Genomic DNA, 43,248 nt, shown 5'->3' with positions numbered 1-43,248 from the left:
GAGGTGCCTTTAGAGATCCCCCAGGAGGATACTCCAGGGTTGAAGCCCGAGGTGCCTTTGGAAACACTCCAAAATGAGGAGAAAACATTACTGCAAGAACCGGCTCCAACGATACCCAAAATATCTGTAAAATCAGCACCAGCACACCAACAAATTCCCCCCATAACGCTGCCAGATAAATTTCCTCTTCCACAATCCAAACCAAAATCACCCAAACAATCTACATCTCAAAGTGCGCAAGTAGTAAAAAAACAAAACCAGCAAATAAAAGACCAAACAATTGAAGATATTTTGGCAAATGAGGAAAATAATCTGCTAAATCGTGTACGTACGCAAGGAGGGGGAGCAAAACGCTCGAGATCACCAGAAGCTTTGGGAGCAAGAAAAAATATTGATGACACCACAAAAATGGCACAAACATTGGTCAATATTGCGGGGGGATGCATTCAAAATAAGCTTAAACTTGTAGCACTTGGTGGTGATTTAAAAAACCGTCCGGTTGTGCGTTTGCGGTTTTATCTAAACCGTCAAGGAATGGTTATGGGAGACCCCATTATTGATCCTTTAAGCGGTGCTGAGAGCCAGCAAGCCATTATGATAAGGCAGGTGTATGCAGCTGTTTTTTCATGTCAACCTTATGCTGATCTTCCACGTGATCAATATGATTTGTGGGGGCAAGGTTTCGATTTTAATGTTGATCCCCTTCAAGAAATAACGCGATAAAATACAGATATGTTTTGTTCTTAACGAAAGGATACATTCCATGATGACTATAACGAGACATAATTTTTTTTCTTGGCTTATCGTCACGTGTTGTTTGTGGTTTGCGAGTTTTTCACCGGTTCTTGCACAACTCAAAGGCACTATTTCTAGTGCTGATTTTAATCCTATTCCTATTGCTATCACGGATTTTATTTCTAATGATTCGATAGGGGTGAAAATAGCAGCTGTTGTTAAAGATGATCTTGAACGGTCAGGACTTTTTTTATCGCTTGATAAAACGTCTTTTTTTGAAAAAAGTATCAATGTCAACAGGCAACCGCGTTTTACATATTGGAAAAAAATAAAAGCACAAGGGTTGGTCACCGGACAAGTGATAAGGGAAGTTGATGGCCGGTTAAGAGTCGAGTTTCGTTTATGGGATGTCTTTGGACAACGACAACTCAGAGGACGGCGTTTTTATACTGCTATAGAACATTGGCGGCGTGTTGCACATATGATCGCCGATGAGATCTATAGTGAGATGACAGGGGAAAGTGGTTATTTTGATACGCGAATTGTTTTTATAGATGAAACGGGTCCCCAAAATGCACGTATTAAACGCTTAGCGATCATGGATCAAGATGGAGCAAATTTTGTCTATATTTCTGATGGGAGTGAGTTGGTCCTCACACCGCGCTTTTCACCAAAACGACAAGAAATTACCTATATGGCTTATCCACATAATCAAGTGCCTCACGTTTATCTTCAACAAATTGAAAGAGGGCAAAGAGAGTTGATAGGAACCTTTGACAATATGACAATTGCTCCACGTTTTTCTTCTGATGGACAAAAAGTGATTATGAGTTTGTTGCAAAATGATGGGAGTGCAAATCTTTATACTATGGATCTACGTACCCGCACAATAACCCGGCTTACAACAACTTCGGCCATTGATACATCCGCTTCTTACTCGCCCGATGGAACAAAAATCGTCTTTTCATCTGACCGAAGCGGAAAGCCGCAAATCTATACAATGAATGCGGATGGGAGCGATGTTCAGTGTATTTCCTCAAATGAAGGGAGCTATTCTACACCCATTTGGTCACCACGGGGCGATTATATCGCTTTTACAAAACAATTGCAGGGACAATTTTCCATTGGTGTTATGCGCCCTGATGGACAAGGAGAACGAATTTTAACGACAGGTTTTCACAATGAGGGACCAACTTGGGCTCCTAATGGGCGTGTGTTGATGTTCTTTCGTAAAAATCCGGGCATGGGACCAAAACTTTATACCATTGACATTACTGGACACAATGAACGCCAAGTCGATACGCCCAATGATGCTTCTGATCCAGCATGGTCACCATTGCTTAATATGCAATAAAAAGAGCTATTGAGGAAAAAACAAATAATGCAAAGTCTATGTAATAATAATTATCTCTAAAGCTGAAGAAGGGTGATTTGTTGCATTTATAAATGGTTTATCTGAATGGTTCTAAGCTTTGTACTCCATGTGTTGTGGTTTGGTGATGTTGGAGTGTCTTGCGAAGAATGCTTTCAGAAAAGAGGTTCTGGAAAAAATTGATAGAAGTTTTTGTATTTTTTGTTAAAAATTTTTTTGAATCTGTATGAGAGTCCCCCACTCTTAAAGCGGGGCTTTGTTTACGTTGCAGTAATAATGAAAGGCAATAACAAGTTTATAAGGAGTGCAGAATGTTTTCTGCACAAGTTTATAAGCAGTGCAGAATGTTTTCTGCACAAGAGCGCGAGCGCAATCATTATTGCATGCGGGATGATTGCATGGAGGATCATTGTAGAGGGGTTAATCAGAGAGTTTTGCTAAAATCTCTTCACTGACATCAAAATTGGCATAAACATTTTGTACATCATCATCTTCTTCTAATGTCGAAATAAGCCGTAAAACAGATAAAGCTTTTTCTTCATCTATTGGTGCAAGGGTGGAGGCTTTCCAAATGGTTTTGATCGATTCTGCTTCACCAAGTTTTGCTTCAAGCATTTTAGAAACTTCGCCAATATCTTCAAAGGCACAAGTAATATGGTGTCCTGTTTCTTCTGATTGCACATCTTCTGCACCAGCTTCTATTGCGGCATCCATGATGCTGTCTGCTGTTCCTGTTTCGGGCTTATAGATGATTTCACCAATTCGCTGAAACATGAAGCTTACAGAACCTGTTTCTCCCAAAGCTCCACCTGATTTCGTGAAGGCAGCCCGCACGTTTGAAGCGGTGCGGTTGCGGTTATCCGTTAAAGCTTCGACAATGACGGCAACACCCCCTGGACCATATCCTTCGTAGCGCACTTCATCATAATGTTCGACATCATTGCCTGAGGCTTTTTTAATGGCGCGCTCAATATTGTCTTTCGGCATCGACTGGGCCTTGGCATTCTGAACGGCAAGCCTTAAGCGTGGGTTCATAGCTGGATCAGGTGCCCCTTGTTTGGCTGCAACTGTAATTTCGCGTGCAAGCTTAGAAAAAATTTTCGAGCGCATCGCATCTTGACGTCCCTTACGGTGCATAATGTTTTTAAATTGTGAATGGCCTGCCATAGTTTTCTTTCCAGTTTAAAGGCTTGTCTTCCCGTTGGGTTTCTTCTGAAAATCTAAAGTGATCAAAGATCTCTTTTCTCAGAATAAGTGTGCCGCAACAGAGGGTATAAGTGATCGAATATACTCTTTATAAGAAAATTCACTTTAAAGGTAAAGACACCCTGAGGATCATTACAGGACAGATGTCTTGTCGTTCATGAAAAATCAGGCTATAAAGAATATAATTTCATGGCAAAAATGGTTTAATCCCAAAATGGTTTAATCCATGTCTCGCTTTAAATTGAAGAGTGAGTGAAAAAAGCCTAACGTGTAAGAAAAAGTTCTAATGCTCTACAGAGAGCAATAACCTGCCTCAAGAATGCTATAAAGAGGCAAAGTGAGAGGATATTATAGAGATGGCAACGCAACTTTTGATGCCCAAAGCGACAGCTGTTTGGCTGGTTGATAACACTGCTCTTTCTTTTGATCAGATTGCAGAATTTTGTAAATTGCACGTGTTGGAAGTGAAAGCTATTGCCGATGGTGAAGCAGCCCATGGTATTAAAGGTCTCAATCCCATTAATTCTGGACAATTAACACGCAGTGAAATTGCACGCGTGGAAGCGGATAAAAATGCACGCTTAAAAATTTCCGAGTCCAGAGTCCGCATTCCGGAAAAAAAACGAAAGGGTGCGCGTTATATTCCTCTTTCCCGACGTCAAGATCGTCCAAATGGTATCTTGTGGTTGGTAACAAATCATCCCGAATTGAAAGATGCGCAGATTGCACGGTTAATTGGGACAACAAAAGCAACTATCGAACAAATTCGTCATAGAACCCATTGGAATAGCGCCAATTTGGTTTCTCTCGATCCTGTGGGGTTGGGGCTTTGTTCACAAATTGATTTGGATTTTGAACTCCAGCGGGCTGCAAAAAATCGCCCTGCTTCTGTAGAGGGAGATCTGTCTTTGCTTCCAGCATCGGTGACAGAAAATGCTGCGTTCAATCAAGATTTTGAGCAAAATCAGGAAGAAGGTGAAAGAGAACATGATCTTCACAAGAATTTTGATGCCGATAAGGTTTTTGCGAAATTGAATGCTTTGCAAAAAAGCCAACAGGATGACATATAACAGGGTAATAGAAAGATAGCGTAAGCGCTGATTATCGTTGATTCTGAAAGGCTGTCGATGAAGAAAAACAGCGAAATTTAAAAATGATGAATGGGAAAGAAGGAAAGAAAATTTCTGTTTCATTAGGAATTAACGCTTATTCTTAAAGCGCTCTTGAAAGAAGCTATTCTTTCAATATTTATTCATTAAGGAGAATCACTCTATGCGCTCTATTAAAAACATACTCTTTCATCCCTTAGCTGTTGTCTTGGTTTTCTCATTGTCTTTGGTTGGTTGTGGCAAAAGTCATGTGGGGGGACCAAACGGTATGAACGGTGCTTATTGGAAGGATGGTTTTAATCAATCCTCTCCAGGTTCGGAACAGGAATTTGCTGTTAGGGTTGGAGATCGCGTTTTCTTTAGTCTTGATTCTTCTGCAATTGAACCTGATGCTGAACGTGTTTTAATACGCCAAGCAGAATGGTTGCTTCGTTATCCTTATCATTCTATTATGATTGAAGGTCATGCCGATGAGCGGGGAACTCGTGAATATAATTTAGCACTTGGACAGCGGCGTGCTGTTGCTGTGCGTAATTATTTGGTTTCTCTTGGTGTGTCTGCGCAACGGATTCAAACGATTTCTTATGGAAAAGAAAGACCTGTTGCAGTGTGTGATGATATTTCTTGTTGGAACCAAAATCGACGTGCTGTTACAACTCTTAATAACATGAACAGTAATTAAGAAGAGATGAGTTTCTCTAAACGATTGGATTAACTCTTAAAGGGAGACAAATATGAGACTGTGTTGTAAGAAAAATTGGAAAACTCTTTTTTGTATGGCAGTTCTCATAGCCTGTTTTACTTCTTCTGCTCAAAGTGCAGCGCGGAAGGCTTCTCAATACTCTCCATCTGACAAGGCTTCTGCTGTAACGAATGAAGCAGCACCTGCTGCGGACAAGGCTGTGGAGGCAGTGAAAGAGGCTGCACCTGCTGCGGAGAAGGCTGTGGAGGCGGTGAAAGAAGCTGCACCTGCCGCGGAGAAGGCTGTGGAGGCGGTGAAAGAAGCAGCACCTGCTGCGGACAAGGCTTCTGATGCGGTGAAAGAGGCTGCACCTGCTGCGGAGAAGGCTGTGGAGGCGGTGAAAGAAGCAGCACCTGCTGCGGACAAGGCTTCTGATGCGGTGAAAGAGGCTGCACCTGCTGCGGAGAAGGCTGTGGAGGCGGTGAAAGAAGTTGCACCGGCCGCGGAGAAGGCTGTGGAGGCGGTGAAAGAAGCTGCGCCTGCTGCGGAGAAGGCTGTGGAGGCGGTGAAAGAGGCTGCACCTGCTGCGGAGAAGGCTGTGGAGGCGGTGAAAGAAGCTGCGCCTGCTGCGGATGAAGGTCCCTCTTTTCAGGGGATGATGCAAAGTCGAGAGTTTATTTTACAAAATCAGAAGGATTTCTTTAAAGATTATGATTTGGATAAACTCTTGCAAAGAATACGTACGGTGCTGGAGCAGCATGATTTGAAAAATGTTCAAAAGCAATTTCACCAGCTTTTTGATAAAAAAGATTCTTCTGTTTATTCTTGTGCTGTTGAGAGCGCTGCTTTGGATGAAAAAGTGCAGATTGCAAAGGAAGGGATGGTTCAGGAGCAGAACACAAAAGAGGTTCAAGACAGTGTTGCCCAAAACGGTGTTGCCAAAGACAGTGTTGTCCAGGACAGGATGACACATGTGGAGAGCTATGAAAGCCGTTTGCAGGAAATCTATGGTCACGGGCAAAAAACAGACGAAAATCTGAAGCAAGAACATCAAGATGCGAAGGAAACAGGAGAGCGTTTAGAGGAAAGCCGTTTAGAGAAGATTCATGAACAAGGAGAGCACTTCGATCCCCATCAGGGCGAAGATTCTTCGCTTCTTTCTGCTAAAGAATTGTATAAAAAAGGCTATAATCTACTTCTTTCCGCTCATTATGTTGATGCTGAAAAAGCTTTTTGCACTTTTCAACAGCATTATAAAAAAAATCCTTTGCGTGATGATGCTTTGTTTTGGTTGGCAGAAGCTTTGTTAGGACAAAAACGCTATCATGAAGCAGCACAAGTTTATCTTAACGCATGGTATACAGATAAAAAAGAGCTCTACTCCTCTGAGATTTTGCTGAAATTAGCAATCAGTATGGTCGCTCTTGAACAGAACAAAGAGGTTTGTACGCTTGCTGCTAAACAAGCAAAAGAAACGTTAGAGTCCGTCTTTTGTAAACCCGTTAAAAGGCGCGGAGTCGGTCACGGTGGGCATTAAGCTAGCAGGAAATCTCTTTAAGCCATCGGATTTTATCCAATGTCAAAAGGTGATTCTTGCAGTTTCAGGAGGAGGTGATTCTCTAGCTTTACTGTTTTTGGTTCAAGACCATTTAAAAACGCTCTCTGTTCCTCCGGAAATCATTGCTGTTACCGTTGATCATCAATTGCGTAAAGAATCAGCCCGTGAAGCTTCTATGGTAGCGGAAATTTGTCGTGCCCATCATATTAAGCATATTATTGTGCGCTGGGAAGGCAAAAAGCCAAAGACGCATATCGTTTCAAGTGCCCGTATTGCGCGCTATAATCTCTTGTTTAAAGAAGCGCAAAAACAAGGTGCAACACTTATTATGACAGGGCATACGCTCAATGATCAGGTTGAGACCTATCAGATGCGCTCTCAGCGTCTTTCAAAAAGTCTCAATGTTTTGCAATGTGGAATCTTTGAAGGTAATGGGGATGATGCCAGAAACACTGAGGGTGTTTTGCAGCGTGAAGCCTTTGAAACTGTGTGGGATGAGGGAGATGCTAGAGACAGTGGAGAAAATATTGCGCAAAAAAATTGTCTTCTTGCTGAAAATGATGGGTTAATCTATGCGCGTGGTTTGTCCTGTATTCCGCGTGAGGCATTGTTGCTTCGAAAAATACGTTTGATTCGTCCGCTCCTTGGTGTTAAGCGCAAAACATTACGGACTTATTTGCGTCTCCAAGGAAAAACATGGATTGATGATCCAACCAATGAAGATCTCAATTTTGAGCGCGTGCGGGTGCGTCACTCCCTTCATCCCCAAAAGCTTAGCGGTATCGCCCAAAGGGTTCATGAAGCTACACTGAAACGTCGTCAACAAGCACAAATTGTTGCCAATTTGATTTTGTCCCTCGATATCGCTGTTGAATATGGACGGTGTTTTATTGCAAAGCCTGCGCCATTCTTACAAAAACACCCAAGTTTTCCTTTTGTTGTTGGGCTCTTTGCGGTGTTAATGGGCGGGGGCTCTTATTTGCTTCCTGCTCAAAAATTGATCACTCTTGTTCAAAAGCTTTGTCTCAACTCTTCCCAAAAGCAGCGCTTTACGCTGGCTAGATCTGTTATTGAATGTAATAAAAGCGGAATTGCTCTTTGGCGCGAATCTCGTAACATGAAAGAGGCGGTTGTTGCACAAGGTAAAACTTTTTTATGGGATGGACGCTATCAGATTATAAACAATGGAACTGATGCCATAAAAGTTGGAGCAGCGGGTTTGGAACAGCTGAAAGCTTTACTACAAAACAGCAATTTCGATCTTGAAAATCCTCATTTTCCCTCTTTGCAATCGTTGCTGATGCTCTCGAATGATAAAGGATGCGATATTCCAGAGTTGCCTTTTCAACCTGTTTCTCATCAAAATGTGACTGTAAGGCGGATTATGGCTCCTTTTGATTGGCTGTTGTCGTGCGAAGATGTCACTCTTGTGCGTGTTGTGGAACCTTTTTTTAAGATTGAGGTGAAAAGATAAAGAAAAATCGCCCTAAAAGACAATAAACATTCTCTCATCCCTTGGCAAGGGACAGACAAGGTTATATGTTAAGGGAAACTATTTAAAATCTAGATTTGATTAAAAGTGTGGGCCAAATATGAATTCCAATTACCGCTCTCTCCTCATTTGGGGAGTTATTGCCTTAATTTTGATTGTGTCGTTTTCTCTCTTTAATGGAGATAGCCAACGGTCTGGAGGAGGAGAAGTCTCCTATTCTGAATTTTTGCGAAAAGTTGAGAATAATGAGATGAAATCTGTAACCATTCAAGGGCAAAAGTTAACAGGGCAAACCGTTGAACATAGAGTTGTTTCAACCTACGCTCCTCGAGATCCAGGTTTGATAGAAAAATTGGAAAACAAAAATGTCAATGTCAAAGCTGTTCCCGAAAGCTCTGGCAATAGTATTTTCCTCAATCTTCTCTTTTCCTTGCTGCCTGTCTTTATTATCGTTGGGGCGTGGGTCTTTTTTATGCGACAAATGCAAAATGGATCACGTGGCGCTATGGGATTTGGCAAATCAAAAGCGAAATTGCTTAATGAAGCACAAGGACGTGTGACCTTTCAAGATGTTGCTGGCGTTGAAGAAGCAAAGCAAGATTTACAGGAAATTGTCGAATTTTTACGTGAACCACAAAAATTTCAACGCCTAGGTGGGCGTATCCCAAGAGGTGTTTTGCTTGTAGGTCCTCCTGGAACGGGTAAAACTTTGCTTGCACGCTCGGTAGCGGGGGAAGCAAATGTACCGTTCTTTACCATTTCAGGATCAGATTTTGTCGAAATGTTTGTTGGTGTGGGTGCTAGCCGTGTGCGCGATATGTTTGAACAGGCGAAAAAGAATGCGCCTTGCATTATCTTTATCGATGAAATCGACGCTGTTGGACGCCATCGTGGTGCTGGACTTGGCGGGGGAAATGATGAACGTGAGCAAACTTTAAACCAGTTGCTCGTTGAAATGGATGGTTTTGAACCTAATGAAAGTATCATTCTTATTGCTGCAACAAATCGTCCTGATGTGCTCGATCCTGCTTTGTTAAGACCTGGGCGGTTTGATCGGCAAGTTGTCGTGCCAAATCCCGATGTGTCTGGGCGTGAACAAATCTTAAAAGTGCATGTGCGCAATGTGCCCTTAGCGCCTAATGTTGATCTGAAAGTTCTTGCAAGGGGGACACCAGGATTTTCTGGGGCTGATTTGATGAATCTTGTTAATGAAGCTGCTCTTATGGCCGCTAGCCGCAATAAAAGAGTCGTGACAATGCAAGAGTTTGAAGATGCTAAAGATAAGGTGATGATGGGGGCTGAACGTCGTTCAACCGCTATGACACAAGAAGAAAAAGAACTGACCGCTTATCACGAAGCAGGACATGCTATCGTAGCACTCAATGTGCCTGTTGCTGATCCTGTCCATAAGGCTACAATCGTGCCAAGGGGACGGGCGCTTGGAATGGTGATGCAATTGCCTGAAGGAGATCGCTATTCCATGAGTTATCGGTGGATGATTTCTCGTTTGGCTATTATGATGGGCGGGCGTGTGGCTGAGGAACTGAAATTCGGAAAGGACAATATCACTTCTGGTGCTTCTTCTGATATTGAACAAGCAACAAAATTAGCACGTGCAATGATTACACGGTGGGGCTTTTCTGATCTGCTTGGAAATGTTGCCTATGGTGATAATCAGGATGAAGTCTTTTTAGGACATTCTGTTGCACGGACACAAAATGTCTCTGAAGAAACAGCCCGAATGATCGATATGGAAGTGCGTAAGCTTATTGATGATGCTTATAAAAGTGCGACAAGAATTCTGAAAGAAAAAAAGAAACAATGGTTTGCCCTTGCCCAAGGCTTGTTGGAATATGAGACTTTAACGGGCGCTGAAATTAATGAAGTTATTGCAGGAAAGCCTCCTTCACGAACCCAGAAAGATGAGACCGCTGCTCCTCGCACATCTTCTGTTCCTAAAACTGGTGCAATGAAGGCGGAAGCGCATCGGACAACAGCGGATAAAACAGGCGCTGGTGATGTTCGTAAAATGAATGTCGATAAGGAAGAGATGAGAAAAGCAGAGGAAAAAGTTGGGAAGACAACAACAAAATCCAGTGAAGCGCAATCTCAAGGTGTTGCGTTGAAAAAAGCACAATCTCAGGGCGTTGAGAAGAAAACACAAAGCGCAAAAAATACCACAAAAGCAGTTAATCGCTCTAAAGGTAAAGCAGGCCCTGATAAAAAATCAAATGCTATGGGACATGGTAAAGGAGAGCCTTCTAACGACGCTTGAGCAGTCATGTTTTGGGGAAAAATCTGAAGAAAAATTCTTTGAAAAGGCGCAAGCATTGCTTGCGCCTTCACAACAATATTGGGGGAGAATATGAGAATGGAGGCGTTGATGGCTGGTGGGCTTGGGGCGTGTGCAAGCAGGGGTGTTTGGGAGAGGGATTGTTTTTAGGATGATGTTGCGAAAAAGCACTTTTTTATTTTGTTTAAAGGGTTCGTTTAGATAAAGCCTGTAAGAGAATATTATTGCTTAATCTATGGGATGTAAGAGCATAATTGCGTGGTTGTTGGTAGAATCAAAGATTTTTTTGGTTTTTTCTGGGCAGTGGATATGGTCGTGTGTTTTGATTTTCTGAAAGTGTAAGTGATCGACAGGAGTAATTTCGCTGTATTAAGAGTTTCTGCTCTGTTCTAACTGCAAGAAAACAAGGGTGTAAAGGAAAAAGGGATGGCACAAAAATATTTTGGTACTGATGGTATTCGAGGGAAGGCCAATTCTTTTCCCATGACACCAGATTTTGCCATGAAAGTGGGGATGGCTGTGGGCGTGTTGTTTCGTTCACAACGCCAATCCCGTCGTGTGGTGATTGGAAAGGATACCCGATTATCTGGTTATATGTTGGAAAATGCTTTGGTTTCAGGATTTACCGCTGCTGGGATGGAGGCTTTCTTGTTGGGGCCTGTGCCAACACCTGCTGTTGCTATGCTTTGTCGCTCGTTGCGCGCTGATCTTGGCGTGATGATTTCTGCTTCTCATAATCCCTTCTATGATAATGGAATTAAACTTTTTGGTCCTGATGGTTTTAAGCTTTCTGATGATATGGAAGCAAAAATTGAACAATTGATCGATACCGATCTCTCAAAATCCTTAGCAAGTTCTGCCGAAATTGGCTATGCAAAACGCGTCGAGGGCGATATTTATCGTTATATCGAATATGCAAAACGAACTTTGCCACGCGATGTTCGACTGGATGCTGTGCGTATCGTGGTCGATTGCGCCAATGGGGCTGCTTATAAAGCTGCTCCACGAGCTTTGTGGGAATTGGGAGCAGAGGTCTTTGCTATTCATGATACCCCAAATGGAACCAATATTAATCAAAAATGTGGTTCAACCGATTTGGCTTCTTTAAAACAAAAAGTTCATGAAGTGCGTGCCGATGTGGGGATTGCTCTCGATGGGGATGGTGATCGTGTGCTCCTTGTTGATGAAAAAGCACAAACCATTGATGGAGATCAATTGATTGCTGTGATTGCTGAACATTGGCATAAAACCGGACGGTTACAGCGTAATGGTGTGGTTACAACCATTATGTCAAATCTTGGACTCGAGCGCTTCTTAAAGAGTAAAGGCTTGGAGCTTGTTCGGACAAATGTGGGTGATCGCTATGTGGTCGAAGCAATGCGCCAAAAGGGATATAATGTCGGTGGTGAAGCTTCTGGGCATATTGTGCTTAGTGATTTTGGTACAACAGGGGATGGGCTGGTGGCTGCCTTGCAGATCTTAGCTTGTATGCAAGAAAGTCAAACCCCTATGAGTCTTCTTTGTAAGCGGTTTGATCCGGTACCGCAAATTTTGAAAAATGTCCGGGTTAAAAACAAAAATCTTTTGAAAAAGAATCCGGTTAAAACGGCAATTGATCAAGCAACACAACGTTTGGGAAAAGAGGCACGATTGGTTATTCGTGCTTCTGGAACAGAGCCGGTTATCCGCATCATGGCTGAAGGTGATGAACGAGAAACTCTCAACACTGTTGTGACAGAATTGATGGATGTGATTACACATCATGATGCCCTTTCAAAGGTCGGGGCTGTCGCTGAGGAAGCCTGAATCCTTTTATAAAATCTGTAGAGTTGTAATCTGTAGAGTAGTAAAGAAATATTTTTAGCAAAAAACATTGTTGATAAGAGAGTATAGTGGGTGTTTTTCTGAAAGCGGGCTGGGCAGTTTGTGGTGTCTAAAAACAATAAAAAAGATGGTGGATGTTTGAAGGGGGAGAACATTTTTGAAGAAACAGGAGATTTTTTACGTCAATATATTGATTTATAAAGATTATTCTTTTTTGCAACTTGAATTAGAGCCCCAAATATTGTAAGATTCTCTTATCTCAAACTCTCGTATATTCAATCAATTAAAATCATTTGCTTGCACGTCAAAAGTGGGGGCAGGTGTGTCGGTAAAAAACTCTAAAGAAAGAATAAAATACCTCTCATAAGTCGTCTTAATGCAAGGGCTATCGTAACATTTCAGGTTGGGTAAATAGCAAATATAATGATGATGCCGGTTTTCACCTTCGCTCATTAAAAGAGAAACTCTTGAAGCAGAGCTCCTTGCATGATGCCTGAAGGACACAATGTTTGACGCGTAGGGGTGTGGCGCGTAGGGGATAAAAAGTTTTTGAGATTCTTGTGGATGGAGAGGGTGGATTTTTAACCCTCGTGATATTGATCAGATATGCTTTCAAGGGTGTGCGAGAAGCTTCGCTGTTGATGCGTGTCATCTTTGTTGGAAGCTTCAGATGCTCTTTGATCATTTACGAAATCATCTCTGAGATTTGCTCTTAGCCCCCTTCTCAAGGCGTTGAGAAAAAAACACAAAGCAGCCCTCTTATCGAATATTCTGATTTTATTACGCGTAAATAATAAAAGTGTTTTTTATTGCCCATAAAATGATGTGGTCTGGTTGTTTACTCTTTGGCTGTGAGAATGCCCCCTTAAGAATGAAGGTCATCCTCACTTTGTGAAGAGGGAAAAGTGAATGGGAACAAAAAGGGTGTTTTCTCTCAATTGAGAGAAAACACCGGGGGATTAAGAGTGCACAATTGCATATCTTAATCTGAAAGGCGGCCTTTTTTGTCTTTTTTCCACAGAAAATAGGTTGCAAGCCCAAGAACTGGAACGCTCAATTTGGCAAAGGGAAGATTCCGACTTAAAAGCGCAATGCTGGAAAGTGTTGCTTCTGTCATAAGTTCATGACGTTGTTCTTCCGACTTCTGTTGTTGAGCGTAGCGTTGAGAAGTTTTAAGAATGCGGACAATAACAAACCCTAAACCGGCAAGAACGAGCCAAATGAAAAACATTGTGGTGGCTGCTGCAAAGGGATTCATAATCCAACATAACGCAATAAAACCCATCATACATAAAAAAAGCAACGACACGAACAAGGAAATGCCGATAATACTACAGCAAATTGCTTGAAGGCGCACTTGCTTGACGGTGCTTTTGAGCCCTCCGCCAACAAGATGGTTTAACAGGGGAGCGATAAACTTATGCATTGCTTAACGACGCAATAATTGAGAAAGAATAAAACCAATACCCGCTGCAAACAAAACGCTTTTATGCGGATTTTTACGAACATATTGATTCATGTTTTGTTCAAGATCACCGATTTTGTCTTTTGCTTGAGAAAGAATATCTCCACTGCTTTCTTTTGCTGTCTTATACAGTTCTTCAGCTTTGTTTTTGGCTTGATTTAATTTGCTTGCACCAAGATCTGCTAGTGTTGAAGTGACTTCTGAAACGTCATTGCGTAACTTATCAAATTGTCCTTGTGGATTTTTTTTCGCTGTCATTTTACAATTCTCCGTTGTTTTATTGTTTGCCATGATGTTCTTTCCCTCTCTGACTCATCATGACTTAAGTTATCTGTGTTCATGGTGATCATTTGCATTGGAGTAAAATTTTCACTGCTTTTGTAACGCCAAACAGGTTTTTTAGTTCCCTTTTTTTTTCAATTTAAAAATATTTTGAGGTCATAAGTTTTTATTTGCCTTTAAGGATTGTTTTGCCTGTGTAGGGGTGTGATGTGTAGGATTGTGATGTGAGGGGGTGTGAAAGCCCCTTGGAAAAAGTTCAGAAAGGTCTCTCTTGCGTACTGCTTTACGGTTATGAAGGAGAGATCCCTTGATGATTTTTCACCTCTCTCTTGTTTTTTGTCTTTAATGAGGGGAGAGTTAAGTCATTGTGGGCAATACACTTATTTTCCTGATAAATTTATTCTTATTCGTGAGAAGAAAAATTTCTTGAAATATTTCTCTTGAAAGAGAGGTTTTTTGAAATAAAACTATACTTGATTTATCAAGTTTTATTTTTTAGACTAAACACAAAGTGATGTTATAGAGGCATGTGGCATTGTGGAAGGGTAATGCTGCCGAATTTGATGACATGGCTGTAGGACACGAGTGAAGTCTATAACGATGTGAGACAGAAATGGAATCTGAGACAGTACCCTTAGAAAGCACGTCTGCTGTATTTGCAGCACATGATTTTTCCCCTTTTTCTATGTTTATGGCGGCTGATTTTGTTGTGAAATCCGTTATCGTTCTTTTGTTGTTGGCTTCTCTTGCTTCTTGGACAATTGCTTTTGTCAAAATCGTTGAGATTACTTTGGCAAAACGAAGAGTGCGTCAAGAACTTCATTTGGCTCTTCATGCGCAGACTCTCACGCGTTTGGCTGCTAGCTTAAAAGAAAGCAAAGGGGCTGGTGTGTTCTTCCTGAAGCAAGTTTTACAGGAAGTCTATCTTTCTACACAGCAGGTGCGTTTTATGGACTCTGAAGTCGAGGATGAGAGAACCGATGCAAGACAAGAGACACCCGCCGTTGCGCATGAAGGACTCCTCTTCTTTGAGGAGATTGGTCAGTATGGTGAGGGGGGACGCGATATTGATATGAATGAGGGTGTAAAGGAAAGGGTGAATTCGCTTTTGTCGCGCTGCTTGTTGACAGCTATGCGCCGTGTTGCATGTGGAAGTGCTGTTCTTGCAACCATTGGTGCTATTGCTCCTTTTGTTGGTCTTTTTGCCACTGTGTGGGGAATTATGAATTCTTTTATTGGTATCGCCCAATCTCAAACCACGCGGCTTGATGTGGTGGCACCTGGAATTGCTGAAGCTTTGCTGGCAACGGCTATCGGGTTGTTTGTGGCTATTCCCGCCGTTGTGATGTATAACAGCCTTATGCGTGCATTGAGTGGTTATCGTAATGATTTGGGCGATATTGCCGCGGCAATTGAAAGGCTCTTGAGCCGTGAACTTGATCGACACCGTCAACAGAAAAGTCATAAAAAATGAAAGCAGACTTTCAGGATAATTGGGAAAGCGATGACAGTGGATTGCACAATGAAATCAATGTAACCCCTTTTATTGATGTTGTTCTGGTGTTGCTTATTGTTTTTATGGTCGCAGCACCTTTGGCAACATCTGTTATTCCGGTTCAACTTCCTTCTATAACAAAAGCGTCCTCTGCGGTTCAACCTGATGAGCCTCTTTATGTGACTTTGCAAAAAGATCGTTCGCTTTATGTGGGCGATAATCTTATTGGTCAAACAGCATTTGTCGAAGCTTTGTTAAAAGCAACAGAGCAAAATCGAGAGACAAAAATTTTGATCAAAGCCGATAGCGAAATCAATTATGGCGCTGTCGTGGATTTGCTTAATCAAATACGGATGGCTGGATATACTAAAGTGGGTCTTATGGGGTTGCAAAAATCTTCCAATGTTGCTGCAAAAGGAGCAACAAGTGAGGGAAGTGTGGGGGTGACCGATGCGGGTGGAGTGAAGGTTATAGAGAATGCGCGTGCAGTGGTAACGAGCGATGTGGCAAACACCAATCATTCTGTGATGAAATCTGTTGCTCCTGTAGAGGAATGAGTCTTTCTATAGAGCTTTGCCGTTTTTTTCTCTTTCAGTTTTTTTATTGTGCAAAAACCACCAGCGCCTCTGCTTTGGGAAGCTTGGTTTTCTGCATTGTTTTGGCTGCTTTCTTTTCCATCCGCTTCAATGGAAAAAACGCTTAATGGCAAAAACATTGACTTGAATTTCTGGTATTGAAATTTCTGGCATTGACCTCAATCACCGATGCGATGACTGTTTGTGCAACGCGCATGGCCCACGCTCAATAAAAAAATCTTCTTGCTCCAAATCTTTCACAATCAGCCACACTCCATTGTTTTGAGTATGGAGCATGTGATGGTGTGCTTTAAGATTGTAGAGCGTGGGTGACTTTGTGCTGCTTTGTTCTTCAACCTTGAACTGAAGAGGAAAAATCAGATCTCAGGGTGGGTGCTGTGGGGGCGCCCATTTCTCTTCTTTTGTATTGCGTGCTGTTTAAATGTGCCCTGTTGAACCAAAACCACCAGCGCCTCTGCTTTTGGCTGCTTGGTTTTCTGCATTGCTTTGGAAGCTCTCGTTTTCACTGGATTCAATGGCACAAACATTTACCTGAGTCACCGGTGCGATAATAGTCTGCGCAATGCGCATACCGCGTTCGATAGAAAAATCTTCTTGCCCCAAATTAATGAGAAGAACTTTGACCTCACCACGGTAATCGCTGTCAATTGTTCCTGGTGTGTTTAAACATGTGATGCCATGCTTTAAGGCTAAACCTGAACGTGGGCGTATTTGTGCTTCAAAACCTGGTTGAAGATGAAAAATCAGACCCGTTGGAATAAGGGCACGTTGCCCCGGTACGAGGACCACCGTTTCTCCTTCACCAAGTGCTGCGCGAAGATCAAGACCAGCAGAACCGGCTGTAGCATAGTGAGGAAGCTCTAAACCTTGTCCATGTTCAAGACGTTGGACCGATAAGGTCACTTTTTGCGAAAGGTGAGAAGATGGGTTGGGTGAAAAAGAGCTCTCTTGGTTGTTCAGGTGCGTGGAAGGCATGGTCAAAGCATCTCCAAAATATAAAAAACAAACATAGCTCTAACAAAAGAATCTTTTTAAAACAAGCAGTGAAAAACCACTCGATGGGGTGATGGTTTCCACTGCTTGTTTTGTACGGTAAATGCTTATTTTCCATAATGTTTGTTAAATACTACCAATGAAGATCCCTGTAGCAAAAACGAGTGCTCCACCAATGATAACCTGTAAAGATGCACGCCAAAAAGGGGTCGACATAAATCTATTTTGAATCCAAACGATAGCCCATAGTTCGAAAAAAACAATGATAAAGGCAATGATTGTTGCAACGTAAAAAGAGTTGATCAAATAAGGAAGGGCATGGCCTAATCCCCCCAGAGTTGTCATAATGCCGCTGGCAAGGCCCCTTTTAAAGGGAGAACCTCGACCGGATAACTTTCCGTCATCGTGGGCTGCTTCTGTAAATCCCATTGAAAGACCCGCGCCAATTGAAGCTGAAAGCCCTATCAAAAAGGTTTGATGTGTATCACCCGTTGCAAAAGCAGCAGCAAAAATGGGGGCAAGCGTAGAGACAGAACCATCCATTAAACCTGCAAGACCAGGTTGAACCCACGTCAAAAGAAATTGTCTGTGTGTTTTTGATGACTTTTTTGTGTCTTTATTTGTGTTTGCTACTGCTGTTCGAGGGGTTGCGCTGGCAGGCTTGCTTGCTACAAGAGCTGGGTGGTTACAGAATGAACCTACCGCGTTATTATGTGCACGATTATTACAAGAAAGGCAAAGAAGCTCCTTATAATTCTCAAGCTCGTGCATGCCCATGGCTGCAAAAATCGCTGCTTGCTTGGGAGAATAAGATTGGAAAGCTTTTGCGTATTTTAAATAAAGAGAGGCATGTCTCTCTTTTGCTTTGAGCGTACGAATGATCATTTTTTGTGCTGAACGAAAGGACAGAGCTTTACGTTTTATAAATGAAAAAAACGATCTCAACATTTTCTGTTCCTTTACACTTTAGAATAATTCTAAGATATAAGATAATAAAAACGAAAGTCAATCCAAAATTTAAAAATTGGTAAAAGACCGTGTTGAGAAAAGAAGAGTCTTGGTAGGGTGAGAAAATAAAATGAGGCAGGAGACGTGATAAAATTGTGGTTCTCAAAAATGCGATCGATTGTGTTGGTCGTCCATATTGAACTGATTATGCTCAAGAATCGTGTCGAGGAATGCTGTGGGGGAGATCGCTTTTTCCTTCTCAGAAGAGATTTATGAAAAGAAAATGAAACAGTTGCAATGATTCAATTCTATTGAGTTCATATTGGACTACGAGAAGTATGATGGATTAGAGAGGTGATTGTTTGTATGAGAGACCAAAAATAGTAAGAAGTTTTTGTGATAGGCACTGTGTGAGCACTATCATCCACCGCAAAACGAAAGAGCTCAATCACGGAACATTCATAAATTCTATCAACTTTTCAGATTCATTGCTTTCCTTGATATTGCTCTTAAAGAGTCATTACGCAAAGAGTCATTACGCATTCCACAAAACTTAAAAACAGGATAATTTGTAAAAAAATATATGAATATTTCTGAGCACGAAATCGTTGTGAAAAGGTACTATATCGCGCTGTTTTGCATCTGAATTTATAAGATTACGGCAAGTTAAAATGGCAAAACGCTGAGAGAGATGTTTCGCATTATGATGATTTATGAAACCATTGCCAAATGCGTATCCTTAATTGAAAAAAAGAAATCAATTTTTATTGGTTATCACGTATACAGTCAAAGAATGCTTCATTTATAGCATTTCACCTGTAGGAATAGAGCCGATGAAACTTTATTCATTATGGTGAGGTGGGGGAAAGTCAACGATATACATTGAATAAAAAAAAACATAAACTGTAATTCACATTACAGTTTATGGTATTATATTAAATGACCTTACTCTTTAAAAGCATCAAACATTCTTTCATACCCTAGGTGAGTGGAGTTGAGCTTTCTCGTACATAAATACGCAAGATACACGATAAGACCCAAAATTTCTGCTTCTATCCCTGTCAAATCTGATACCTTTATAACACCTTTTTTAATACCCTTATTTCCTTCTGACATTATAGAAGTCAAATGATACTCTTGAGAAGAAATATTACTCAAGGAATGCGCATGAACTCCTGAACTCTGAGAAAAGAAAAAGACTATGATAACACTATATAACACAAAATTTTTAAATATTTTCATAATAGTCACCTAATTTAAAAACTTTAATTAAAGTAAGTTTTTTATTTCACCCTCTAAACAGAAAAAAAAGAATACTATGGCATCTTATGATGCATCTTTTCACTCTCTTTTTAAGGTGTTTCTAATACAAAAGACTCAACTACACATTTTGTATTATTATAACTCATTTCCATAGTTTATATATTTTGTCAACTACTTAATTTTTGTTGTTAACTTGGACGACTAATCTACAAATTCTGTTTTTAAATGAGAAAGTATTTTAAATTATCTTATTGTTTTTATTGTCTTTCTTGTAATATGTTTCTAACAAAATATCATTACAAAGAGAAACTCTTATCGAATAATTTTGAATATATAAAATACTTTTTGTAAAAATACACAACGTAATTTTAATGTGCTATAAAGAGCATATATTGTGCGTAAATTTTTCCTATTCTATAATTCTCTTATAAAATGCTTTGCATCAATGATACAATTTTTAAGATATATTTCTATGTGAAATAATAGCTTTATGTTACTCTCGTAAAAGACCGTTCTTTAGAGCGGTAATCTGCGTTTTGATTAAGTGTTCTATTTGCTCATTAGTTATCATTTGGTATGCAAACCGATATTATTGAGATGCTCTAAGAATTGTTGGCTCTCTCTCCCCAAATTGAACTGTTCAGGGATAGATAAAGGTCTCTGTATCGTTTTTGTCTTAAATATTCATGCTTATTGCTCTCTTGTTCTTTGCAAAAAGAGAGTTTTTTATTCGTATTGAAGGAAGGAAATGGGTGGATGGTGAGTCCTCGTCTCTTTTGGTAAAAAATTTAGCAATTGAACATTTCAAGAGTTGTCGTGATCAAGAGGTTACGTTCTGTAGAGGTTATAAAAATGGTATTTTAGTCTTGAAAGGGTATTTCTATTGTAGGAAATCTCTTATGCGATGGTATCACGACTTTTGTGTAATGATAATGGGGATGTACATTACGGTCATTTTCATTAAAAAATTTTACCAGATTAAGAGTATCAATATCGTACTTTGTCCAGCCAATTTATAGAGATTTCAAAAAAATAAGAGTAGAAAATAAAAAGACCAAAGATATCTTTGAAGAGTTGGGACATCTTTAAAAAGCTTGCAAGACGTCGCTCAAAAACTTCTTAAAAGGACAGTAAAAATGACGAAAGGAGCAGTTGCCTACTCCTTCGTTCCTATCTCCCCTTGCGGGGAAGCGGCCACCATTCCTGATGCCGTATACGTTAATATATATATGCTTATTCTTTTAAAGAGTCAATGGTCTAAAGAGTCAAGGCTCTTGGTAAATGTTTGAGCATCAGAGCGACAATTTTATGAAATTCTTCACTGGATATTCTTGGAATAGTTCGTGAGCAGCTTAAACGACTGACGGAAACTGTTGTGACATAATCGCAAATGATCCATGCTTTTTTATTCTCTATAGGAGATTGGAGCGGATAAGCAGCGGGATTGTTGGGTTGTGATTTTGTCGAAAAAGGCAAGACTGTGACATTTCCATATAATTTTGCATTCTTAGACAACACTAAAACAGGTCGCTTTTTCCAAAATTCAGGTAATAGCGCATCATAAGGAAAATCGCACCAAAAAACTTGCCTAATGCGTGGTGCTGATTTAAGGCGTGGTTTTATATGTGGTGGTTTTTTGTAAGGAGCATTCAAATCTCCTTTTTGTGTGTGTTCCCGCCATGCGTTATAATCATGTTCCATCATAACACAGGGTTCTTCAAGTTGGCTTATATCGAAGGGAGGTGGTGAGAGAGGAGAAGGCGTTGTATTCTTATCTTCAGCCATGGTAGACCATTCATCTTTATCGGTCCCCTCACTTATTGTCTTATGGCTTTTCTATTTTAGGTTTGTATCAAAATGTTTTTAATAAGTATAGGGAAGCAAAATCATAAAAGGCACGCGTCGACATTTTTTATTTTTATGGGGACGCTCTTGAGAAAAGCAGGCTTGTATTGGGTGAGGGGGGCTACTGTTGGCAAAAAGGGTGCTGCTGTTGAATGAGACCGTTGGTGCTGGGGAGCACGGGGGCTTATGGTTTCACTCTTATTTTGCCCTTATCGTTTTTGATAACTGAGAAGCCCTTTTGAAGCGACATAAAAACTGACAAGCATGTAAAACAAACTCGCAACGGCATTCCAACCGGCAAATGAAAGAAAAAGAAAGCGCATGGGCGCTTCAGAACAAGAGGAAGGATGGATATTGTTCAATCGGTTGAACAATTGATTAACGTCCGTTGTTCTTCTTATTGCTCCTACACCGCAACTGGGAGGAGCTGGCCAAAAGCCATATTCAACACCCGCATGATACACCGCTAAAACAAGGCTGATGCTCATGAGGACAAAAACACACCAAAATAAGAGTTGTACCCAAGAAAACATGCGGGAGCATTGTGCTCCAAAACCTGCTAAAATCAAAAAGGGGAGTGCGCCATAATAGGGCAAACGTTCAATGAGGCATAAATCACAGGGAAGATAGCCTCCAATATGTTCAAAACAAAGCGCTAGGATAACGGTAGCAGAAAGGCAAAAAGCGAGAAAAAAAGCCCATAAACCTAGCTCTTTCCTACTTGGTTCAAGATAAAGATGCTTGTTCAAAAGAGTAGGATGAGAAGAAAAAATGTGTGTCATTGTGCGTGTTCCTTAAAATAAAAGGTACTTGTTCACAAAAGCTATAAAAACTCCATAGACCAAGAGAAGAGTAACACAACCAATGAAGACAATCCATTTGAAATGTCGGACTAGAAAATTCATTGCTTGTTGTCCAAAACGCTGAATGAGCCATGCGAGAAGATAAAAACGAGCGCCACGAGCAAAAATACAGGTAAGAATGAAAATTTCAAGATGCACACCTATAACACCTGCCAAAATCGTGACAATCTTGATAGGAGGTAGGTGTAAAAAACCTGAAGTAATGAGTAAAATGATAAGAAATTGCAGTGTTGCACTGCTTTTTAGCGCTTGAAAATTTTCAACTTGACCATAAAATTCCAAAATTGGTTTGGCAATGGCATCATAGGCAAAGTGTCCAATAAACCAACCGGCAATCCCCCCTAAAACAGAACATACAGTTGCAATAAAGGCATAACGATAAGCCCGCTTTTGATGGATAAGGAGCATCGGAATATACAAAACATCTATCGGAATGGGAAAAACAGAACTTTCAATAAAGGCAATGAACCCAAGCCAATGGGGGGCTGTCCGCCGATTTGCTAAAGAAATCGTCCAAAGCTTTAGTCTGTTTAATATCATGAGGGCTTTCATATCTCTAAGAGGTAAAGACTTTACAAATGATACTCCAAAAATGAAGTGAGGCAAATACTCCCCAAAATGAATGGAACAAAAATAATATGAATTCTTAAAAAAACAGAAGTCTAGTGTTGACGAATCTGTTTCTCTTCATATAGAGCAAAGAGATAATGGGAAAGTCTGTTCTTTATGACAGTCCTGTATAACAGTGTGCGGGTGTGGTGGAACTGGTAGACGCGCCAGACTCAAAATCTGGTTCCGAAAGGAGTGTCGGTTCGAGTCCGACCACCCGCACCACTTTATGTTATTTTTATTTTCAGGTGATATTTCTTTGTTCTGTAAGATATCGTCCTTCAGAGTGGTGACATAAAACCCTCTTCACGCATATTAAAAAAAACAATGCCGTTTTGTTTTATTTCAGTTTCCTTTTGCATCAACAAAAGAGAGAAATAGAAAGAAATGTGCATTTGAAGGAATATTCCATGAGGTCTATTCAGGAAAATTTTGCCTAAGCTTATCGAGGGAAACGCATTTCGTAGTGAGTAGCTGTTTCCCTTTGGAAAAATCAATCTGTCATCCAATTGCTGGTGATTTAAGAAACTTTATCTTTTAAAGAGAAGAGGGGGGAAATCATCAAATTAAAAAAATCGACCGTTTTATGTAAAGGGCGCTCTTTTTGTCAGATGAAGCTGTGATGGATGCAAAATTGCACTACAATTTCTTTTTCAAACGATAAGGGCAAAAGAGAGGAAACTTGAGAGTTTAATATATCATTCCCATGACTTTTTTGAAGTTTATGAGAATTGGTGTTCTCCGTTTATGAAGATTTTTGCAAAAGGTGAGGAGATGAGGGAGCAAAACACTATCACCAGCATTTTTGAAAATTATCAAAGCTCTTCTTGCGCATCGAAAGGCGGTTTTGATGCCCAAAATGTTTACAAAAATGGATTTTTTAAAAACAATATGCTCATTTGATCGGTATATCACATCTACAGCAGATATATCTTGACAAGCCTTAAGGACCATATTGTTTATTTCAATCGCACAATCGCACAATCGCACAATCGCACAATCGCACAATCGCACAATCGCACAATCGCACAATCGCACAATCGCACAATCGCACAATCGCACAATCGCACAAATTTGTGTGTAGACCGTGTGTGGATCTCTTTCTCATCGCCATGAAGGCGTTTTTTTAACAAAAAAATAAAAAAACCCTGACTGTAGCAGGGTTCTTTAACTGTTTTATTTTGTTTTTAATCTTGCAATAAATTAGAATTTATAAGCTAAACCAAAACGGAAATTATTGATCTTGTAGCTTATTTTAAGCGCATCGTCTGCAAATTTTTTCTTAGCAAAATCCGAATAACGATATTCTGCACGCATGATAACATTATCTGTCATTGCAAAATCAAGTCCACCACCTACTGTATAACCAAGCCTGGTTTTTGTTTCATCAAACACATTGCCAGAAGCAAATATAAAAGATGGATCTTCTTCTGACTTTACCAAAATTGACATGCTATATTGCATCTTTGCATAGGCTACACCAGCAGCAACATAGGGCATCACACGATTTGCAGCAAAACCAATACGTACACGTGCCGCACCAGACCACTGTTCTTTTAAAGTAACACTGCTTTTAACAATGTCGCCAACATTGGGAATTGTTTCATCAGCAGATCCAGGTCTGTTAATAGGAAGTCCAGCTTCTTTAAGGACAGCGTTAATAGAGTTTAATTCATTGTCATCTGAAATTTCTTTTTCGTCACCCGTTTTGGTGTTTTTCTTTCCAGACCAAGTGAGATCCGTATCAACACCGAAAACAAAGTTATCGCCAAGATTAATATTAGAACCCGCATAAAGACCCGCTACAAATCCTGATGGTTTCGGCGATAATTTTTTATCAACCCAAGACCATTTTTCAGCCGTTGCATCTTGAGCGTAATTTAAAGAGTTTTTACTTGAAAAACCACCAATGTGTCCTCCAAGATATACACCAGTCCAAGAGAAAGGAGGAGCAACAATAACAGGTGAAATACTTGTTTTTGATGCTTGGGGAATTGCAATATCTGCCGCTTGCACGATTGAAGTTGCCATTAAAGTAAGAAACGATACGGTCGTTAAAATTTTTTTCATAAAAATCCCTCTATTTCAAACACACAATGTATTATACATAACGAAGTTAAAAATCCATTATTAATATAATTTATAAAAAAATAAAATACTAAAAAAAATTTTATTTATATAATAATTTACCACAGATAAAAGTATTCAATTCTTTAATTAGCTTCATCCTCAATATTTTACGGCATGTCGGCATCATAGATAAGATTTTGAGGATAAGTTTTTAGTGTTTTGAAAACCACTGCTTTAAATGTGCAAAGACATTGTCTATCGCATCCATAAAACGAGCAAAATCAAGGATAAGCAAAAAGAGAAAAAAGGCTATCCACTTCATCAAGCGAGACATCATTTTCACACTTTGATAGGTGAGTATCATTTCCTGAAGCATTTCTTTTTCTGCTTCTGTAAGCTCGGTATGTTTTTCAGTTTTTCTTCTGCCCATGTTTCCATCCACACAAATATTCGCCCTGCTTGTTGTGCTTTAAGATCTCTCTTGCTAAGGTTGAGCTGATGGCATTTAAATCTTGCTGGCTTAAATAAATAGGTATCCACCCAACACAAGAAGAAGCAACTTTATTTGTCGCGCAACCAGTCAGAGAGAGCAATACGTACATCAGCATCACTTTTTTGATTAATTTCATTTTCCACCTCAAGCCGTGTTGTTGCTGCCTTTAAGGCATTTTCTATTTGCTTTTGCTGCTCAGTCTTTTTTCCAAGGGTAAAGGCTTTTGCTAAAGCCATAAAAAAAGCGGCTAAAGCCGCAGCTGCTACTATCAAATTTTTTTTCATCCACCACATTATAAGTATTCCTTTTGAAAAAGTTTAACGACAAAAATACCAGCACAGGCTGCTAAAATCATAATGATTGTTAGTGTCCATGGGATGGGACCATTGCCTGCTAAGAAACCACCAAGACCCGGAAATGAATCCATGATCCGAGCAAGGGCTTCTGCTTTGAAAAGTGTTGTTGGCTCTTTTGTTTGCTGTTCATAAGCTTATAAGCGTTGCTCTCGAAAGCGTTTGGCGACAAAGACAATTCCAGCACAGGCTGCTAAAATCATAATGATTGCTAGTGTCCATGGGATGGGACCATTGCCTGCTAAGAAACCACCAAGACCCGGAAATGAATCCATGATCCGAGCAAGGGCTTCTGCTTTGAAAAGTGTTGTTGGTTCTTTTGTTTGCTGTTCATAAGCTTATAAGCGTTGCTCTCGAAAGCGTTTGGCGACAAAGACAATTCCAGCACAGGCTGCTAAAATCATAATGGTTGCTAGTGCCCATTGGATGGGACCATTGCCTGCTAAGAAACCACCAAGCCCTGAAAAAGAGCCAATAATCGGTGCAAGGGCTTCTGCTTTGAAAAGTGTTGTTGGTTCATGCGTTTCCACGGTTTGATAATTGGAGGAGATATATGCCCCTTTCGCCCATAAACCAGCCTCTGCTGCACGCCGGTGTGCGAGACCTTGGAGACGCTTCCCGCCTGCTTTGGTCCATTTCTGTAATTCGGATGGTACCGATGCATAGTCACCGTTGTTGAGTTTTTTTAACAGTGTCGAATTGCAGAAAGCTTCCGTTCCTACATTATAACAAAAGGACACTAATGCCGCGAATTGTGAATTGCTTAAAGAAACAGACACTGCTTCTTCAACGACAATCTCAAATTGTCTTAAGTCTTGACAAAGAAGGGCTTCTGCTTGCTGTTCAGTGATTGTCATGCCTTTGCGCACAAAAGGTTTTCCAGCACTGTTTGTATGTCCATAACCAATTGTCCACACTCCGATAGCATCCTTGTAGGCGTTTAAACGCAAGCCTTCCCATTGTTTAATGAGTGCAAGCCCTTCTGATGATATTTTTCTCATATGCTTCTCCATAAAAAAAGCCTCACTTTATGTGAGGCTGGCTGACATCTTAAAAATGACATCTTAACAATGAACTTTTCTTCGTCTTCAAGGAATAGAAGAGAAGTGAAAGGTTGATGAAAAAAGCCGATTGGTTGGTGTTTATTGGAGCAATTGGCTAGTTGGTTGTGGTGGTTGTTGGGGGGGCTGGCGGTGATTGGGGCGGTTGATTGGGCGCTGGGCTAGGGATGGACTTTATGGCATTCTAACAGCCCCTATAAAGTGGAGATTGGTCATGTATTCTTGATGCGTAGCTGTTTGAGAAGGAAAGTGATCACTCTGAAGATGCTATGAGGGAGGCTTAAAAAGCATAGGCTTTTGCTAAAATAGGGAAGTTTTGCATCTTTCTGGAGAGATATCATGTTTTAAAAATGACTCTAGACTTTGTGAGGGGGCTTTAGAAACTTTTTTAAAACAATAACTGTATGTTGCTTTAATAGCTAAGAGTTACAGTGTTTGTGTTTTATAAATCACGAAAGCAGGAAAATTTGCTCATAGAAATACATTGAATTCCTAAACTGGGAATTCCTAAACCAGAATGTCGTGGGAATGTCGCGCTTGCCCTTCTTGTCACCTATATGCAATAATATTACTAAATCATCAGAGATTTATATTCAGTAACCCTTTTGATGTGTGGTGAAACGGAGACTTTTTTTCCCTTCTCTGTTGTCATTAAGTTTCTCTCAAATCTCTTGGTAAGCGTTTCGCCTTTTTTGTTTACTTTTTCATTTTCAGCTTCTGGATTTGATTTTATATATTCTCTTAGGCGTCTTCTGCCTTGCGTGTGTTTGTAAAAATTTGCTGGAAGATACGTATCTAACTTCTGAGAAGGTAAAGGCGTATTGGATTCGCATAACACGCCACTGATATTATCCTTGTGCATCCTTGCTAATTTAGCAGATTCAATATGAAGTTTTTTAGCAAGAGCTAAACTAAAGATCCCACATTCAGAGGAACTGCGTTGAATATCCATTTCCACTATGGAAAAATGACAATCAGGCAATTGCGCATCGCTAACAGCTGTTTGTATCCTCAAGGTCAATCTTGCTGCGGGCATCTTCTCACATGTTGTAGGTTCAAATAATATCAGGGATGTCTTTCCATCAATGGTGTGATGATCAATCACTGTAAAATGGATTTTGCTTCCTCCTGTGTTTGTTATAAATCTGGAAGACTGGTTTCCTTTATCAATTGTCTGTTTTATTAATGTGGTAAGACTTTCAGGTGTCATAGCGAGTTGAAGATTCATCTCTGGATATTTTTTGTTTGCCTGTTCTACGAGGGCAGGCATCAGTCTAAGGTCTGTATCCGCATAATAGGCCTTCATCCAATATCCGCTGATGATATCACTTTCTAAACGCGTAATAATATTTTGTAACTCTTCATGAGAAAAAACAACATCGCCTTTTAAGGGAGCACTCGCTGTGTTTTTTGAACCTTGTGGCTTCATATCCTGAACCTCCATGTTAGTCATCAACATGGAATGCTACGTTTCTATTCTGGCTGAATAACGTTTGATATTGATTTCCTTGTCTCTATGGTCTTAATTTTTTCTCTTACGACAGTTGAATTTTAACTTGATACCTAAGCTTACGTCTCCTGTTTGTGTCTTACAAACTGTAAAAGGAATCGAATTTGTCAATGTGAACAGACTTCATCTATAAACTGGGATGCAGTGCTTAACTTTCCCGACCTATGCGAAAAAACATTCCTACATCGTCAGAGCTTTATATTCAGTGACTCTTTTTCTGTGTAGCGAAACGGAGACTTTTTTTCCCTCTTTTGTCACTAAGTTCTTCTCAAACCTCTCGGTAAGTGTTTCGCCTTTTTTGTTTACTTTTTCATTTTCAGCTTCCGGATTTGTTTTTACATATTCTTCAAGACGTCTTGACCCTTGCGTGTGTTTGTAAAAACTTGCTGGAAGATACGGATCTACTTTATCAGGAGGGAGAGTGGTATTTGTTTTACATAACACGCCGTCAATATTATCTTTGTGCATTCTGGTTAATTTTTCAGTTTCGATATGAAGTTTTTTGGCAAGAGCTAAACTAAAGATCCCACATTCAGAAGTGCTGCGTTGAATATCCATCTCTACCTTGGAAAAATGACATTCAGGCAATTCACGCTGTACAGTGAGGTGTATTCTTACTGCCAACAAGAGTGGTATTTCACTGTTGAGCGTTGCCGGTTCGAAAGCAATGAGGGATGTCTTGCCCTCAATGGTTCTATGATCAATCACTACAGAATGGACGCCTCTATCTGTCGTATTTACGATCAGTCTGGAAGATGAAATTCCATTCTTGATTGCTTCTTTTATTGATTGGGAAAGGTCTTGAGAGGTCGTAACAAGTTTAAGATTTAATCCTTGATATTTACGATTGGCTTGGTCTATCAGAGCTGGCATCAGTTTAAGATCTGTCTCTGCATAATGGTGACCGCCTTTGAACCATTTCCCGTCAGCGATATCACTTTCTAGCTCTGCAATAATCTCTTGCAATTTTTCATGCTGGAAGGGGATATTTTTTTCTTTTTCGATGTTGAGTTGTTCTAAAGATGCAGGAAGATTGTCTAAGGGGGCATTGGCGATAGCACCTTCTTGCGGTTGTGATGAACTTTGCGCTGTGTTTTTTGAATCTTGTGGTTTCATATTCTAAACCTCCATGTTAATCATCAACATGAAATGCTCTGTTGCTATTCTGGCTGAATCATGTTGTGCTCTTTATTTTCTTCTAGCCTTGAAAGGGAAAGAAATGAGGTCATAGCTTGAAAAAAAATTTTGCAAAGCAGGGCGGTATCTGAGAGTCTAAAATCTGCTTGTCTTTTATATCTTCAAATCTGCGAAGATTGTGTGAGGCGTGCGTGTCGTTGCGATTTGTTGATGTTTTTAAAAGAAAGTTTTGTCTGCTCTTTGGTTTATTGTGTTGGATTGGAAACAATAAACTTTCATATGGAGCATGCACATGTTTAAGAGAGATATAAACTAGATAAAAATGCCCCAAAATGCCATGGTAACTTGCTTGGGTGTAGTTTAGAATAAATGATTTGAAGATTTTAAACGAATGCTATGGACAGTGAGGCTTTTGTTGCACTCAGAATGGACATTGTTTCCATCATGGTTGCTTTTCTCCTTTCTTTTTTACAAAAAAGCTTTCGTGATGGATTTGACCCATTTCTTATTTTTGCGGAAAAATCATTTTGCGGAAAATCAGATTCTTCCCCTTGATCTTCTTCCTTTGAAAAATTTTCTTAAGATCCCATTGAAGGCTTGTTCTTTTGTTGTGACAAGATGAATGTTTTCTTCATCACAGAAGACAAAGATTTATCACGCCGATTTTTCACATCTCGGATGACAGTTGCGTTGCTCTTAAGAGTACATTCACCTTGTTGTAAGTGCACTCTGTTGACATTGATGGGATGGAGAGGTTCGGACAAATTCACCCTTGAATATCTTGAAGGTTCCGCTTTTCATCTTAGATGAAGGTCTCTTTAGGTGATTAAGATTTATGGATGCAAAGTGAAATCAAATCAGAGTGCGTGTATTCTATAAATGAATATATTCCACTGTCCTCAAAACAATGTTTTACACTTTTATAGGCCTTACACGTTTTATAGGTTTTAAAATCTAATAGAAAAATAAGGATGAAATATAGACACAAAAACACCTTCCCCGCATTCGTCATTAAATACGATTTTTCATACGCTGTCAACAGGAAAAATGCGCTCTTATGTTTTTATTTTGCCAATAGTTGGTGCAACAAAATTTGCTGTTTCATTGGAGAGCGTTTTCTAGGATGTGGAGAGAATAACTTTCAATTTTTTAAAAACAACATTGTCTTTCTATATAAGGAAGGCATCATGTGACAATGTTGATGCATAGGTCATGAAATTAATGCCGTTGTAGCGGTATCTTATTGCTTTATCATTGTTCTTTTTGAATGAGAACCTCGAATATCACCCGAATATTGTAAGATTTTCTCATTTCAAATTTGTGTATGCTGAATCAATAAAAATCATTTGTTTGTGACGAGCAAGCGAGGTCGGTGTGTGGGTAAAAAACTATAAAGAAAGAAATAAAGCCTCTTTATGAACTATCTCAATGTAAGGGTTTTCGCAACATTTCAGGGCTGGTAAATAGGATTGGGCAAAAAGAATAAGGATGCTGGGAGAATGAGGATGCCAGCTTGTAAAAGCGCATTGTTTGTTTAACCGTTAAAATGTTTATGAAGTGTATTCAGAATGATGCGCAATGAATTGACAAGTGAGGGGAGCGGTTGATCTTCCACAACAAGATATTGTAATGCGGCACGAAAATTGTGTTGGCGATGCAGGTTTTGTGCTTCTTGAATGGCTTTTTGCATGTCCTCATAGTGATGACTTGCTCTTTGTATCCACTGTTTATGTGCTTTTTCATTGGATGCGTGCATAAATTCGTCATAATAGCCGCTTGGCAAACCTTTTGCACATAAATAGTCGTTTCTGATTTGGAGATACCTTTGTGCAGTATCATATTGCTCTTTACTGATGCCGGATGGATCTTGTTTATATCCAAGTAAACAAAGGCGCCCAATATAGGAACTTGAAAGCGGATTTTTCGCTTCCTCTATGGTCAAACCAAAGTGTTTCGCACGCATTTTAATCGTAAGCAGAGGCGGCGCTGTACGTGGTTTTTGTGCCCGCGAAATACGGCCATTGGGTTCTCTGGGCTTTCCTGTTATTCTAGGTCTACCGCGTTTTTTACCTATTTTCATGAACTTACCATTTAAATTTAAAAGAGATTGCTTGTTTGAGAAGGGCAGGGAAATTTCATGATCCCATTGGCTATGCAGAAATTGGCGGTGCAAAAAATTGTTGCCGATAAAAGCAGGACAAGGTTGCTTTTTTTCTCTTATATTGCCTGCAATGCTTCTTGGAGGGCAAAAGAACTCTTGTAGCGGTTCACCACCATTTGCTTGCTTTTAATTAACCGATGATTTGCTTCCCATAGAAATTTTTGAACATATCTTGAAAATGCCGTAAGGTGAGAAATTTAAGAGCGCTTTCTGCCAAAGGAGAACGAAAAAATACAATGGTGTATTCTCGGGGGTGTATTCTCGGGGGTGTATTCTCGGGGTATATTCGGGCGACATATCATGGGATATTAGGGGATATTGGGGGATATTGGGGGATATTGGGGGATATTGGGGGATATTGGGGGATATGCCCAAGGATATCCCTCGGGAGATATTTGGTCATTTTCTCAGGGGGGCTGATGGAGTGTCTTATTTGCTTTCTGTTTGAGGAGGGATGGGCGTTTTCAATTTCTGCTCCAGAGGTTGTTATTTTGCTATTAAGAATAGCATAAGGATATCTGATACATTCCTTTATGAAGCATTTCTTGTATCCCTTTTATCTTTTATCCCCTTTAGAGGAAATTTTGTTGCTGTTGAGAAAAATATCCCTACAGAAAACAAACCTTATCTCCTATAATTATATCACAGTTTGGTTTCATTTTTCAAATGAAATGTCCACCTTATTTTCAGTAATACAATGGTAATGACTAAGGAGGGGTAATGACTAAGGAGGGGTAATGATACAAAGTAAGTGACAAAACTATCGGAGTTTGCTGTTTTTTGTTCTTGACTTTTTCTTTTTATAAATATCCTTTATAGAATATCCATTAAATTTTATCTCGTTATTTTCCCGTTCTGTAAAAGACGCTTCTTGTCAACGGATTTTTCTGAAAGAAGAGAGGCAATCTTGAAAAGAGCTGTTGTTTTTTTCCCGTGAATATTTTTTTAATAGAGGGAGTCTGTATGCTGCGTAATATGGGTTTTGCCGTTTTTGAGACAAACATTTTTAGACATAGCTCGGATCTTTTTGATGAAATCTTGTAAAGGGGGATTGAAAATTTTCATGGGGGCTATTATAGATACTCTTTACGCAGAGAGCTATCAAGACCTCCATGTGCTTTGGGTGTTTGTTTATAAAGGCACAAAGAGCTGATATTGTAGAGCTGATATTGTATTGTCGGTGCTGCTTTGATTATAACGAACAGGCCGTTTTATGGTGGTTGGGCTTTTTTCTCTCTATGGTCAGGCGTGCTTTTATACGTGTTTAGGTGTGGGCGGGGGAAAATGTGCGAGAGCTTTAAGCCAGTGCTTCATGAGAGGTACTGAATATTTAAACTGAATATTTAAGAAGTGGGGGGATATTAGCGTGGACATCGATAAGTCACAGCACAAATCTTTTCAAAAACAAAGGGATACGGCTTTTGTATCTCAAGGAGTGTTGGGTAAAGAATCTCAGCTTTTTTTCTTCAAAAACAAGATGGTTCTTTCCACAAAAGATTATGTCATCATCTGTTGTCTCGCTGTGATAGCATTGATAGCGGTAGCCACTACAATTTACATGAAACCCTTGGAATTCTTTCATGTGATATCAAAGGAGCAGTTTAAAGACATCATTCAGGAAGTGCCTCAAGAAATGTTTTCGAAAAATCTTGATGCACCGTCTTTCCAAAAGAATTTTCAACAACAGCTGTATGTAATACAGCATGTAATAGAGTTGTGGCGTGCCGCTGGGTGGAATGGCGTGTGGGCCTTTGTATGTCTCTTTCCGCAAATAATCTTGGGATGCCTTATTGCATTCTTTCCATTCATTTTTTTCCTCCGTGCCATATTAAAGCGGGAGCTAAAAAGAGTGCTACAGCAATTGGAAAAATCACTAGGGTGGCAAGCTACCAATGATTCAACAGAATGCGAGAGGGAGAAAAAATGATTGTTTATTTAGCATTGATCGGAATATTGACGAGTTTGTACATTTGGCTCGCATTTAGTATGATTATCGTTTCCGCTCTTATGGCAATCATTGCAATTTATTACTCTTTTGTGAAACGTGCAGGATTGTTGTTCAACAAGTTTTGGAAACTCAAAAAGAGGGCAACACAGAAACTGGCTAGTTATGAGAGAGAGAAAAGGGTGCAAAATGCAGTTCTTGACACAAAGTTCAGTGCTTTTTCCTTTAAAGAATCCCTCGCTCTCTCAAGAAGAGAGTATAGAATAATCTTTTGTATAGCTTTTCTCTTCTTTGTCCTCTTTTTGGGATTTACGAGTTTTATGGTACTTTTTCCAAAATCTGTGTTTTTCTTGCAAATGAATGCCCCTGCTTTGTTGCGCGTTGGTGAAGTTGTCTTTAAGCTGTATTTTTTGCTCTGGGCCTGTATTCTCTTTTCCTTACCGGTGATTTTAGTACTCTACCCGATACTCCAGTATGGAGTGAAAAAAATGATAAGAAAATTGGAAACCTTTGCTTAAGTTGCAGCTAAATTAAGTGGCTAAACTGATAAGTTTATAGAACGCGAGAGGAAGGAAAAGTGGCTGTTTTTATGAAATTTTTAGGTCTTTTAGGACTCATCACAATAGGCGTTTTATTTTTTATGGTCATGATTAGGCTCCCTTACTTTTTCATCAAGTATGTGAGATTGTACTGTAAAGCAACACGAGAATTGAGAGAGAGCACGACACAACAAAAAAATGCAATACAACATTTGCGTGGTGATAAGAAAGAAATGAAGAGGCAAAATTTAGCGCTTGATACAAAAATACGCCTTCTTTCTTTTAAAGAATCTCTGTTTCTTTGGCCAAAAGAATGCAAAATACTCGTTTTCATTTCTATCCTCATTGTACCACTACTTCGTGCACTCTCTATAAGAAATTTACAGGATGTGCTTTCTGTAAAAAATTTAGAATTGTGGATGAATAATGGGAATAGTTTTATAGCGATGCTGCCGGGAAACCTATGGATATGCGCTTTGCTCTTTTCCCCTATCATTGGGATACTCTCTATAAAATTAATGGATAAACTGAGAAAAACAATTCATCAACTGGAAGAAGCCATTGAACAACGCGATAAAGCACTGCGTATGCAGGATGCGATAGGAGGGGGAAATGACGAGTAGTTTTGTAACATTAATGGTTCTCTTTTCCCTGGTGTGTATAATAATAAGTGTTTTAATAACTCTGCCGATTTTGCTGCTTTATTACCTGTTTATCAAGCGTGCGTGGCTCTATTGTAAAGTGAAAAAGGAACTGAAACACGTGCTTAAAGAACGCGATAGCGCGCTTGAGCAGAGAGTAAAAAAAGAAAAGCACAATGAAGCAGGATGCAGTGTTAGATAAAAAACAGCTTTCCCTGTCTTGGCAAGATTATAAGAGAATATTTTATATCTTGACAGTTATGATAACTGGTTTGACGGTGATTTCCTATATCTTAAAATTTGCATGGTGGGGTGATTTCTTCTCTTTTTTCATCTTACAGCTGTTGGCATGGGTGTTTGCCTTCGCCATTTTTTTCTTACCAACCATTTTGCTGCTTCGTATCAGAGTGACGCGTAAGTCGAAAACAATGATTCAACAATTGCAAGAAGAAACGCAGTAGTTAAGAGCAACGAATGCGGCGCATACGCTCTCATTCACAAGGAAGTGAAGCTTTTTATCGTGTTCCCCCTTTCTATTCGTCCTATCATTGTTGCTGTTGGCTTTTGTGTTAGGAGGAGAGTCGAGGCTTTGTCTGCTCCATAAAACGCTTTGAATCTTGCGGATATATCATCTGTATCAAAAATGTCTTTTGCCTGAGAGATGCATCTTCTTCTTTTTGAGTGTAGGAAAGTCTCTTGGTGAGGGAAGAGTCGCTTGCCAATAAAGAAGAACGCAAAAGAGTGTTCAAACACGACAGAGCGTTTGTTTCCTATGGGAAAACCCAACAAGGCAAATCCGTGAAAGGAAACCAACCTGTTAAGGGGAAATCCGTGAAGGGCAAAACAGGCAAGTTTGAAACAGAGCAGTGTATAGGGATGGGAAGAAGCGCAACAAGAGCTTTGTAAAGAGAGCTTTGTAAAGATTATGATGGCTCATGAAATTTTGACCATGGAAGGCGCATCAGCACTTTATGAAGAGGATGAGGAAAGACTGTTTACAATTGTGACTTGAAGCACTCTTATCGTGCTCTTTTTATCTAAGAGGGGGGAACGCTTTACGGAAAGAAAAACATGTGTTTCAAAGCAATCAATTGTTGAGAAAAGCAAACAGCTTCTTTATATGAAATAGAAAAACAGCTTAGAAATTTTAAAAAGCGTAAAAAGCGGGGGAAAATGAAGAAAAATTCAACAGATTATAAAGAACCACGCTCTTTTTTATTTGAAGAAGCTTTGCTTTCAGGAAGAGAGTACAAGGCTTGTTTTTGTCTCTCTTTCATCATTGTAGCGATTAGAATAGGCATCTTGGCTGCAATGCTGTTGGAGTGGGTGTCGCCAGGATGGCAAAATAACACTCTTTCTATTGTCTTAGTGGGTTGGGATATTGTCGCGGTATGTCTTTTTGTTTTGATACCGGTGATGTTTGTGCTTCGTATTCTCTTGGGGTATTTGTTGAAAAAAAATATTCAGAAACTGGAAGAAGCAACGCGGCAACGAGAAACAATAAGTTGGGAGAAATAGGGGAGAAAGATGAGCAGTGATCTTAAAATCATCATTATCATAGGAATCTTGTTTGCGGCGGTCTTTGCACTTTATTATTCTGTCTTGAAGCGCGCGAAAATCTATTGCCAGATAAGAAAAGAAATCAAAAGGGTGCGGAAAGAACACAATACACCGCTTGTGACACCGCTTGTGCCTCCATATGGAAAACAGCCAAGTTTGAATCAACTAAATTTGAATCAGGCAAGTGGGAAACAGCTATGGGAAGAAGCGCAACAAGAATTTTATAAAGATGGTGATGATGAAAAGTTTTGACCATGAAAAGCATTGTTGCGCTTTTAAAGAGCTTGGGGTGATCGCTTCATTTGAAGAAGAGGCGGTCGTTTGAGGAGGACCTTTTGACCTTCAGCACCAAGTGCCAATTCTTTAAAACGAAGTATAAATTCTTTATCATGATGAGAAAATGAAAAATTGTCCCCAATTTGATTGTGGAGTTGTAATGACAATGGGTATTTTGGGGTATTGGGGGGTATTTTTGCTGTTTGCCAGATTATACAACCCTATCATTCTAAAACTTTGCTAGCGATAGAACGCAATTTTGAGGCGAAAGGATTGAAAATCTTTGCAGAAAAGAGCTGTCAGGGCGCTTAAAGAAAACGCTTCGTGAGGCTGTGGAAACAACAAGGGAAGATTTTGGTTTTCATGAATTGCTTCATTCCCAATATGCGCTTTTACCTTGGGAAAAGCATATTTCGTTTTTGGAAAAGAGCAAAATCAAGAGGGCTGTTTATGCCTTGTGATCTCTTGGGGTTCATGCATTGCTTGGCGATTTTGAGATTTTACGCTTTTACAGAAAAATCTTGGCAGAAAGTGATTAACTTGGTGATGGGGAAAGGCGCTTTGAGACAAATATCTTCTGTGTTAGGCAGCGAAGAAATTCATCTTGAATGTGCTGTGGTAATGACTCAAGAAGGCGCTAAGGCAAAACAACTCCGTTATGATTGGCTTGAACCGGTGGATGAAAAATTGTCCATAAAAGGGGAGAGCTCTCAGTATTTTAAAAGCAGAGATTTAGAGTTGTGTAACAAAATGGGCTTTCCTTGAGATAAGTTGTTGAGGAAAACAACAATTAAGGGAACAGGGGCTTATTGTGTATGATGAGGATATGATGTGTGAAGTGCATGGAAAAAAGGATCACGACAATATAAATGATGGAGAATTGAAATTTATGGAGATAAAAGTGCGTGCTTGAAGCAATCAGTTGTTGAGAAAAGTAAACAGTTTCTTTATAAAAGATAAAGAACAGCTTAGAATTGAAAAAATAGAGAGTAAAAAAGCAGGGGAAAAATGAAGGGGAAAAGTGAAGCGTGGGATAAAGGATGGCGTTCCTTCTCGTGTAAAAAGTTTGTGGTTTTTTCTTTGAAAAATTATAAAAGGGTGTTGCGCGGCTTTCTTATGATGTTCTGCGCATTTTCCGTTATGGTAGCTTTAGAAACGCCTGTTTGTGCTACCTCTCTGATCAAACCGTTGCAAGGTTGGTACAGTGTAGAGCGTGTTATTTTTTTTCTACCAGTTTTGATCTGGGTTTGTTTGCTCATACCTTTTTTTATCTTTTGGGGAATCCATAGTCTTCAAGAACGTAAATTGAAAAAAACAATGCAGCAAGGGGAAGAAATAATGGAACAGCAGAATAAATCAGACAGAGGATAAGCGTTATGGGGCAAGAAGCCATGATTCTTCTCATACCGTTCTTTTTTCAAACGTTTGAGGTTGTATTACAAGGTAAAAGAACAAAAACGTATGAGGGAAGAGCATCCGCAGCGCTTTTTTGATCTGCAAAAAAAGGAAAAAGAGAGAGAACGACAAAATTTAGGAGCAGATACAAAGGCCAATTCCTTTCTGTTCAAAAAATGGCTCACTTTTTCTCGAAAAAATTATGTCATTATATGCGTCATCTCTCTCATCATTATGGCTTACAAAGGCTATCTTTATAAGACTTTCTTTCAAGATATCGGGCATCATGGAGACCAAATGAGAATTGCCAATGCTGCCATTGTCTTTTCAGCGTTGGCTTTTCTTTCGGCATGTGTTTTGGCAACGGTTCCTGTTATTTTGGTGTTTCGCGCAGTCTTAACCTCTCAGTTGAAAAAAAAGATCCAGCGATTGGAAGAATTCACACTGCAACAAGAGTAATCCAGAGAATGCGAGGGGGTAAAAAATGAATGAGGTGTTTGCGTTTGCGTTTGCTATGATGAAATTAATCTTTCTCTTGGCTTTTGTGGGGGTCATATTTGATGTTCTCTTAACCATAGCAGTTGTTGCGCTATATTATTCTTTTATCAAGCGTTGGATAGCCTCTTACAAGGTGACGGAACAATTGAGAAAAGCGATGAAAAAACGTGCGTAATGCTTGGAATGTCGTGGGGAAAGTTGGGAAGTTCATGGGGCAAGCAATGTTACAGAGAAGAAAAGGCTAAAACTGCGTGGAGGCGCAGAGGGGGGCTTTCCCTTGGATAATCCTTGATATTTTTTTAAGGAGAGATTGTTGCGCTGTCTTATTGTTCTCAATTATTTTTCTCCAAGCTTTTGAAATAAGATTGTCAATCAATGGACAATTGAAGTGGTCAAAAAGTGTGCTTGAGGTTTGGGGCGTCATGAAAATGGGGGCCGTCATTAAAAATTGCGCAAGTGTAAAAAAGGGCACGGGAAAATGAATTGGATAACGAAGTGGAAAAACTCAGCATTTCTTAAAAAAAACTGCAGTTTTTTTGTTCGAGTACGCGTTTTTTTCCGCGCGAGAATCTATAGTCATTTGTTTCCTCTCTCTCATCCTTGAATTGTGTAGCAGAATTTCCTCTATACCATCCTTGGAACAATGGAAATTGACTGTGTGGGATAGGCACGCTGTTCCTGTTGCTTTTGAGCTCTGTAAAGACATCATGGTGTATGTGTGTGCTGCACTACCGATTCTGTTGATAGCCTCCGTCATATTGTGGTATTTGTTGGCAAAAAATCTCCGGAAATTAAAAAAAGCAAATCAGAAACGGGGTGAAATCACCTTTCTGCAAAACAATCCGTTTCAAAAGAGAGAGCGGGAATAATGTTGTCATATTCTTTGCCATCGTGCTTGAATTTATGACGATTTTTATGGCTTTGTTTCTCTGGTTTTTGTTCACACTTTATTATTATATCTTTAAGCAGGTAAGAATGTATTATCAGTAAAAAAAACAACTGAAAACTGTGTTGCAAGATCAAGATACAGTGCTTGAGAAGCCATGAGGGGAAAAATGAATGGCTGAGAGGACGAAAAAAAGAAGACTATAAGATTGTGACCATGAAAAGCATTGTTGCGCTTTTAAAGAGCTTGGGGTGATCGCTTCATTTGAAGAAGAGGTGGTCGTTTGAGGAGGATCTTTTGACCTTCAGCACCAAGTGCCAATCCTTTAAAACGAAGTGTCAATTCTTTAAAAGAAAAGAAATTAAAAGGGTGCGGAAAGAACACAATACACCGCTTGTAACACCGCTTGTGCCTCCATATGGAAAACAGCCAAGTTTGAATCAACTAAATTTGAATCAGGCAAGTGGGAAACAGCTATGGAAAGAAGCGCAACAAGAATTCTATAAAGATGGTGATGATGAAAAGTTTTGACCATGAAAAGCATTGTTGCGCTTTTAAAGAGCTTGGGGTGATCGCTTCATTTGAAGAAGAAGCGGTCGTTTGAGGAGGACCTTTTGACCTTCAGCACCAAGTGCCAATCCTTTAAAATGAAGTATAAATTCTTGAAAATAAGAGAATCGGTGGAAATTGTCCGCATTTGAGTGCGGATTATTTTATCATGGCTGGTATTGCTGCTTGCTAAACACTTCATCCTTAGAATTCTCAAACTTTGCCGTTGGGGCATCTGAGGTGAGTGATTTGTGGACTGAAAATTTTTGCAGAGAGAATCACTGAGGATTTTTTGCAAGCGCTTGATGAAGATTTAGAATAGGAAAATTTCGGTCTTCAAGAAATGTTGCGTTTTCACGAGAGCATCTTGCTTTAGGAAGAGTCCTATTTTGTCAAGAATATTGGTGCGGAGTATTGTTTGTGGGATAATTTGTTTTGAGTAAGCGGCGAAACCAAGGCAGTGGCTTTGTTGCATCTTCGTGTTCTTGCATGGCATGATGATGAGAAACCTACTCCTTAAAAAACAAGTTTGGTAGCAGGAAAACCACTTGGTTGTGAAAAAGGTATCTTCAATACAACGTATCTTCGATACGAGATATCTTCGATGTGCTGCGATAATGAACAAAGAAGCTGCTGAGATTAAGAAATGCATCCCTGCGTTACTTGAACGGGTTGCGAAGCAATTGTCCGTAAAAAACAAGAGCTCTCCCTGATTCGAATCAGTGATCTAAAATTGTCTCTCAAAAGAAAGCTTTGCATAGAAAAGATATTGAGGAAAAATAAAAATGAAGGAAACAGCACTTTCATGCTGTGTGATGAATCCGTCATAATGGAAACCAATAGGAGGACATGTTTTCACTTTTAAGGATGTGAAACACGCCTTTATCGAAACAACAATTCATGTGTTTTGAATGTTCGATTTTTAAAGAAAAGAGCTCCTTTATAGGCGATGAAACACTTCAATTGAGAGAAAATGAACAATCACAACAAATAGGAGTAGACACAAAATTGCTTGAAGCTATGCGTCGAAGAATCATCAATATCACATGCGCACTTCTTTGTTCTTGAAAGAAAAAACTGCTGCATCATCTTAAAATTGAATCATTGTTTTTTGTGGTGGAAAATATGTCCTTGGGAACGGAAATAGAGGTACATGTGTCTTAACAAACAGAGACCTCGTCTCTTCCTGATTTTGGCTTCTTGTGTATCCATGAAGTATAAGAGCAAAGGAGAGCAAAACCTTTAAGGCAAGGCTTGGCGGTTCTGTCTATGAAGCGCGTTATATAAGTCGTTATAGGCAAGTTGTTAGCAGATTTTCCTTGCTAGAGAGGAACAAATCTCGTGAGAAATTAATTCCCCGTGAGAAATTAATTTTATGACAGATTGATAGGGTTTAGGAATCTTCTCCTTTTAGAGCGAGAAGAAAATCAGGCGAAAATAAAAAACATTATAGGAAATAAGAACAAACGGATCGTTGATAAAAATGATCGTTGATAAAAAGAACAGCAAATAAAACCCCCAATAAAACCAAGACCCCAATAAAGATTAGGGTCTTGTTAGCTTTCATTTTGTCTTATTCCACATATTGTGGAAAGCACTTCAGAAATTTATGAGCTCCTCTCTCTTCAGTGTGTTGCGAAAAGCTTGTTGACGAAAAAGGTGATAACAGAACACAAAAATCCAACTAATGCGTCCAGTAAACTTTTTCCTTTCTGGTATAAATCTTCCTCATACCTATCTCTTGGACCATAGTTACTATTCGTTAATAGTATATCTGATTTCTCAAATGTACCATTTGTTGGCTCAAGAAGGTTTAAGTTATCTTTATCATCTTCATCAACAGTATAAGGAGTAACAATAGGGGATTTTTCTTGATTTGATATACGGTCAGATTGCTGAATTGCAAGAGCTAAACCGCTTGTAATTGCCCCCGCTATGAAAAAATATCTGATATTCATAGTTTTTCTCCTATATTTATTTTACATAAATAAATATCAAAACGGATCATATATAGATTCAGTTTAAATAACTATAGTAAAAATACAACAATCATAAAAAAGAGTAAATTTTGTCTAGAAAATGACAAAATTTGCTCTTAATTGCCTCAATTAATTCTTTCATAATAAATTTTATGTATTCCATAAAAGTGGTTTTGAGGGTTTTTACAGAGGGTCATACAAAAACGAGTAACATAAAGAACTGCTGGCAAACTTCTTTCTTATGCCATGGGAAAGAAGGCGCTCATAAGAGCGAAGCATGAGGGTTGAGGCTTCCCCGTAAGGGGTTGGAGTGCATCCTGTGAGGGTTGGGATGCACTCCATAAGATGAGGGTGTGTTTTATGAGGGTTGGACACACCTTGTGAGGGGTGGGATGCATCCTGTTGAGGGTTTGGGGTGCATCCCATGAGATTAGGGTGTGTTCTATGAGGGTTGGACACACCTTGTGAGGGGTGGGATGCATCCTGTTGAGGGTTTGGGGTGCATCCCATGAGATGAGGGTGTGTTCTATGAGGGTTGGACACATTCTGTGAGGGGTGGGATGCATCCTATTGAGGGTTTAGGGTGCATCCCATGAGATGAGGGTGTGTTCTATGAGGGTTGGACACACCCTGTGAGGGGTGGGATGCATCCTGTTGAGGGTTTGGGGTGCATCCCATGAAAGCGAATATATCTCTGTAAGAAAAGGAGAGATAAACAGTTTGTTTTTTATCTTATAAATATTGATGTTATCTTTACTATGAATATTGAGCTTATATCCTTAATATTTGAGGCAATTCTATGATGAAATTTGTAAATTTCGTTTCATAGCAGAAGAAATTGAAAAATCTATAGTCATTTGAATATTCTTATTCTTATTCTTTTGTTTGTACAAGTTTCACAAGGGCTATCTCTATGAAGTTTTTTCCTTCTAGAAATAAACATAGTAAAACACTCTAAAAAGAGTTATGATTATTATTCTGTTCTCAAATTATGTAGATAATATGTCTGAATTAGATATTAATTTGTGTTCAAAATGTACTCTATTTCAATTAATTTAGAATGCTATAGAGAACATATTATTATTACAAAAAGCACAATTTTAACAAAATGCTATTTTTACAGAAAGAATAAGTCTGTAAGCTTGCTTCTGTGTAAGTAAAATGCTGGAAATGATGTTCAATATTTGATGGGAGAAAACCTGACAGACGCGTTATGTCAACCAGCCTGAAAAGATTGCAAATTTTTGTAAGAGTGGAAGAATTATGAGCGCGCTTTCCGGTGGGGTGATTACTGGGTGAAGGGATAAAAATTGACTTTTCATAACATGGATTGCCAATGATGTTGATTCTTCATGAAATTGGTTTTTGCCATTCTTTTGATTCGTTTTTGGCGGTCGTGCTTTTGCCCCTTATGCTTTTTGTTTTTTCAATCTTTTATTGGATTTTATTTGTTTTATGGGGGCATTGGTAGTTTTGGGGATGGAGCTTTAATCTGTTCTCTTGTTGTTTGGAGAGAAGTATGATTCAGAGCTCTTATGGCTTGCATATCCCCATTGAAATGCCAA

At 39.5% G+C, this 43,248-nt stretch carries 42 protein-coding genes, 1 tRNA gene and 2 pseudogenes (1 of these 45 only partly in view); 24 read left to right on the top strand and 21 right to left on the bottom strand.

The annotated features are described in order from the left end of the window. Window positions 1-723, top strand: a pseudogene (locus NPX99_RS05630) (cell envelope biogenesis protein TolA); the annotation flags it as partial. A gap of 43 nt (window positions 724-766) precedes the next feature. Next, window positions 767-2,089, top strand: coding sequence for a Tol-Pal system beta propeller repeat protein TolB (gene tolB, locus NPX99_RS05625; protein WP_269030911.1), 1,323 nt, complete (start codon window positions 767-769; stop codon window positions 2,087-2,089). 438 nt (window positions 2,090-2,527) lie between these two features. On the opposite strand, the gene NPX99_RS05620 is transcribed toward tolB, so the two are convergent. Continuing rightward, window positions 2,528-3,274, bottom strand: a complete 747-nt coding sequence (locus NPX99_RS05620) for a YebC/PmpR family DNA-binding transcriptional regulator (protein WP_269030906.1) — start codon at window positions 3,272-3,274, stop codon at window positions 2,528-2,530. A 395-nt stretch (window positions 3,275-3,669) separates the two neighbouring features. On the opposite strand from NPX99_RS05620, the gene NPX99_RS05615 reads away from it, so the two are divergent. The 6 genes from NPX99_RS05615 (at window position 3,670) to glmM (ending at window position 12,253) form a co-directional block, all read left to right on the top strand. Next, a complete protein-coding gene (locus NPX99_RS05615; protein ID WP_269030905.1) occupies window positions 3,670-4,383 on the top strand; it encodes a DUF1013 domain-containing protein in 714 nt (237 codons plus the stop codon). 202 nt (window positions 4,384-4,585) lie between these two features. Further along, a complete protein-coding gene (gene pal, locus NPX99_RS05610; protein ID WP_269030904.1) occupies window positions 4,586-5,104 on the top strand; it encodes a peptidoglycan-associated lipoprotein Pal in 519 nt (172 codons plus the stop codon). Window positions 5,105-5,156: 52 nt separating this feature from the next. Next, on the top strand, window positions 5,157-6,641 hold the full coding sequence (locus NPX99_RS05605; RefSeq protein WP_269030903.1) for a hypothetical protein: 1,485 nt from the start codon (window positions 5,157-5,159) through the stop codon (window positions 6,639-6,641). Next, window positions 6,631-8,136 carry a tRNA lysidine(34) synthetase TilS gene (gene tilS / locus NPX99_RS05600; RefSeq protein WP_269030902.1) on the top strand — a complete coding sequence of 502 codons (1,506 nt, stop codon included), beginning with the start codon at window positions 6,631-6,633 and terminating at the stop codon, window positions 8,134-8,136. The genes NPX99_RS05605 and tilS overlap by 11 nt, the downstream gene beginning before the upstream one ends. Window positions 8,137-8,254: 118 nt before the next feature. After that, the gene (gene ftsH / locus NPX99_RS05595) at window positions 8,255-10,429 is read left to right on the top strand and encodes an ATP-dependent zinc metalloprotease FtsH (RefSeq protein ID WP_269030901.1); all 2,175 of its coding nucleotides are present in this window, start codon (window positions 8,255-8,257) and stop codon (window positions 10,427-10,429) included. 444 nt (window positions 10,430-10,873) lie between these two features. Next, complete coding sequence (glmM, locus tag NPX99_RS05590) at window positions 10,874-12,253, top strand: phosphoglucosamine mutase (RefSeq protein WP_269030900.1); 1,380 nt, start codon at window positions 10,874-10,876, stop codon at window positions 12,251-12,253. A gap of 1,000 nt (window positions 12,254-13,253) precedes the next feature. On the opposite strand, the gene NPX99_RS05585 is transcribed toward glmM, so the two are convergent. Next, window positions 13,254-13,697 (bottom strand): hypothetical protein, encoded by a 444-nt coding sequence (locus tag NPX99_RS05585; protein ID WP_269030899.1) that lies wholly within the window; start codon window positions 13,695-13,697, stop codon window positions 13,254-13,256. 3 nt (window positions 13,698-13,700) lie between these two features. Further along, a complete protein-coding gene (locus NPX99_RS05580) occupies window positions 13,701-14,027 on the bottom strand; it encodes a DUF883 family protein (protein WP_269030898.1) in 327 nt (108 codons plus the stop codon). Window positions 14,028-14,631: 604 nt separating this feature from the next. Between NPX99_RS05580 and NPX99_RS05575 the strand changes: the two genes are divergently transcribed. Both NPX99_RS05575 and NPX99_RS05570 read left to right on the top strand, forming a co-directional pair. Further along, window positions 14,632-15,492, top strand: coding sequence for a MotA/TolQ/ExbB proton channel family protein (locus NPX99_RS05575; RefSeq protein WP_269030897.1), 861 nt, complete (start codon window positions 14,632-14,634; stop codon window positions 15,490-15,492). Continuing rightward, window positions 15,489-16,070 (top strand): biopolymer transporter ExbD, encoded by a 582-nt coding sequence (locus tag NPX99_RS05570; RefSeq protein WP_269030896.1) that lies wholly within the window; start codon window positions 15,489-15,491, stop codon window positions 16,068-16,070. Before NPX99_RS05575 ends, NPX99_RS05570 begins: the two co-directional genes overlap by 4 nt. Before the next feature lie 456 nt (window positions 16,071-16,526). On the opposite strand, the gene dut is transcribed toward NPX99_RS05570, so the two are convergent. The 6 genes from dut to NPX99_RS05540 all read right to left on the bottom strand — a co-directional run bounded on the left by dut (window position 16,527) and on the right by NPX99_RS05540 (window position 22,561). Next, a complete protein-coding gene (gene dut / locus NPX99_RS05565) occupies window positions 16,527-17,084 on the bottom strand; it encodes a dUTP diphosphatase (protein WP_269030895.1) in 558 nt (185 codons plus the stop codon). A 144-nt stretch (window positions 17,085-17,228) separates the two neighbouring features. Then, window positions 17,229-18,050 carry a hypothetical protein gene (locus NPX99_RS05560; protein WP_269030894.1) on the bottom strand — a complete coding sequence of 274 codons (822 nt, stop codon included), beginning with the start codon at window positions 18,048-18,050 and terminating at the stop codon, window positions 17,229-17,231. 945 nt (window positions 18,051-18,995) lie between these two features. Beyond that, window positions 18,996-19,292 carry a hypothetical protein gene (locus tag NPX99_RS05555; RefSeq protein WP_269030893.1) on the bottom strand — a complete coding sequence of 99 codons (297 nt, stop codon included), beginning with the start codon at window positions 19,290-19,292 and terminating at the stop codon, window positions 18,996-18,998. 1,278 nt (window positions 19,293-20,570) lie between these two features. Continuing rightward, the gene (locus tag NPX99_RS05550) at window positions 20,571-21,098 is read right to left on the bottom strand and encodes a type II toxin-antitoxin system PemK/MazF family toxin (protein ID WP_269030892.1); all 528 of its coding nucleotides are present in this window, start codon (window positions 21,096-21,098) and stop codon (window positions 20,571-20,573) included. 269 nt (window positions 21,099-21,367) lie between these two features. Continuing rightward, window positions 21,368-21,940 (bottom strand): disulfide bond formation protein B, encoded by a 573-nt coding sequence (locus NPX99_RS05545; protein WP_269030891.1) that lies wholly within the window; start codon window positions 21,938-21,940, stop codon window positions 21,368-21,370. Window positions 21,941-21,952: 12 nt separating this feature from the next. Then, entirely contained in the window at window positions 21,953-22,561 is a 609-nt protein-coding gene (locus NPX99_RS05540) for a YqaA family protein (protein ID WP_269030890.1), read from the bottom strand. A 209-nt stretch (window positions 22,562-22,770) separates the two neighbouring features. On the opposite strand from NPX99_RS05540, the gene NPX99_RS05535 reads away from it, so the two are divergent. Together NPX99_RS05535 and NPX99_RS05530 are read left to right on the top strand one after the other, a co-directional pair. Continuing rightward, window positions 22,771-22,855, top strand: a tRNA-Leu gene (locus NPX99_RS05535). A gap of 730 nt (window positions 22,856-23,585) precedes the next feature. Beyond that, window positions 23,586-23,714 carry a hypothetical protein gene (locus NPX99_RS05530; RefSeq protein ID WP_269030889.1) on the top strand — a complete coding sequence of 43 codons (129 nt, stop codon included), beginning with the start codon at window positions 23,586-23,588 and terminating at the stop codon, window positions 23,712-23,714. 119 nt (window positions 23,715-23,833) lie between these two features. On the opposite strand, the gene NPX99_RS05525 is transcribed toward NPX99_RS05530, so the two are convergent. The 10 genes and pseudogenes from NPX99_RS05525 to NPX99_RS05480 form a co-directional block, all read right to left on the bottom strand. Then, the gene (locus NPX99_RS05525) at window positions 23,834-24,700 is read right to left on the bottom strand and encodes an outer membrane protein (RefSeq protein ID WP_269030888.1); all 867 of its coding nucleotides are present in this window, start codon (window positions 24,698-24,700) and stop codon (window positions 23,834-23,836) included. 211 nt (window positions 24,701-24,911) lie between these two features. Next, window positions 24,912-25,130, bottom strand: a complete 219-nt coding sequence (locus NPX99_RS05520; protein ID WP_269030887.1) for a hypothetical protein — start codon at window positions 25,128-25,130, stop codon at window positions 24,912-24,914. Further along, window positions 25,111-25,329, bottom strand: coding sequence for a hypothetical protein (locus NPX99_RS05515; RefSeq protein ID WP_269030886.1), 219 nt, complete (start codon window positions 25,327-25,329; stop codon window positions 25,111-25,113). The genes NPX99_RS05520 and NPX99_RS05515 overlap by 20 nt, the downstream gene beginning before the upstream one ends. Next, complete coding sequence (locus tag NPX99_RS05510) at window positions 25,262-25,489, bottom strand: hypothetical protein (protein ID WP_269030910.1); 228 nt, start codon at window positions 25,487-25,489, stop codon at window positions 25,262-25,264. Before NPX99_RS05510 ends, NPX99_RS05515 begins: the two co-directional genes overlap by 68 nt. Next, window positions 25,486-25,620, bottom strand: a complete 135-nt coding sequence (locus NPX99_RS05505; protein WP_442864050.1) for a hypothetical protein — start codon at window positions 25,618-25,620, stop codon at window positions 25,486-25,488. Before NPX99_RS05505 ends, NPX99_RS05510 begins: the two co-directional genes overlap by 4 nt. 63 nt (window positions 25,621-25,683) lie before the next feature. Next, window positions 25,684-25,872: pseudogene (locus NPX99_RS05500) on the bottom strand (lysozyme); the annotation flags it as partial. Between the two features lie 12 nt (window positions 25,873-25,884). Next, window positions 25,885-26,547: a lysozyme gene (locus NPX99_RS05495; protein WP_269030885.1), complete on the bottom strand. Its 663-nt coding sequence runs from the start codon at window positions 26,545-26,547 to the stop codon at window positions 25,885-25,887. 631 nt (window positions 26,548-27,178) lie between these two features. Beyond that, a complete protein-coding gene (locus NPX99_RS05490) occupies window positions 27,179-28,036 on the bottom strand; it encodes a YopJ/AvrA family T3SS effector serine/threonine acetyltransferase (RefSeq protein ID WP_269030884.1) in 858 nt (285 codons plus the stop codon). Window positions 28,037-28,297: 261 nt separating this feature from the next. After that, window positions 28,298-29,233, bottom strand: a complete 936-nt coding sequence (locus NPX99_RS05485) for a YopJ/AvrA family T3SS effector serine/threonine acetyltransferase (protein ID WP_269030883.1) — start codon at window positions 29,231-29,233, stop codon at window positions 28,298-28,300. Window positions 29,234-30,788: 1,555 nt separating this feature from the next. Further along, complete coding sequence (locus tag NPX99_RS05480; protein ID WP_269030882.1) at window positions 30,789-31,334, bottom strand: hypothetical protein; 546 nt, start codon at window positions 31,332-31,334, stop codon at window positions 30,789-30,791. A 1,516-nt stretch (window positions 31,335-32,850) separates the two neighbouring features. Here NPX99_RS05480 and NPX99_RS05475 point away from each other — a divergent pair. From NPX99_RS05475 to NPX99_RS05420, 12 genes are all read left to right on the top strand, one after another. Next, the gene (locus NPX99_RS05475; protein WP_269030881.1) at window positions 32,851-33,342 is read left to right on the top strand and encodes a hypothetical protein; all 492 of its coding nucleotides are present in this window, start codon (window positions 32,851-32,853) and stop codon (window positions 33,340-33,342) included. 595 nt (window positions 33,343-33,937) lie between these two features. After that, a complete protein-coding gene (locus NPX99_RS05470) occupies window positions 33,938-34,522 on the top strand; it encodes a hypothetical protein (protein ID WP_269030880.1) in 585 nt (194 codons plus the stop codon). Continuing rightward, window positions 34,512-34,742, top strand: coding sequence for a hypothetical protein (locus NPX99_RS05465; RefSeq protein ID WP_269030879.1), 231 nt, complete (start codon window positions 34,512-34,514; stop codon window positions 34,740-34,742). Before NPX99_RS05470 ends, NPX99_RS05465 begins: the two co-directional genes overlap by 11 nt. After that, the gene (locus NPX99_RS05460; protein WP_269030878.1) at window positions 34,717-35,001 is read left to right on the top strand and encodes a hypothetical protein; all 285 of its coding nucleotides are present in this window, start codon (window positions 34,717-34,719) and stop codon (window positions 34,999-35,001) included. Before NPX99_RS05465 ends, NPX99_RS05460 begins: the two co-directional genes overlap by 26 nt. A 238-nt stretch (window positions 35,002-35,239) precedes the next feature. Then, window positions 35,240-35,446: a hypothetical protein gene (locus NPX99_RS05455; RefSeq protein WP_269030877.1), complete on the top strand. Its 207-nt coding sequence runs from the start codon at window positions 35,240-35,242 to the stop codon at window positions 35,444-35,446. Window positions 35,447-35,713: 267 nt separating this feature from the next. After that, complete coding sequence (locus NPX99_RS05450) at window positions 35,714-36,058, top strand: hypothetical protein (RefSeq protein WP_269030876.1); 345 nt, start codon at window positions 35,714-35,716, stop codon at window positions 36,056-36,058. A gap of 9 nt (window positions 36,059-36,067) precedes the next feature. After that, a complete protein-coding gene (locus NPX99_RS05445) occupies window positions 36,068-36,352 on the top strand; it encodes a hypothetical protein (protein ID WP_269030875.1) in 285 nt (94 codons plus the stop codon). Between the two features lie 585 nt (window positions 36,353-36,937). After that, complete coding sequence (locus tag NPX99_RS05440; RefSeq protein WP_269030874.1) at window positions 36,938-37,141, top strand: hypothetical protein; 204 nt, start codon at window positions 36,938-36,940, stop codon at window positions 37,139-37,141. A 243-nt stretch (window positions 37,142-37,384) separates the two neighbouring features. Beyond that, window positions 37,385-37,747 carry a hypothetical protein gene (locus NPX99_RS05435; protein WP_269030873.1) on the top strand — a complete coding sequence of 121 codons (363 nt, stop codon included), beginning with the start codon at window positions 37,385-37,387 and terminating at the stop codon, window positions 37,745-37,747. 90 nt (window positions 37,748-37,837) lie between these two features. Then, on the top strand, window positions 37,838-38,230 hold the full coding sequence (locus tag NPX99_RS05430; protein ID WP_269030872.1) for a hypothetical protein: 393 nt from the start codon (window positions 37,838-37,840) through the stop codon (window positions 38,228-38,230). A 25-nt stretch (window positions 38,231-38,255) separates the two neighbouring features. Beyond that, window positions 38,256-38,444: a hypothetical protein gene (locus NPX99_RS05425; protein WP_269030871.1), complete on the top strand. Its 189-nt coding sequence runs from the start codon at window positions 38,256-38,258 to the stop codon at window positions 38,442-38,444. 1,080 nt (window positions 38,445-39,524) lie between these two features. After that, on the top strand, window positions 39,525-39,686 hold the full coding sequence (locus NPX99_RS05420; protein WP_269030870.1) for a hypothetical protein: 162 nt from the start codon (window positions 39,525-39,527) through the stop codon (window positions 39,684-39,686). Between the two features lie 1,643 nt (window positions 39,687-41,329). Here NPX99_RS05420 and NPX99_RS05415 read toward each other — a convergent pair. Both NPX99_RS05415 and NPX99_RS05410 read right to left on the bottom strand, forming a co-directional pair. Then, window positions 41,330-41,662, bottom strand: coding sequence for a hypothetical protein (locus NPX99_RS05415; protein WP_269030869.1), 333 nt, complete (start codon window positions 41,660-41,662; stop codon window positions 41,330-41,332). A 1,508-nt stretch (window positions 41,663-43,170) separates the two neighbouring features. Further along, window positions 43,171-43,248: the 3' portion of a hypothetical protein gene (locus tag NPX99_RS05410; RefSeq protein ID WP_269030868.1), read on the bottom strand. Its footprint extends 564 nt past the window's final position; only the last 78 of its 642 coding nucleotides appear in the window; the start codon falls outside the window, past its right edge; it ends in the stop codon at window positions 43,171-43,173.

The organism is Bartonella sp. 220B, assembly GCF_026930205.1.
In the GTDB taxonomy this organism is placed as follows: Bacteria; Pseudomonadota; Alphaproteobacteria; order Rhizobiales; family Rhizobiaceae; genus Bartonella.
Note: the sequence above shows the minus strand (reverse complement) of the source record. Positions and strands in the feature narration are given on the sequence as shown.

Coding starts and splice junctions, on each gene's coding strand:
- tolB (WP_269030911.1), top strand. CDS start 767: ATGACTATAACGAGACATAATTTTTTTTCTTGGCTTATCGTCACGTGT.
- NPX99_RS05620 (WP_269030906.1), bottom strand. CDS start 3,274: ATGGCAGGCCATTCACAATTTAAAAACATTATGCACCGTAAGGGACGT.
- NPX99_RS05615 (WP_269030905.1), top strand. CDS start 3,670: ATGGCAACGCAACTTTTGATGCCCAAAGCGACAGCTGTTTGGCTGGTT.
- pal (WP_269030904.1), top strand. CDS start 4,586: ATGCGCTCTATTAAAAACATACTCTTTCATCCCTTAGCTGTTGTCTTG.
- NPX99_RS05605 (WP_269030903.1), top strand. CDS start 5,157: ATGAGACTGTGTTGTAAGAAAAATTGGAAAACTCTTTTTTGTATGGCA.
- ftsH (WP_269030901.1), top strand. CDS start 8,255: ATGAATTCCAATTACCGCTCTCTCCTCATTTGGGGAGTTATTGCCTTA.
- glmM (WP_269030900.1), top strand. CDS start 10,874: ATGGCACAAAAATATTTTGGTACTGATGGTATTCGAGGGAAGGCCAAT.
- NPX99_RS05585 (WP_269030899.1), bottom strand. CDS start 13,697: ATGCATAAGTTTATCGCTCCCCTGTTAAACCATCTTGTTGGCGGAGGG.
- NPX99_RS05580 (WP_269030898.1), bottom strand. CDS start 14,027: ATGGCAAACAATAAAACAACGGAGAATTGTAAAATGACAGCGAAAAAA.
- NPX99_RS05575 (WP_269030897.1), top strand. CDS start 14,632: ATGGAATCTGAGACAGTACCCTTAGAAAGCACGTCTGCTGTATTTGCA.
- NPX99_RS05570 (WP_269030896.1), top strand. CDS start 15,489: ATGAAAGCAGACTTTCAGGATAATTGGGAAAGCGATGACAGTGGATTG.
- dut (WP_269030895.1), bottom strand. CDS start 17,084: ATGCCTTCCACGCACCTGAACAACCAAGAGAGCTCTTTTTCACCCAAC.
- NPX99_RS05560 (WP_269030894.1), bottom strand. CDS start 18,050: ATGTTGAGATCGTTTTTTTCATTTATAAAACGTAAAGCTCTGTCCTTT.
- NPX99_RS05555 (WP_269030893.1), bottom strand. CDS start 19,292: ATGAAAATATTTAAAAATTTTGTGTTATATAGTGTTATCATAGTCTTT.
- NPX99_RS05550 (WP_269030892.1), bottom strand. CDS start 21,098: ATGGCTGAAGATAAGAATACAACGCCTTCTCCTCTCTCACCACCTCCC.
- NPX99_RS05545 (WP_269030891.1), bottom strand. CDS start 21,940: ATGACACACATTTTTTCTTCTCATCCTACTCTTTTGAACAAGCATCTT.
- NPX99_RS05540 (WP_269030890.1), bottom strand. CDS start 22,561: ATGATATTAAACAGACTAAAGCTTTGGACGATTTCTTTAGCAAATCGG.
- NPX99_RS05525 (WP_269030888.1), bottom strand. CDS start 24,700: ATGAAAAAAATTTTAACGACCGTATCGTTTCTTACTTTAATGGCAACT.
- NPX99_RS05520 (WP_269030887.1), bottom strand. CDS start 25,130: ATGGGCAGAAGAAAAACTGAAAAACATACCGAGCTTACAGAAGCAGAA.
- NPX99_RS05515 (WP_269030886.1), bottom strand. CDS start 25,329: ATGAAATTAATCAAAAAAGTGATGCTGATGTACGTATTGCTCTCTCTG.
- NPX99_RS05505 (WP_442864050.1), bottom strand. CDS start 25,620: ATGGATTCATTTCCGGGTCTTGGTGGTTTCTTAGCAGGCAATGGTCCC.
- NPX99_RS05495 (WP_269030885.1), bottom strand. CDS start 26,547: ATGAGAAAAATATCATCAGAAGGGCTTGCACTCATTAAACAATGGGAA.
- NPX99_RS05490 (WP_269030884.1), bottom strand. CDS start 28,036: ATGAAGCCACAAGGTTCAAAAAACACAGCGAGTGCTCCCTTAAAAGGC.
- NPX99_RS05485 (WP_269030883.1), bottom strand. CDS start 29,233: ATGAAACCACAAGATTCAAAAAACACAGCGCAAAGTTCATCACAACCG.
- NPX99_RS05480 (WP_269030882.1), bottom strand. CDS start 31,334: ATGAAAATAGGTAAAAAACGCGGTAGACCTAGAATAACAGGAAAGCCC.
- NPX99_RS05465 (WP_269030879.1), top strand. CDS start 34,512: ATGACGAGTAGTTTTGTAACATTAATGGTTCTCTTTTCCCTGGTGTGT.
- NPX99_RS05460 (WP_269030878.1), top strand. CDS start 34,717: ATGAAGCAGGATGCAGTGTTAGATAAAAAACAGCTTTCCCTGTCTTGG.
- NPX99_RS05450 (WP_269030876.1), top strand. CDS start 35,714: ATGAAGAAAAATTCAACAGATTATAAAGAACCACGCTCTTTTTTATTT.
- NPX99_RS05445 (WP_269030875.1), top strand. CDS start 36,068: ATGAGCAGTGATCTTAAAATCATCATTATCATAGGAATCTTGTTTGCG.
- NPX99_RS05435 (WP_269030873.1), top strand. CDS start 37,385: ATGAAGGGGAAAAGTGAAGCGTGGGATAAAGGATGGCGTTCCTTCTCG.
- NPX99_RS05430 (WP_269030872.1), top strand. CDS start 37,838: ATGAGGGAAGAGCATCCGCAGCGCTTTTTTGATCTGCAAAAAAAGGAA.
- NPX99_RS05425 (WP_269030871.1), top strand. CDS start 38,256: ATGAATGAGGTGTTTGCGTTTGCGTTTGCTATGATGAAATTAATCTTT.
- NPX99_RS05415 (WP_269030869.1), bottom strand. CDS start 41,662: ATGAATATCAGATATTTTTTCATAGCGGGGGCAATTACAAGCGGTTTA.